The sequence below is a fragment of the Paenibacillus sp. ACRRY genome, assembly GCF_022346995.1.
GTDB lineage: Bacteria > Bacillota > Bacilli > Paenibacillales > Paenibacillaceae > Paenibacillus.
In genome coordinates this window covers 1-40,736 of the sequence record NZ_JAKRNM010000021.1, presented here as the reverse complement: position 1 = coordinate 40,736, position 40,736 = coordinate 1, and the positions used below count along the sequence as shown (strand labels likewise).

The 40,736-nt window shown below is 43.8% G+C and carries 56 protein-coding genes and 1 rRNA gene; 1 reads left to right on the top strand and 56 read right to left on the bottom strand.

Translation table 11 applies throughout. The annotated features are described in order from the left end of the window. The 44 genes from MH144_RS30000 to MH144_RS29785 form a co-directional block, all read right to left on the bottom strand. Positions 1-124 (bottom strand): 16S ribosomal RNA (locus tag MH144_RS30000); the annotation flags it as partial. A gap of 575 nt (positions 125-699) precedes the next feature. Then, positions 700-1,032, bottom strand: a complete 333-nt coding sequence (locus MH144_RS29995) for an HIT domain-containing protein (protein WP_275440381.1) — start codon at positions 1,030-1,032, stop codon at positions 700-702. Between the two features lie 17 nt (positions 1,033-1,049). Continuing rightward, the gene (locus MH144_RS29990; RefSeq protein WP_239305792.1) at positions 1,050-1,505 is read right to left on the bottom strand and encodes an NUDIX hydrolase; all 456 of its coding nucleotides are present in this window, start codon (positions 1,503-1,505) and stop codon (positions 1,050-1,052) included. A 49-nt stretch (positions 1,506-1,554) separates the two neighbouring features. Then, a complete protein-coding gene (locus MH144_RS29985) occupies positions 1,555-2,145 on the bottom strand; it encodes an HD domain-containing protein (protein ID WP_239305791.1) in 591 nt (196 codons plus the stop codon). A gap of 159 nt (positions 2,146-2,304) precedes the next feature. Continuing rightward, the gene (locus tag MH144_RS29980; RefSeq protein WP_239305790.1) at positions 2,305-3,105 is read right to left on the bottom strand and encodes an inositol monophosphatase family protein; all 801 of its coding nucleotides are present in this window, start codon (positions 3,103-3,105) and stop codon (positions 2,305-2,307) included. A 53-nt stretch (positions 3,106-3,158) separates the two neighbouring features. Further along, complete coding sequence (locus MH144_RS29975) at positions 3,159-4,181, bottom strand: phosphotransferase enzyme family protein (protein WP_239305789.1); 1,023 nt, start codon at positions 4,179-4,181, stop codon at positions 3,159-3,161. Next, entirely contained in the window at positions 4,165-4,620 is a 456-nt protein-coding gene (locus MH144_RS29970) for a GNAT family N-acetyltransferase (protein WP_239305788.1), read from the bottom strand. The genes MH144_RS29975 and MH144_RS29970 overlap by 17 nt, the downstream gene beginning before the upstream one ends. A 21-nt stretch (positions 4,621-4,641) precedes the next feature. Then, complete coding sequence (locus MH144_RS29965; RefSeq protein ID WP_239305787.1) at positions 4,642-5,073, bottom strand: cytidine deaminase; 432 nt, start codon at positions 5,071-5,073, stop codon at positions 4,642-4,644. A 79-nt stretch (positions 5,074-5,152) separates the two neighbouring features. Continuing rightward, positions 5,153-5,914, bottom strand: coding sequence for an aminoglycoside adenylyltransferase domain-containing protein (locus MH144_RS29960; protein WP_239305786.1), 762 nt, complete (start codon positions 5,912-5,914; stop codon positions 5,153-5,155). A gap of 26 nt (positions 5,915-5,940) precedes the next feature. Beyond that, a complete protein-coding gene (locus tag MH144_RS29955; RefSeq protein WP_239305785.1) occupies positions 5,941-6,834 on the bottom strand; it encodes a PhzF family phenazine biosynthesis protein in 894 nt (297 codons plus the stop codon). A gap of 2 nt (positions 6,835-6,836) precedes the next feature. After that, the gene (locus MH144_RS29950; protein ID WP_239305784.1) at positions 6,837-7,493 is read right to left on the bottom strand and encodes a Type 1 glutamine amidotransferase-like domain-containing protein; all 657 of its coding nucleotides are present in this window, start codon (positions 7,491-7,493) and stop codon (positions 6,837-6,839) included. Between the two features lie 124 nt (positions 7,494-7,617). Further along, positions 7,618-7,845: a hypothetical protein gene (locus MH144_RS29945; protein ID WP_239305783.1), complete on the bottom strand. Its 228-nt coding sequence runs from the start codon at positions 7,843-7,845 to the stop codon at positions 7,618-7,620. 27 nt (positions 7,846-7,872) lie between these two features. After that, positions 7,873-8,385 carry a nucleoside deaminase gene (locus MH144_RS29940; protein WP_239305782.1) on the bottom strand — a complete coding sequence of 171 codons (513 nt, stop codon included), beginning with the start codon at positions 8,383-8,385 and terminating at the stop codon, positions 7,873-7,875. 45 nt (positions 8,386-8,430) lie between these two features. After that, entirely contained in the window at positions 8,431-8,997 is a 567-nt protein-coding gene (locus MH144_RS29935; RefSeq protein WP_239305781.1) for a phosphoglycerate mutase family protein, read from the bottom strand. An 8-nt stretch (positions 8,998-9,005) separates the two neighbouring features. Continuing rightward, complete coding sequence (locus MH144_RS29930) at positions 9,006-9,497, bottom strand: NUDIX hydrolase (RefSeq protein WP_239305780.1); 492 nt, start codon at positions 9,495-9,497, stop codon at positions 9,006-9,008. Beyond that, complete coding sequence (locus MH144_RS29925) at positions 9,494-9,679, bottom strand: hypothetical protein (RefSeq protein WP_239305779.1); 186 nt, start codon at positions 9,677-9,679, stop codon at positions 9,494-9,496. The genes MH144_RS29930 and MH144_RS29925 overlap by 4 nt, the downstream gene beginning before the upstream one ends. Next, positions 9,676-10,530 (bottom strand): P-loop NTPase family protein, encoded by an 855-nt coding sequence (locus MH144_RS29920; RefSeq protein WP_239305778.1) that lies wholly within the window; start codon positions 10,528-10,530, stop codon positions 9,676-9,678. The genes MH144_RS29925 and MH144_RS29920 overlap by 4 nt, the downstream gene beginning before the upstream one ends. 60 nt (positions 10,531-10,590) lie before the next feature. After that, entirely contained in the window at positions 10,591-11,097 is a 507-nt protein-coding gene (locus MH144_RS29915) for a hypothetical protein (RefSeq protein WP_239305777.1), read from the bottom strand. Positions 11,098-11,123: 26 nt separating this feature from the next. Then, the gene (locus tag MH144_RS29910) at positions 11,124-11,843 is read right to left on the bottom strand and encodes a class I SAM-dependent methyltransferase (protein ID WP_239305776.1); all 720 of its coding nucleotides are present in this window, start codon (positions 11,841-11,843) and stop codon (positions 11,124-11,126) included. 48 nt (positions 11,844-11,891) lie between these two features. Further along, a complete protein-coding gene (locus MH144_RS29905) occupies positions 11,892-12,560 on the bottom strand; it encodes an HAD family hydrolase (protein WP_239305775.1) in 669 nt (222 codons plus the stop codon). A gap of 176 nt (positions 12,561-12,736) precedes the next feature. Further along, entirely contained in the window at positions 12,737-13,240 is a 504-nt protein-coding gene (locus tag MH144_RS29900) for a GNAT family N-acetyltransferase (protein ID WP_239305774.1), read from the bottom strand. Between the two features lie 112 nt (positions 13,241-13,352). Beyond that, positions 13,353-13,772: a hypothetical protein gene (locus MH144_RS29895; RefSeq protein ID WP_239305773.1), complete on the bottom strand. Its 420-nt coding sequence runs from the start codon at positions 13,770-13,772 to the stop codon at positions 13,353-13,355. 15 nt (positions 13,773-13,787) lie between these two features. Beyond that, on the bottom strand, positions 13,788-14,198 hold the full coding sequence (locus MH144_RS29890; protein ID WP_239305772.1) for a hypothetical protein: 411 nt from the start codon (positions 14,196-14,198) through the stop codon (positions 13,788-13,790). Then, positions 14,195-14,641 carry a LytTR family DNA-binding domain-containing protein gene (locus MH144_RS29885; protein WP_239305771.1) on the bottom strand — a complete coding sequence of 149 codons (447 nt, stop codon included), beginning with the start codon at positions 14,639-14,641 and terminating at the stop codon, positions 14,195-14,197. The genes MH144_RS29890 and MH144_RS29885 overlap by 4 nt, the downstream gene beginning before the upstream one ends. 214 nt (positions 14,642-14,855) lie before the next feature. Then, positions 14,856-15,200 carry a hypothetical protein gene (locus tag MH144_RS29880; RefSeq protein WP_239305770.1) on the bottom strand — a complete coding sequence of 115 codons (345 nt, stop codon included), beginning with the start codon at positions 15,198-15,200 and terminating at the stop codon, positions 14,856-14,858. A 12-nt stretch (positions 15,201-15,212) separates the two neighbouring features. After that, positions 15,213-15,722: a hypothetical protein gene (locus MH144_RS29875; protein ID WP_239305769.1), complete on the bottom strand. Its 510-nt coding sequence runs from the start codon at positions 15,720-15,722 to the stop codon at positions 15,213-15,215. 52 nt (positions 15,723-15,774) lie between these two features. Next, on the bottom strand, positions 15,775-16,257 hold the full coding sequence (locus tag MH144_RS29870; RefSeq protein ID WP_239305768.1) for a GNAT family N-acetyltransferase: 483 nt from the start codon (positions 16,255-16,257) through the stop codon (positions 15,775-15,777). 364 nt (positions 16,258-16,621) lie between these two features. Further along, the gene (locus MH144_RS29865) at positions 16,622-17,263 is read right to left on the bottom strand and encodes a hypothetical protein (protein ID WP_239305767.1); all 642 of its coding nucleotides are present in this window, start codon (positions 17,261-17,263) and stop codon (positions 16,622-16,624) included. A 31-nt stretch (positions 17,264-17,294) separates the two neighbouring features. Continuing rightward, the gene (locus tag MH144_RS29860; RefSeq protein WP_239305766.1) at positions 17,295-17,756 is read right to left on the bottom strand and encodes an NUDIX domain-containing protein; all 462 of its coding nucleotides are present in this window, start codon (positions 17,754-17,756) and stop codon (positions 17,295-17,297) included. A gap of 50 nt (positions 17,757-17,806) precedes the next feature. After that, positions 17,807-18,322 (bottom strand): hypothetical protein, encoded by a 516-nt coding sequence (locus MH144_RS29855; RefSeq protein ID WP_239305765.1) that lies wholly within the window; start codon positions 18,320-18,322, stop codon positions 17,807-17,809. Between the two features lie 192 nt (positions 18,323-18,514). Next, on the bottom strand, positions 18,515-19,003 hold the full coding sequence (locus MH144_RS29850) for a cysteine hydrolase family protein (RefSeq protein WP_239305764.1): 489 nt from the start codon (positions 19,001-19,003) through the stop codon (positions 18,515-18,517). A gap of 120 nt (positions 19,004-19,123) precedes the next feature. Further along, complete coding sequence (locus tag MH144_RS29845; protein ID WP_239305763.1) at positions 19,124-19,606, bottom strand: DinB family protein; 483 nt, start codon at positions 19,604-19,606, stop codon at positions 19,124-19,126. Positions 19,607-19,608: 2 nt separating this feature from the next. Next, positions 19,609-20,610 carry a translation factor GTPase family protein gene (locus MH144_RS29840; RefSeq protein ID WP_239305762.1) on the bottom strand — a complete coding sequence of 334 codons (1,002 nt, stop codon included), beginning with the start codon at positions 20,608-20,610 and terminating at the stop codon, positions 19,609-19,611. A gap of 14 nt (positions 20,611-20,624) precedes the next feature. After that, a complete protein-coding gene (locus tag MH144_RS29835) occupies positions 20,625-21,335 on the bottom strand; it encodes an AAA family ATPase (protein ID WP_239305761.1) in 711 nt (236 codons plus the stop codon). A gap of 162 nt (positions 21,336-21,497) precedes the next feature. Continuing rightward, positions 21,498-22,514, bottom strand: a complete 1,017-nt coding sequence (locus MH144_RS29830; RefSeq protein WP_239305760.1) for a bifunctional glycosyltransferase family 2/GtrA family protein — start codon at positions 22,512-22,514, stop codon at positions 21,498-21,500. Between the two features lie 2 nt (positions 22,515-22,516). After that, on the bottom strand, positions 22,517-23,509 hold the full coding sequence (locus MH144_RS29825) for a phosphodiester glycosidase family protein (protein ID WP_239305759.1): 993 nt from the start codon (positions 23,507-23,509) through the stop codon (positions 22,517-22,519). A 241-nt stretch (positions 23,510-23,750) separates the two neighbouring features. After that, a complete protein-coding gene (locus MH144_RS29820) occupies positions 23,751-24,707 on the bottom strand; it encodes a radical SAM protein (RefSeq protein ID WP_239305758.1) in 957 nt (318 codons plus the stop codon). Between the two features lie 165 nt (positions 24,708-24,872). Beyond that, a complete protein-coding gene (locus tag MH144_RS29815) occupies positions 24,873-25,349 on the bottom strand; it encodes a YfbM family protein (protein WP_239305757.1) in 477 nt (158 codons plus the stop codon). An 89-nt stretch (positions 25,350-25,438) separates the two neighbouring features. Then, positions 25,439-26,113, bottom strand: a complete 675-nt coding sequence (locus tag MH144_RS29810; protein ID WP_239305756.1) for a hypothetical protein — start codon at positions 26,111-26,113, stop codon at positions 25,439-25,441. Between the two features lie 110 nt (positions 26,114-26,223). After that, the gene (locus tag MH144_RS29805; RefSeq protein ID WP_239305755.1) at positions 26,224-26,796 is read right to left on the bottom strand and encodes a GNAT family N-acetyltransferase; all 573 of its coding nucleotides are present in this window, start codon (positions 26,794-26,796) and stop codon (positions 26,224-26,226) included. Positions 26,797-26,875: 79 nt separating this feature from the next. Beyond that, positions 26,876-27,532: a pyridoxine/pyridoxamine 5'-phosphate oxidase gene (locus MH144_RS29800; RefSeq protein WP_239305754.1), complete on the bottom strand. Its 657-nt coding sequence runs from the start codon at positions 27,530-27,532 to the stop codon at positions 26,876-26,878. A gap of 450 nt (positions 27,533-27,982) precedes the next feature. Further along, positions 27,983-28,597 carry a histidine phosphatase family protein gene (locus MH144_RS29795; protein ID WP_239305753.1) on the bottom strand — a complete coding sequence of 205 codons (615 nt, stop codon included), beginning with the start codon at positions 28,595-28,597 and terminating at the stop codon, positions 27,983-27,985. A 34-nt stretch (positions 28,598-28,631) separates the two neighbouring features. Next, positions 28,632-29,039 (bottom strand): Imm7 family immunity protein, encoded by a 408-nt coding sequence (locus MH144_RS29790; RefSeq protein ID WP_239305752.1) that lies wholly within the window; start codon positions 29,037-29,039, stop codon positions 28,632-28,634. 93 nt (positions 29,040-29,132) lie between these two features. Further along, positions 29,133-29,669 carry a DUF2569 domain-containing protein gene (locus MH144_RS29785; protein ID WP_181429713.1) on the bottom strand — a complete coding sequence of 179 codons (537 nt, stop codon included), beginning with the start codon at positions 29,667-29,669 and terminating at the stop codon, positions 29,133-29,135. Positions 29,670-29,996: 327 nt separating this feature from the next. Between MH144_RS29785 and MH144_RS29780 the strand changes: the two genes are divergently transcribed. Then, positions 29,997-30,935 carry a hypothetical protein gene (locus MH144_RS29780; RefSeq protein WP_239305751.1) on the top strand — a complete coding sequence of 313 codons (939 nt, stop codon included), beginning with the start codon at positions 29,997-29,999 and terminating at the stop codon, positions 30,933-30,935. Here the strand turns inward: MH144_RS29780 and MH144_RS29775 are convergent. The 12 genes from MH144_RS29775 to MH144_RS29720 all read right to left on the bottom strand — a co-directional run bounded on the left by MH144_RS29775 (position 30,932) and on the right by MH144_RS29720 (position 40,393). After that, positions 30,932-31,249, bottom strand: coding sequence for an RNA polymerase alpha subunit C-terminal domain-containing protein (locus MH144_RS29775; RefSeq protein WP_239305750.1), 318 nt, complete (start codon positions 31,247-31,249; stop codon positions 30,932-30,934). The two genes, MH144_RS29780 and MH144_RS29775, sit on opposite strands and share 4 nt — an antisense overlap. Before the next feature lie 27 nt (positions 31,250-31,276). After that, on the bottom strand, positions 31,277-31,606 hold the full coding sequence (locus MH144_RS29770) for a DUF3024 domain-containing protein (RefSeq protein ID WP_239305749.1): 330 nt from the start codon (positions 31,604-31,606) through the stop codon (positions 31,277-31,279). 92 nt (positions 31,607-31,698) lie between these two features. Next, the gene (locus MH144_RS29765; RefSeq protein ID WP_239305748.1) at positions 31,699-32,706 is read right to left on the bottom strand and encodes a phosphotransferase; all 1,008 of its coding nucleotides are present in this window, start codon (positions 32,704-32,706) and stop codon (positions 31,699-31,701) included. Between the two features lie 70 nt (positions 32,707-32,776). Next, complete coding sequence (locus tag MH144_RS29760) at positions 32,777-33,511, bottom strand: alpha/beta hydrolase family protein (protein WP_239305747.1); 735 nt, start codon at positions 33,509-33,511, stop codon at positions 32,777-32,779. Further along, entirely contained in the window at positions 33,508-34,125 is a 618-nt protein-coding gene (locus MH144_RS29755; RefSeq protein WP_239305746.1) for a hypothetical protein, read from the bottom strand. The genes MH144_RS29760 and MH144_RS29755 overlap by 4 nt, the downstream gene beginning before the upstream one ends. Next, positions 34,122-35,156: an alpha/beta fold hydrolase gene (locus tag MH144_RS29750; protein ID WP_239305745.1), complete on the bottom strand. Its 1,035-nt coding sequence runs from the start codon at positions 35,154-35,156 to the stop codon at positions 34,122-34,124. The genes MH144_RS29755 and MH144_RS29750 overlap by 4 nt, the downstream gene beginning before the upstream one ends. Before the next feature lie 56 nt (positions 35,157-35,212). Next, entirely contained in the window at positions 35,213-35,725 is a 513-nt protein-coding gene (locus tag MH144_RS29745) for a DUF4275 family protein (RefSeq protein WP_239305744.1), read from the bottom strand. Positions 35,726-35,770: 45 nt separating this feature from the next. After that, the gene (locus tag MH144_RS29740) at positions 35,771-36,322 is read right to left on the bottom strand and encodes an NUDIX hydrolase (RefSeq protein WP_239305743.1); all 552 of its coding nucleotides are present in this window, start codon (positions 36,320-36,322) and stop codon (positions 35,771-35,773) included. Positions 36,323-36,475: 153 nt separating this feature from the next. Then, positions 36,476-37,153: an ABC transporter ATP-binding protein gene (locus MH144_RS29735; RefSeq protein WP_239305742.1), complete on the bottom strand. Its 678-nt coding sequence runs from the start codon at positions 37,151-37,153 to the stop codon at positions 36,476-36,478. Further along, on the bottom strand, positions 37,150-38,277 hold the full coding sequence (locus MH144_RS29730; RefSeq protein WP_239305740.1) for an ABC transporter permease: 1,128 nt from the start codon (positions 38,275-38,277) through the stop codon (positions 37,150-37,152). Before MH144_RS29730 ends, MH144_RS29735 begins: the two co-directional genes overlap by 4 nt. A gap of 65 nt (positions 38,278-38,342) precedes the next feature. Further along, a complete protein-coding gene (locus MH144_RS29725) occupies positions 38,343-39,719 on the bottom strand; it encodes a sensor histidine kinase (protein ID WP_239305738.1) in 1,377 nt (458 codons plus the stop codon). Next, on the bottom strand, positions 39,716-40,393 hold the full coding sequence (locus MH144_RS29720; RefSeq protein ID WP_239305737.1) for a response regulator transcription factor: 678 nt from the start codon (positions 40,391-40,393) through the stop codon (positions 39,716-39,718). Before MH144_RS29720 ends, MH144_RS29725 begins: the two co-directional genes overlap by 4 nt. Positions 40,394-40,736 lie beyond the last annotated feature (343 nt).

Sequence of the window (40,736 nt, the reverse complement as noted above, 5' to 3'; positions counted from 1 at the left end):
CGTGTTACTCACCCGTCCGCCGCTAACCATCAGAGAAGCAAGCTTCTCTTCAAGTCCGCTCGACTTGCATGTATTAGGCATGCCGCCAGCGTTCGTCCTGAGCCAGGATCAAACTCTCCAATAAAGATGAATTTCAGCAGCGCGGTTAGACGCTATGAAAATCTTCTGAGGTATTGAAAAGAGCGATTAGCTCATTTTGAATCTGACGAGATTAAAAATCTCATTTCCGCTTCAAAATCATACAGTCAGATGACTTGCACCGATTTCTCAGCTTTTCGATCTTACAAGTAAGATCGTTACTCACTCGTTGTTCAGTTTTCAAAGATCAAACTTCCTTGCCGACTGTTTCAAGGCCGGAATTAGAATATATCATATTTCATTATAACTTGTAAAGTCTTTCTCGAAATATTTTTTTCGAGTTTCCCGTGCCTCTTGCGGCCGGAAAAATAATATATCATGTTTAAGGATTGTTTGTAAAGTGTTTTTTCGAATCTTGTCGAATATCTACATCTGAGATCAAATATAGTTCGATGTCTACTATTCAATTTATCTTTGTAAGTCCCTTCCCTCTCTGCTTTATGAAAAAACAAACAACCGACTTTTCAAGCCGGTCGTCAATATCAATTATTCTATTAAGGCTCACTACAAACTACAATTAAAGAAAGCATAACCACACCCTATGCCCGTTGCTCACACGGGTTAAGTCACTCGTTCACCACTGATGACATGCCAATGTAGATGCTTTGAATCCTGATAACTACCGAGGTTGGTCACAATTTTGGAAGCACCCGTACGCTCCACCATATCGGCAGAGATCTTTTTAATCACCCGCAGGATTCCAAGTATCAGCTCATCGTCATTCGTTTCTTCTTCTGAGATGAAGGATGAAATGTGGACCTTGGGAATAACCATGATATGATGTTCATAAGAAGGCTGGGTATGGTGATAGGCCAGCACGTTATCGGTTTCCATAACAATTTCCACTTCCGTCCTACCACTGAGAACTTCCTCACAATAAAAATCTTGTGTCAAATGGAACGCACCTTTCTTTAGTTCGATTTGATGTAGCCTGCCTTTTTTAATACATACTCTGTAAAGGGATTAATCTCCGGGACCGGTCGGTCCAGATCAAAGTATCGGAGTTCCAGCCCTTCATCGTCCATAACCACTGGATTACCCTTGATTCCTGTAGCTTCATAAACAGCCGTCACATTGTATACTTCGTCTCCATGGGGATACTTATAATACATATCTTGACCCGAGAAAACGGTAATGAGCTTGTACGTCTCTGCCCTTAAACCTGCTTCCTCATACAATTCCCGTGCTGCCGCCTCTTCCAGCGACTCACCCGGTTCAAGCGAACCACCGAGCGTCCCCCAGTCGAGACTGTCTGTACGTCTTTGCAGCAACAGATGGCCCTCTTCGTTGAAAACCAATACACAAGAACCTGCCATAATTAGCGGCCGCGAGCCAACCAGTTTTCGGAGTTCCATAATGTAGCCCATGAGTGCTCCCTCTTCTCCCTCAATGAATATGCCCAGTCCATCCCTGTTGCTATGATTTGGTCAGGATTCCCTGATCTATGGAGTTTTGAATTAACTGCTGCACGTACGTCCACAATGTATCCGAAGCGTCTGCCATTTCACGATTTCTATTGATGACTTGATCACTTGTGACGTTGTATTTTAGCCACGTATCTCCTTCATTCTGATAATTGTGAATCAGAGGCTGTAACCGATCCAGAGCCGAGGCAAATTGTGCCTCATTCGTTTCCTTTGCCTCAAACTCTAGCCAGAGATTATGCATTTCTTCAGCCTGTTCCTTGGGCAGCATGCCGAACAACCGATGAGCCGCCTTGATCTCACGATCAAATTTATCCGTGTACCCAGTTGTATCGTAAGCAAATGTGTCTCCAGCATCAATTTCAACCAGATCATGAATAAGAAGCATCTTAATGACTTTCAGGATGTCCACCTCCTTATTCGCATGACTCTGTAAAACCAATGCCATCATGGCCAAATGCCATGAATGCTCTGCATCATTTTCACGTCTATCGCCGTGGATTATTCTTGTTCTCCGTTCAATTGTTTTCAGTTTATCAATCTCAATTAGAAATTGAATCTGATCCTTTAGTGATTCACTCATCGTATTTCCCCCTTTAAATGCGATACCAACTCTATGTTATGAGATCATACCAGTAAACCTCGCCACACCAATTTCAACCGCTATCATATGTAGTCTCAATTCATTACAAGTCCATAAGATGCTTCACCTTATCAAAATCAAGTTGATTAAGCTCACTAATCATACGCCCAATCCCTCCCGAACCACACTCAGAAAATAGTCGCGATGCTCCGGATGACAGGCAATCAAATAAGGCTCTGAACTCATACCTTCGAATAAATTCCCATCAAAATCCATAACCATGGCACCCGCTTCTTTTACCATCAGGATTCCTGAGTATAGATCGTCTCCCTCTGAATTGTAGAGCACAATACCATCGATATCTCCCTTGGCTAGCATACACCACTGTAGGGTCGGAGCCCACAATCTCATCACTCTCTTAAAACGTATATCCAGATGTTGTCGCAGCCGGACAGCATTCTCCTCATGCTGTACCTGATGACCCTGTATCCAACCAATCGTTCCCTTTAGAAGATTCTCTTTCTTCTTAACTGTCAGTGAATTCAAGTTGCAACTTGCCCCATTCCCCCGTGACGCCACAAATAAACGGTCTACCATCGGTTCATAAATAACCCCAAGAACAGGTTCTGAACGGTACATCAATGTAATGGAAACGGAAAATACGGGAAATCCAATGGCGAAATTATTAGTCCCATCTAACGGATCGATCATCCATAACCATTCACTCTTATGGCCGTTATGTCCCCGTTCTTCACTATGAATTTCATGCTCGGGAAACATATGGCTGATTGCATCGCATATGATTCGCTCTGTTTCATGATCCACATCAGTTACAACGTCGCCGAACTTGTCCTTTTCCACTGCACAGGTGATCTGGTCAAAATGCACTCTGGCGATCTGTCCCGCTTCACGAACGACTCTCTCTGCGATTTCTTGTGCTAAACGAATGGTCTGTTCCATAAAGGTTCCTCCGTTTGGGTTACTTGATCAGTCTTTCTGGATTTCGGACAAAGTCACTTCGAATGATCTGCATTGGTCTCCATTACATACTTCTGAAGCAATTGTTGAATCTGTACATCATGCTCTGCCAGCCAGCTTATATTCCTTTCAAACTGATCGATCATAAACGTAAAAGGAGATTCAATCGCTGCTCCCGCATAATGCTGACCAATATAGAAATGCAATACAGCAACAAAATAGATTTGAGTTAGCAGACGTAAATAGCCGAATTCAATAGAAGAGTGCTTGCGAACATTTCCATATCCCTGAAGGAAGGCCTCAATCAAATCCAGGGAACCGCTAGACTCCTGAATAATATGATTCAGGCTAATCGTAAGCTCCATGAAAGCAGCGTCGATCCCCATAAAATCAAAATCTAAAACCCCAGTAATTTCACCCGATTCACCCAGTAGATTATAAATCAACAAATCATGATGAACGAGCTGCTGCGGCAGCACTTCTAGATCAAGATGGGAATTGTCGATCTCAGTAATCATTGCTTGATAAAACGTGCACCACTCTGCTGTTAATTCAAAAGGCAGATCCGCAAAAAAGGACTTCACCGAATCACGATTAGCAAGTGGGTGAATGTTGTACATTTTATGAAAGGATATGCCCGTATACGCGCCCTTCTTCATCGGAAATTCACTCATTCGAAACGAAAATCCCCCGACCAACCTGCCGAACTTCTCGGCTTTGTCCATGTCAGACAACTGTGGAAGCTTCCCTTCCAAAAAAGTAGTCATTGCCGCAAGCGAACCATCTCTCATGACCACATAAGCCTTACCATTACAAGTATGAAGGAAGATCGGTACTTCGAATGAAGCCTGTGCCTTATGTAGAAATGCTGTTACTTGGGATTCAAGCTCCAACCCATCAATCGTTTTCATGTGGCGATTATAAATTCGTATAATAAACCTCTGTCCATTGATTTCAATGACTTTGGTTGTATTAGTCAAACCGAACGGAACGGCCTCCAAGGTATACTCCGCATTTTTGAAGTAGTGCCTTATGATTTCATCAAATTTGCAGTTCATAGATTCTCGTCTCTTCATCGTCCAGCAGATATCCTTTGCCAATGTAAGTCCAATCATTTTTCTCATAATAACCTTGTAAATCTGTACACAAATAGAGTTTGTCGTATCCCTTCAACTTCACCTGATTTACTGCGTGCTTCTGTAATTGGCCGCCCAGGTTCTTGCCCCGGTATTCCGGAACGACATGAAGACATGCAAACCAAGGAAAGAGATCCTGCCGGCTGTTCAAGTCGCTTCTTAGCAGAGCATATCCTCCGATAATGCGATCTCCATCCAACATTACATAAAACCTTGGAACATCACTGTTCGTATCCACTGAACGCTCCATGCAATCCCGGTAAAAATGATAACTTGTTTCCGTTCCCCACTGCTTCCAAAAATATTGAACAGCTGCCTGTAGCAACTCTGGCTTTTGCCGGATATTCATAATTTCAAACATCTTTGCACCTTCTTTCTTTCCTTATGACCTTGAATATTTCTGTGGCAAAAGCTGCCCTATCGTTGTTTTGATGTATCCTTCTTCTCCCTGCAAAATGACCTGTGTGCTCTGCCCATAATCACTGATCAATTCTCGGCAGATACCGCATGGTGAAACCACGCCCAATTGTGGATCAGCATTTTCCGTGGGATCATCCGGATTGATCTCCGGATGCCGTACAGCAACGATGGTCGCAAATTCGTGTTCCCCTTCAGAAATGGCTTTGCCAATCGCAATGGCTTCCGCACACACCGAGACACGACCAATGTAGGCTTCCAGATGTACCGCGGTATATATCTTTCCGGATTGAGTTCGCACTGCGGCTCCAATGTGATGTTTGCCCTCGCAGTATAAACGTTTGATGATGTTCTTGGCTTCCTGGATTAGTTCCAAATCATCTGTCGTGATTGTCATGATGTCTCTCCTTTTAAAAAAACTATTGCTACTTGAAATGTTCAAATCTGTATTGCAATGCGTAGAATTATTGAATCGTTTATTTTTTATAGCTGTGGATTTCTCTCAACATATCATCCGCATATTCCAACAGTAGAGAGTCACTGAGATTTAGGTTCTCCAGCTCTCCATTATATTTTGCAAGGCATTGCGAGATAACGTCCTTATACTTCGTAGGAAGCCCTTCCAATGCCCACTCTCCGGCTTCTCGCTTGGAGTAGATCACTGATTCTCTCACATACAGCAAAACACGCGACAAGTTCAATACATAGTAGACAGGGTTATCCACGATTTCTTCCGAAGCTGCACCGACGTCTGACGTAATGGAGGCAAGCATATACTCACGTTTCACAGGATGGAAGAGCTCCTTAATAGGTGTCCCATGCAAAACAATTCCCCTGTCATAGATGACCGCAATGTGTGCGACAAGATCCGGATCATCGTACCCTCCGCAGAGATAGTGCTCATCCGTTCGATATCTTTCCCGGTGATATGCGGAGTAATGGAATTCAAACGGAGTTGGATATGCCAGGTTCACGATTGTGGATTCCAGTACAATACTGAGCTCAAAGCCTTTCGTGATGCGCATCTCGTCTTCGATATGCATTAGCTTCCGTGCAATTCTTCGATATAGATCAGCAGATCGTCTATCCTGGCAGACCACCAAGATATCGATATCGCTCTGGTTCGGATGAAAGCCCCCCATGGCCATGGAACCGTGCAAATAGATGCCAACGAGCGAATCCGATAATTCTTCTATTAAAATACGAGTAACGTCTTGCAAAACAATTCGTTCATCCAAGGAAAAACACCCTTTCAGGTACATTATTAGGTATCCAATTCAATATTCATTTCACGCACAAAAACAGCCGTCCCTTTAACTCTCACATCCATGCCGTCCCCTTCCCGGGTCACGCTAACTTCAACTTTTCCATCTCTTCCGATCTCATGTCCCTGCTCCACGACGAACTTGACCTGATCCGCTTCACGGTTCACATAGGCTAAATAGTAGGCACCCATCACCCCGGAGGCCGTTCCTGTTACAGGATCTTCCGTGGTACCTGAGTAAGGGGAAGAAAAATGTCTGGCATGCATCATCGCCTCGGAATCACGAGCTTCAAAGCTGAAAGGATGCAAGGATGCCTTCGGGTTTTCAAGCAAAATCCCAGGAAACTCAGTAGATTCCGGTTTCATTTTAGAAAAAGAATCCAGTGTACGAATGGGGATCAACAACGTCCAGGTTCCTGTGCTCCCATACACGATAGGCATGGATAGATCCAGATCATCCGAGGTAAGATTTATGCTGCTCGCCAGCTTATCGATATCACCTCTGAACGGCACAAACTGCGGTTGATCCTGCTTCATCTCCATGTTGATTGTGTCGCCATCCTGCTCAAACCGTATTGGTAATAGGCCTACATTGGTCTCGATCGTGATTGACTCCTGGTCCTCGAGCAGTCCACGTGTCTTCAAACCATACAGCGATGCCATCGTGGCATGACCGCACAGATTAATTTCATGGCCCGGCGTAAAATAACGCAATCTTACATCAGCTGTCGTGGAGTTAAGCACAAACACCGTTTCATTAAAACCAACCTTATTAGCAATCTGCTGCATGACCATCTCACTTAAATCATCAGCACCAAAGACGACTCCTGCCGGATTACCTTTGCCCGGAATTGCTGAAAATGCATCATAATGGTAGACCTTAACCTCACGCATATTTAAATCCCCCTTCTCCTTGGATTAATGAGACGCACATCCCCATATAGCTCTATGACTTTTCCATCAATTACGATCCCGTCGCCGTCTTGGCAGGCATAGACTTTCGCACCGTTTGTATCTGCATAACTTCTGAGCGAATCGAGACTGTCTTCCTCTCCGTCCCAATGAGGCGCAAACTCGAAATCAACGAGTCCAAGCGCACGTTTGTCCTGAAGATCCACATGATTCTCGTCTGCATCCTTGCCATATCCAGCTATTTCAATGGTTGGTGTGGTTAGAATACTGCCTGCGCTGACTCCGATCAGCATACCGCCTTCCTGCACATAGGAACGCAATAAGTCCAGTACATTTCTTCTCTGTAATAAATGCAGAAAATAAAATGTATTTCCGCCGGATAAATGAATCGCATCAGCTGCCAAAATCTGCTCAAACGTGCTTGGATCATATTCCTGGTCCAGATCGTAATAATGAATGTTCTCAATACCCAGTTGATTATAGTAACGTACGGTGTGCTCAAAATATTTCCGTTCCGTGTCGGAACAAGAAGGGATATAACCGATCGATGGCTTGTCTCGACCGATCAATTCCAATATCCTTTGATTCAAGTCTTCATTTGATTGAAAAGGTAGATCACTTAATAAAACCAACTTGGTCATGCTCTACCTCCTTTGCATATAAAGTCGAGATCCCGTTCTGCAACTGATGTTAGACAAACCTTACTTCCTATCAATTCCATGTCACTCTATCCTCCTCATGACAACAGTTGCAATACCAGCACAGCTACTGCAACTGCCCGTTAACATACCTTCTATGGTAGAGAGAGGCATCCTGTGCCCACAGCAGCAATTCGTTCCTGCTTATAAAGAATTCATCCTGGACCTTGATAAAGGGGAACATTGCTCCGTTAAAGGAGCCCGATGCCGCAAAACTTCTTTGTTCAGCATGAATAATACTCATCACCTGTTCTTCAGTCATACTTAGATACTCCGCTGTTTCCTGAATCGTCATTAAGTAGAATCGAGACTGGAATGGATTTCATTGCTTAGCCGTCTCCCACTCTGTATTAAGTAATCCTCTACTAATATTCCATTTGGCGAGCATCGCCCTCTGTCTATTTTCCAGGTCAAGATATGGCGCTGCAACACAGGAGATTGTGTCAAAGATATGTATGAAATGAGGACCCTCCTTGAAACGTCGAAGACCGCCATACTCTTCATCGTCCGCTGCCCATACAATTCTTTTGATTCCCGACATTAATATGGTGCAAGAACACATGGGACAAGGTTCACAAGTCGTGTACAGAGTCAGGTTGTTTTTCGTGAATCTTTTCCGGTCTAAATCCAGTAAATGCTTCCCCGCTCGGCGAATAGCGTCAACCTCAGCATGTGCGGTAGGATCGCATTCGGAGAATACTCGGTTCCTCCCTTTACTCACGACATCCCCATCCTCATCCACGATTACTGCGCCGATCGGATATGTCCCTTCAATAAACGCCTGATCTGCCTCTTCCAGCGCCAAAACCAAATACTCATAATCGGATAACCTCATCGGGAATTCCTCCTTAAATTGGTTGTCTTATGAATTTGTTTACCGTTAGAAGTTCTTGATCGTGTACTTTCCCGCCTCACCAAGAAAATCTCTTCTTGATAGTCCTTTTTCTCCAAGCAAAATCCTGTAGTTGGTTATCGTGCCATCATGTGAAATGATATAGGTGTTGCCCTCCTGTTCCCTGCACCATTGGAGAAGCCCCTTAGCAAGTACGTCAAATTGATGTCCATCCATCTGGTTAACACCTTCATTCCAACACTTTAATCCAAAATCCAGTACGCTTAACCCGGGGAACTGAGGATCAAGCTCCTCCTTGGAATAGATCTGATCACAGATGTAGGGAACGAACTCGGGATCCTGAGGAAACATTCTTGGACCTACAAGAGGACATATCGTAAGATGTTCTTCTGCGGTTAAAAGAAGTGCTGTTTCAATGGTACGTCTCGTTGGGCTCACCAAGAAAACGTCATGAGGATCAAGCTTCAACTGTTTACACAGCGTTGTCACCTGACTCTTTCCCCGTTCGGTGAGACCAGGGTGAGGCTCATTTAACCGATTCGGATAATCTATCAAATGTTCACCATGACCATGACGAATAAATGTAATGTCCATATATCCCTCTATTTCTGAATGAAATGTTGGATGCTCTTCACATCATGCAGAGTATGCAGTTCTTTTTTCAAAAATACCGGGTAGACCTCCATGTGCTCAAGCTCATCCAGGGAAAACCAACGGAACGTTAACTTTCCGTTATCCTCCAGCCCCTTAACTTCAATTTCGCTATACAGCTTATGAGCTTCCGGTAAGGCGATGACGTAATAGAATCCAATCTCGTGGAACTTCTGGCCTTCGTAATCAAAAAAATCTTCACTAACAAACGCAAGCCTCTGCACTACAACGTAGATACCTAGTTCCTCCATCATTTCTCGCACGATAGTCGCTTCTGTCGCCTCATTCATTTCGACCCGTCCCCCGGGCAGGTTCCAGAAATCGTCCTGTTCCGTCTTATGCAGCAGAACTCGTCCCGCATCCATTACAATGCCTGCCACGCGGAAGTTAAATGTACTGTTATTTCGCTCATAAGATATGTTATTGTGATTGGGATTTGTCATCTTGCTGACCACCCATCGGAGAATCCATCCACGAATCCGTTAATGAACGCAGGAATAATGAAGATAATCAATGCTATGAAACTGGCGATACCCCATCTGAGTACTGATTTGCGTTTGCTCCTCACACCAATGATCATTAACAGAACGGTTATGGAAATTAGTGCTACCTCAGCAATTGTCATGAAACCAAACCTCCATTAAGAATTTTCTCCAGTTCGTTCTGACAAGCAGACAGGTTATACTCCGAATTATCCAGCCAATATTTGTCCATCTTCAGTACCTGATAAATCTCGGTTTCGAGCTCCTTTCTTGCCTGAAGCACCTTCACGGTGCCTGGAACCCCATGATATCCTCTTGAAGCCCCCCACCCCTGGTTCGTGTAAAACTGAATAAATCCTTCTGACCATTCCTTGGGTCTTTCCTTAACTGCTTTATCAAAGGTGTACGCAATATCCTTCTGATCAATATAGATTAATAGCGGATTCAGTGCTTGAACGATGCGCTCCAGCTCCAGCACATAGTTGACATTATCTTCTCGGGATTGATTGCATTTCACAAGACCCATCGTTAATGGGTTCTGGATAAAACAACATTCAAAGATAATGACAGTATCATCATTAGCCGCTAACACGCTTTCGGTGAAGCTTCGCCATTTTGAAGTGATGAGATCTTTATTTTGTTCAAAAGGTAATTCGTAAATATCCCGGCTGAAAATCTCCTGCACTATACGGTCAGGAAACGCCTCTCCCAGTTCCTCTTTTATTGTGCGACAAGGAATCAGATAACCATTACGATAAGCTATGGCTCTACTCTCCAATAAATCTTTGCATGCTTCATGAGCATGCAACAAATCTCCAAACTCATCTGCAGTGTAGAAGGCTACACCTTCATAATCAGCCGGGTGATTCAGATCCCCTTCCTGGAAAAGCTGTACTTGCAGCCCTCGCTGAATGAGGATGTTGGATATCATCTTGGCAATCGTGGACTTTCCTGAACCGGGTATCCCTTCAACAAGAATTAATTGTCTCGCCATAATTACATCACCTGAATTTCGTTTTGAATTTAATAGACTCTCGGTATCGTGACCCTATCTTCAATCAATATCTGCAATAATCCACTGTGCCGAATCCCCCTCTTCTTTCTTTTTCCAAAAAACCATGGTGCGGCTGGATTCATCATCATTCTCATCTAATTCCGTTACCGTCACTACTCCCTCGTAAAGCTTCCTTTGTTCACGAATGATAATGTCGCTCATGGAGACAATCTTGCGAACTTTGGTTCTGGTCATGCCCGATACGGGCGACTGCGAATCAATGAGGCTCATGTACCCCTTCTCATCCTCTTCCCATATATAACGCAGGCGGGCGTTCATAAGTTTAACGATCTCCAGTTCATCACCTGTATAATTCGCTTCATCAATGAACACTGACGGGATGTCTTGGGGCTCTGTTGGTGTCGCTACTTCTTCATTTTGTACTGCTTCTTCTGTCGTAACTTCTAGCGAAGGCTTCGCCGGGTTCTGTGCGTCTTTCATACTGGTTTTATTCTGACATGCGATCAAGAACAGTAATAATCCAAGCATAACGGTTAGCTTTCTCATCTCCAGCCCTCTCATTATCCTTTTCTCTATTCTCCTGAACTTCCCAAAATCACGATCTGCGTTGGACGCTGAATCCCAACAATGTTTAGACGCTCCATGATGGAAAGGCCGCGTTCGGCGAACGCTTCATAATCTTCAAACGCCTTAGCCCGTTCCATATGCTGCTTACAGGCCTCCGATACCAACTGAATGTCCCGTTCTGCCATGGCATCTTCTTTTGGCTCATTGAATTCATAGATTGAGCGGATGATAATACCACTGGCAGAGATGATATCCATAACCTCTTGCCGTGTATAGGTGTGACGATGATATATTCCCAACCGCTGATCTACATCTGCACCAAAATGATGGTACAGGATGTGCGATAGCTGGGCTTCATTGGGATCATCACTGACCAATTCATTTATGAGAAATAAACCGTCACTCTTCACTACTCGTTTCATTTCTTCAATGACATTTACGCCCGGAGGCAGATGATGCAATGCATTGGAGATGCAGACGGTATCAAACGTTTGATCCGCAAAATCCATCTTTGCTGCGTTCATCTGCATAAACTGGATCTTTTCATGGCTCGCATATGCAGCTTCTGCCTGTCGTAAAGAATCCGTATCGGTATCAATGCCCGTGATCCGTTCGATGCCACTGAATATTTCAAGCAGGGTAGGAATGTATTTTCCTGAGCCTGTACCAACCTCCAACATCTGACCTGCCTGATACGTTGCCAACTGCTTTTTCAACTCATCCATGGATTACACCGTCCCCGTTATGACTTCCTCCAAACAACTTTCAAAACTCTAAAGGATGATTTTCAGAACTTCTGTCAGATCCCTGCACACATATTCCGGATGGATATGCTGAGGTTTGGTTTTGCCTTTCCGATTTAACCAGACAGCCTGAATGCCGGCGTTTTGTGCTCCCTGTACGTCACTTGTCAACGAATCGCCGATATGAATGACGTCATGCCGGGACAGATCATATCTGGCTAATGCTTCATTAAACATCTCTGGTCTTGGTTTGTAAGAACGGACATCTTCACTGGTAATTACACCTGCCGCTTCAATACCATGCTTCTCCATTGCAGCTCTTACATCATCTGTATCGATATTCGAGAGAATATACACAGGGATGTCTACCGATTGCAAAAAGGGAATGGAATCCTCAAATATCCCGGGATCACGCCAGTGAGCCAATTGCTCCTGATTAAGAAGCCCCGCGACACCATCTGCTTGAAAATGTAGGAGTGTTGCTGTCAGGGACTGTACATTGAGTACTCGTTGGGTCTTAAACTGACTGCCGTGGCTTGCATAGAACATTTCGGAAAATGCCTTCCACCAAAAATCACCTATTTCGGCTGTTGTACATTCAACACGCGCCGAAGCTTGTACTCGTTCGTAAATCACTGGAAGTATATCGTCGTCTTCATGTACAACCGTCCCATAGAAATCAAGAAAAATGCCTTTCATTCTGTTCCCCCTATGTGTTAAAGATTCCAAAGCCGTACAATTCAAGCTTCCTATGTATGTTACAATTTCTCTTTGATACATCATAACCCATAATGTGGAATTTGCGAACGATTCAAGTATGCTATCTTTCATTAATTCTATTAAATAAAAAAACACGCCGCTCTGCATGACTTGCCTCATGCAAAGGGCGTGGTATGGTGATAAAACTTGCTATCTACTTTCATCACCGGAAAAGCATCCGGTAGTGCCTCGCGTGTAACCGAAACAAATCCATTTTTCTCGTAAAATCGATGTGCTGCCACAAACTGCTGTGTCGTTCCAAGGTAAATATCATGCACAGCCTTCTCTCTAGCCCACTGAAATGCCTGATGCAGGAGACGACTCGAAACATGAAGTTCCTTGCCTCTATAATTTTTGGCTACAAACATCTTCCTGAGCGCAGCTTGCTCCTCTCCAATATCCAGCAGAGCAATCGTACCCACCACTTCTTCATCGGCAAGCGCGATCCAGAAGTTCCCAATTCCTTTTTGATAAAAGGTTTCGATCTCAAGCAAATCCGGCTGATCCTCTCCAGTGATGGAAATCTGGTATTCCTGCTGCTGTATCTGCAAAATCAAATGGACCACCTGGGATTGATACTCGGCAGTGTACTCTTGTATGTCCATAGTAGGGTTATTCATGATATATTCTCTTCTGCAATTAGAAATCGCCAATCTGGCACGAGTCCCAGGTACTTTTTTACGGCATAATATGTACAGCACATCTCCATCTGTTCCTGAATAAATGATGTCTTCACAGTGAGGACCCTCCCTCAATAACGCCGTAATATTGCTTGTACCGGGTAATCCATTCCTCTCTGGAAAAGTCCACAAAGTCATATGGCTCACACTGTCTGAGATATTGTAACTGCTCTTCTGCTTGCTGTCCTCCCAATTGCTCCAGATACGTTATCGTGTCCTCGAACCCGGCACCACACAGCAGTTGTACATCCACATAACTTCCCGTATCCTGATTCTTTCTTTTGGCCTGCCAGATGAGCTGAGTGTCCTCTACATGACCGATTGCAAACAACAAGACACATAAGATTCTGAGATAATCATTGTCCTTCGCACTTGAATTGTCGATCTCTTGTTGCAGCAGTGTACGAATGCGCTCCCTGTCCCGGGAGCCCGGCTCCAAGCCGAACTCCTGAAGAGCCTTTTCTTCATTCATATGCTTTCTCCTTGTCTACTTCAGGATCTTGTTTAATTCTTCCGCTTTTTTCTTGCTATCCATTCTAGCATAAAAATAAAAGGCAATGGTGTGCAGCACAATCGACAAAAGCCACATGCCAGGGAACCACGGTGCGATAAAGTGGAACATCTCCTCTGAGAACAGCCACACACCCGCCGTACCTCCGAGAATGTTAATGGTAGACGAGATCACAATATTCCAGATCGGTTTCAACGTAAAGTAGTTCCACAGCGCATCGTACATGACTCCAAATACCACGGCTGCGATGAACGCAATTCCAGCGAGGTTCCATAGATACCCCATCTGGATTGTCTGATCTTTGAAGAACAAGGTTATCAGCAGCGTGACCCATAGCGAAGTTAATGTAAATACCTGAAAAAACGAATGCTTGAGATTTGCGATCATAATAATTTCCCCCTGAAATTTTTGATATAGTGCCTACTGACGTAGTAGCTGGATCCATCCTTAAGCTCAACCTGGATTCTGGCATGGTCTGTGGCGGCGAAAGCCTTGATGTGTTTAACATTGATCATCGTTGAGTTGTTAATCTTCAGAAAATGGGACGAATCCATGTCTTCTTCCACATATTTAAGGCGTTTGCCAAGCAGATAGCTCTCTCCCGAAATCACACGTACATTGCACATTCGATCCTCGGACTCAATGGCAAGGATTGAGCTTGGCTGGATCTGGACATTGCGGTTATTCTTCGGATTGATGACGACCAGCTGTCTTTCCAAGTGGCTAATCGCTTTATCAATCTCCCCCCAGCGCTGTTGTTCGGCAGGGTTGGTCACTACCTTGGCGAGCCTTCGTTCCATGGATGCATCTGTTTCAAATGTCACTTTCACGTGTTGCCCTCCTCTCATCACTCATATTACAGGCAAAACAAAAACCAGCATACCGAATTGCGTTTTGTTGCAAGAAGTTGCAGGTTTGTTGCACATCAGCTGACTAATGTATGTAGTTCGAATAAATCGCCCTCTTCAGTCACCATTAATTAACGTTGTTATATGAATTTCAATTCATTGTTTATGTACTCTAAAGAATGCTGTTGGGGAATGCTCAGTATTCCCCATTGTATTCCACATAACTTGTTGGCTTGAATCGAGACACGTGATACGGCATATATACACTTTGAGAATGTGGTGACAATCGTTCAACATAATCAATTGCAGCCTCTACCATCTCATCCGATGCAAAAACCGACTCATTCAGAAATCCACTCAATAACGCGGCATCCCCTTTATACTTCAGTATAAGGTAGCCATAACCCGGATCGGCAATCACCAGATCAACAATTTCCTCTTCCGCAGGTTCTCTTGACCCATCATAAAACCTAACGATAATATCCAGATCTCTATGAAATACATCCACATTGCATGAAAATTTTTGATATTCGAATTTCAATTCCCAGTCTCCTTACCCCTCATCCTCAATTTCAAAATACATCTCCTGATGTTGCAGAATCTCATTATTTATACTCACGATCACTTCCTCAGCTTGAGTACGATAATGATTGAACAAGTCCTCAATTGATTGATACAGGTTAGGATCTTGCTCCAGATCTGTTGGCATAACCTCACGCCACTGATCTCCGATTCTATTTTTATCTATAATCGCACGCTCGATGTTGTCTAACAGAGCTACCATCTCATTCTGATTAAAAAAACGCATTCCATTGCGGATGCCACTCCAGCTCTTCATCTCAATGATATTGTAAGCCGAGAACCAGTAAAACTCCGCCAGACTTTTCGTATGGTTATGATAAGAGTAGAACAGGAATAGCGCTTGTTGCCCTTCATTTAACTGGTGGTACACCTCTGTTTTGGCTGTAACATCTTTACCTCGAACTGAAATGAGCATCGGCTGGACACACAACCAGCTAAGTTGCGATGAACCCAAGTCTGCGTGTTTGATTTTGGCTCGCATAACATTCTCCTCTCTTTTCACCATTGATTAAAATACATTCTCATTACTCCGGTTAATCCATCCGTTTATGAAAAACGAACTGGAGACCATGTGCTCCAATCCTGCGAATGCCCGTGTCACGAAACCCCACCTTCAAATACAGGCTCTGGGCTGCAACATTCTGTTCATTTACAGCGAGGATGACTTCCTTCGTTCCTGGCTCAATCTGCTGAAGCAATGGACCGATTGCCTGCATGGCAGCCCGTGCATACCCTCTCCCCTGATGTTCCAACGTAATGGATAATGCTCTTATTAAGATTGCATTCGAGTATTTCTTTCCTTCGGCGTATTCCGATTTTTTATGTAAAATAAAGAAGCCCACCGGTGTTTCCTCTTTTAAAATCACAATGGGAACCTTATCCGGGTTGGAGATCGCCTCCTCGATCACTTCTACAGGCAATGCAGTATAGGAGAACTGCTCTCCAGTCAGTGAAAATTTGGCCAAGGCTGCATCATATCTCTCGTGATATTCGGTAAGGCGAATTAAATGGTGCATATGCAGTCACCTCATTTTATATATAGAGCAACACTTTCCTAATGTATCTACTCTACTCTGCCATCAATACTCTTATGATACTTGTCGCGTTGTCGAATTTCATTTGATTATTTTTCTGATGGAAGTCCCATCCTTGGTTTATTGCATATTGAACGAGTTTGGAAATCTGCTTTGGCTCATAGAGTAAGATATCCCTTGTATCTTCCCAAGGGACCACAAACACTACGAAGGTAGATTTGAATGCATTCGAATATATACGGAAAAATATATCGTATGCTTGCTCATCCACAACGTAGAGAAATAAAACCTCATTGACCGTTATTTTACGGACTTCTTTCTTATATACCTTCAATAAACCAACTCCCTAGCTTGAGGTTTTGGTGTGTAAATCTTCAAACACGTTCCATTCCGTATACAATTGTTTTAGACTTACAGCAGTTGTATGAATAAAATGTTCTAGAACATCCATGGATAAAATGCTCAAATCTTCCGCGGGCTCAAGCGCAGGATTATTCAAGAAATCCACTTTCACTTTCCTGTACTGAACTACCTCTTGTTCCAGCAAACCACCCAAATCATAGGCCTTTCCTGCATTCAGTTTATTCAGAAGCTCATGAGCCCCAGAACGATTCCGCAAAATCATAAACTCCAGCTTCGTTACCTCCTGCGTATAGCGCTTTCTGCCTTCAGGATGTTCTTCATATGCAGGGTAGATATCAAAGGTCCACACACGGTCCGTATAAATATGGGCGATGTATCCGCACAAATACTGCCAGAATGCAGGATCTAGTTCGGCCTGCTGCCTATGGGACTCCCAAAACGCTCGAAGCTCTTCATCTGTTGGGAATCTGCCTTCTTCGGTCATTAGATGTGTTTTTGCCTTCTCACTGCGCACATCACTTCTTACATGAATTGAATCAGGAGCAAGGCTTCCCAGCAAGAATTCCGGGGATGGATTAGAACGAATTTCAGATGCAACCGCAAAATGTACCATAGGCCAAGGCATAAGTATCACTCCATTTTGTTATTTGTTTTTCTTAACGCAGAATCCCCTGCTTCTCTTGAATCAAATCTATAATAGCTGGCTTCTGCACGACATTTATCATTTCGATCTTGACTTCATCCAAACTTGTAAACGTTAATTGCAACGATTCGTTATTCTCGTCTTCAAAACATAGTGTTCGCCTATCCTCAGCTAGTTTCCCGTCTAAATTAACTCTGACGTTAAATAGGAACATGACAAATACGACCTCATTGCCATCCGGATAGGTATACTTCATTCTCTCACCCGTGTAGATGGAAGCCAGTTCATACGAAATCACATCCAGACCAGTCTCTTCCTTCACTTCTCTGATCATGGTTTCTTCGATATGCTCTCCAGGCTCCATACCGCCACCTGGTAATCCCCAGTCTCCATAATCGGATCTACGCTGCAGCAGAATTCTCCCATGATCATCTCTGATAATGGCACCGCCTGTAACCACAATTCGACTTGTCATCTCCGTTGCTCCTTTCTCTCGTCATGTACACAAGAGGTGTCTCTTACTTGTTAAACTCCAAAATGCACAATACACTTTCCATGTTCAACAGCATGTACTGCCATCCTGACAAGCTGTTTTAATTCAGTTATTAAGTCAGATTTGCTATACACCAATTTCTCGTAGTAACCTTTTTCATCCCCATCATCAACACAGAAATCCCCTCTGAGTATGATTGAATCAGGTGCAGAACTGAATAGATCTATCCATGCATTCAAGATTTGATGAAGCCTCTGCAATACTTGTTGATCTTCAATCACTGTAATGCCGTAATTGTTCAGTCCTCTTGACTTCTCACCCGTGGATGGATTCCTAGTCTCTAACCATTGGAGTGAATCATGTATATATGAAATGAAGTTGTCGTCCAGGTGGGCCTGGTTGTCTCGCGTGAGTCCGTTTTTATGTATTTTTCCGTTTCTATCCCATGAATAAGAAGTATGGGCATCCTCATTCACATCCGATTTATTCTCAATAACAAAGTTATGAATCATCAGCATATATGTATCTCCCAACCTCTTCAATTTCATTTCTTGGCTTCCTATTCACCCATCATAACCCATGTTTTGGAAAATGCGAAGATGCATATGTCTGTAAACTTCTAGTCCTTTCCCAGATGTAATATGGAATATCAATCCAATCAAAAGCCCCGTCCTGTCTGACGGATCAGCCATGTATAGCAAAAATGGATACGACCTCGTCGCATCCATGGATATTCTCATTTATTTGATTAGATAGTCTACTACAGGATATGAGATCACATTCCGATCTCTGTAGGTCGACGTCACCGCTTCCTGATGTGTGCTGAGAATCCCATTTTGCAGTATAACGGGTCTGAAGCCTCTCTCCATCGCTCCATTATAGGTAAATAGGACACATTCCTCTGCGGCAAAACCGGAAATGATCACAAGCTCAATGCCATGACTCTTCAATATGGGTTCAAGCTCTGTCTGCCAGAACGCATTGGAGCTTTCTTTGGTAACGGTGAGATCCTTCTCATTCACATTCACTTCGGAAATAATCCGATACTCCTCCGGAGAAGATCCTTCCATACCTTCGATATCTTGCACATGGACCACCACATGATCACTTGAACGAAGCACATCTGCAACGTGGTTGATATACTCACAAGCGTGGTCTATGCCTTTTTGTTCCACTCGGCCTCGCACAATACTCTCTTGCATATCCACAATCAGAAAACCTATTTTCATCCGAACACTCCTTGAAATTTTGATTTACTGCCTTATTGGTGCTCCTAAATTAAGAATGCTCCCAATATATGTATTCGATTATTGCAGGCGGGACTCCTCTAAATCTGCTGCAACTTATTGTTATGCTGAGGCTATGACTTTCTTTTTCAGCATCATGATCTGCCCAATATGATACGCATTATGAATACACACATTAGATATGACGTTCCACCACGGAGCATTGAAATATGAAGGGATGGTCAGTGCTAGTTTTGCATCATCACTTTCTTGTACGGCCTGAATCCATTGAAGAAAAGTAGATCCGACTCGTTCAATACTCTTCTGCCACTCCTCTTCGCTAACCCGGGAAGGGTCCACATAGAACGTTTCATCATTATTTATATGATGATCCACTCTTACTTCACCTTGGATAAAACGATCCAACCATCTCTCATTCCAGAATATCAGATGATGCACCAGCCTCCAGATGGATTGACCTTCATCATTCGTCCATGCAGCCTGAGCAGCGGTTACATCACGTAACATCTCATCCAGCGGGATAAACCAGCTCTTATCATGATGACAGGCAGCCAGTTGGTCCAGCAATACCAATTTGAAACTCATGATTAACTCTCCTCCTCGTTCCAAAACGTCTCTACAAAATCGTTTAAATACCTTTCCTCATTATCCTTGCCCCATTTCGCCCAGCGAAATAAATCCGTATAATTGGCCCCTTCCAAGTTCGATTCCTGAATTATTGATTCGTAAAGATACTCAGGAACTTCGTCATAATATCCAAACTCAATTACATTAATATCCATTACTACATTAGATTCGTGACTTTGTTTGCGAAAACTCAACCAAGATTTCAAAGGGATTTCTGCTTCAATTACGTTTTTTCCATTTTCAGAATTAACATTAATATTACGTGCTCTAAGTAAAGTTAATACCGACAAGTGATCCGAAATCTCACATTTCATTGTCGTCACGGACACTCTCATTATAGGCTCGAGAAGTATAGGGTTTGCTCGTTCAAAGCCATCACGGAATGCCAAAGCCGCAGCAATTTTAAACGACATTCCTTTAGAATCGAATGAATGAAACGATCCATCCAACAGTGTTACTTTTACATCTACCACCGGAAATTGGCCAAGTATACCTCTAACCATCATTTCTTCGATTCCGTTCCTGATAGAAGGAATATACTCATGAGGAATAACATGATCATGGACAATATCATTTGTGAACTCGAAACCGCCATCTCTGGATTTGGGTTCAAGCTTAATCAAACAATGACCGTATTGATGAATCCCTCCCGTTTGTCTTATGTACTTTCCTTCGGATTGAGCTGTTTCTTGTATCGATGTCTTGTAGAGAACTTGCGGTTCTAAAGCGTCTATTTCCAAATCGTATTCGTCTCTAAAACGTGATATCAATTCATGGAGATCTTTCTCGCCCTTGCCAGCAATTATGATCTCCTTCCGAGTATCGCGGGTGTATACCACAAAACTCAAACCTTCTTCTGCAAACTTTTTCAAAGCCAGCAATATTTCCTTAGCCTCTTCTTTTGATTTTAGTTGCTGAATGGTGACCGTCATATATAGATCAGACAGATTGATTGCATACATCCGAATCACGTCCTTCAATAGTCCTTGAACAGCTCGTCCAGCATGCGATGGCGATTCTCCAAAAAGCTTCGCGTGATCTGATAATGCTCCGTATCTTCATAAGCCATTTTCTGAATGCAGCTATCATCAAAATTCAATATATCCGCATCGGGATAGCCCAGCAAAATGGGGGAATGGGTTGCAATAATGAATTGAGATGTTCCGGAAAGGTCATGAAGAATGCGCAGCAAGGATAGCTGTCTGGCAGGAGACAACGCGGCTTCGGGCTCATCCAGCAAGTAGATGCCTTTCGAGCTGAAGCGGTTCACAAACAGATTAAGAAAGGACTCTCCATGAGATTGCTCATGCAGCGAACGCCCGCCATAGTATTCAAGAGAACCCATCTCATCGACATGTGAGGCAAATTGATAGAAGGATTCAGATCGCATAAAGAAACCATTCGTAATCTTGGGCAGCCAGGCCAGTCGCAGATAATCCCCTAATGAGGATTCCGAAGCGTGCATCTCAAAGACGTTATTTCTACCGCCCCCGCCTGTATTGAATCCACATTGATGAGCGATCCCCTCCAGCAGCGTGGACTTGCCCGATCCATTTTCGCCGACAAAAAACGTAATGTTATTTCTGAATTCCAACCGCTCTAAGGATTGTATGGCGGGTATATCAAACGGATACTTCTTGGGATTCTCGACCTTATCCATCATGAGCTCCACACTTCTAAGATACATATGGATCCTCCTATTCAAGTTCAGATTGACACTGTATTTAGCGATTCGACGACGGATAAAATGACACTCTACCTCAACACTCCCATCGTACCTTATAACACCGTCATTATGAAATGGTTGGAAACAAAAAAAGAGCAAGCATCTGCTCACTCTCTTTTTGTATTAATAGACAAACCTGCGCTGTGCCCAATAACTGAACAGGAAAACAGATACTTCCGTCAATACCTTGGCCGCGATCAAGGGGATGATCAGTTTTTCGTTATAGAAATATAGCAGGCCATAGTTCAATAAGAGCACCAGAATGACCAAAGAGAAGTATTTGGGCAAAGACTGGCGTACCTTCGACGTTCTTCCCCCGGCCGAAAATACGTACTTCCGGTTGATCGTGTAGTTAAAAATGGAACTGCATAACCTTGCTGTAACAACCGACAGAAATAGATTATGAGTGAAATACTGGATGACAAACAGTAATCCAAAATCGATCAGCGCGGACAGTACCGATGACGTACTGAACATGAGAATTGGCATATAAATGCGAAACGAGTCTACCAGCGGGCGAAAATGAGAGGATTTGTTATGATCCAGATATACGGTGTCAATAAACTCCTCTGTGATTTCGTATCCCTCTTTGCGTGCGGTTAATAACATGTTCATCTCATACTCAAAACGATCCCCCGGGATCTGGCATAACCAGTCCAGCATTGAATAGGGAAAACCACGCAAACCGGTCTGTGTATCATATACTTTAGTCCCCGTTGTGAGAGAGAAAACCGCTCGTGTGACGGTATTGCCGAAACGACTGCGTGCAGGAATCGTACCACTGAAGCGGCGGCTCCCGAGTACAATGCCTGGTGTGGTTTGCTCCAGCAGCACATCGAAGATACGCCGGATATCATGCGGCAGATGCTGGCCGTCACTGTCAGCACAGACGACGCCACCTTGTGGTCCGAATTCCTTGATGTACTGGAAGCCTGTCTTCAGTGCTCGTCCCTTGCCGAGATTCACAGGATGAGTCAGCACGGTGCATCCATACGCCTCAGCTGTCTCGAAAATCCCTCGGAATTCCTGGCCGCTGCCATCATCCACAATCACAATAGGCCCCAATTGAAACGTCTGCAATTGCAAAATTAGATTTAATAAACGAACATCCGGTTCGTAGGATGGAATTAATATGGTCATGATCATTGTCCCTCCTTGAGGTAAAGGATGTCACTTACGCCGCGTTCCTGATTTCGGCCCAGAGGATTATTCACGACTCTGCCCATGAAATACATCGTGGATGATCCGCCACCGTCCAGGTTATAGGCCTCTGTTGCTCCTAGGCCCTTCATCACGTCCGCGAGCTCTGCCAGCGTCATCCCCCGGCTGTCATCCTGCCTTCCATCCACGACAACAAACACATAATGATTCGGGGCAATCATACCGATCGCCGTTCTCGGATTCGCATCCTGAATGGAACGATTACCGAAGTTGTTATCGATTTTCACACTGCTAAAGTCACTTACGATCTCTCCGTCCTGAATCAAAATGGGTCCAAACGACAGCGTATTGGTTGCACCTTCGGCCAGCAGCTCCGAAGAGGAAACTTCCGTCTCGTTATACGTCTTCATCGTCCCATCAGCGAACAGTGCCATCGCATCACGAACCGGATCATCCCGGTATACCGTACCGTTGCGAATAATTACGCCATCACTACGAAAACCGTAGTAATCACCATTAATGGCGAAAATCGCGTTGTTCGCTGCTGCAATCTCTGAGGTGTTTTCCGTAATATTGGTGCCGAAGCTGTTATCCGCCAAAGCCGATTTCAGACTACTTGCATCCGTCATCTGCACATCTGCGACGTAATACGTAATCTGATCTGCACCGGAGCCGGTCTGCACCTTCTCGATGTTCACCTGCATATCGTCACTGGAATAGTTCCAGTCATCTGAGGTTGCATTGACCTCTGCCGCTACGGTTGACGTATCGTTTGCACTGCTGCTAGTGGCCGACGCATTATCATCCGCCACGACCACTTCCACATGTCGGATCAGGTAACGGTCAGCCAGACTGTAGACAATTCCGCCGATTCCAAGGATAACGACAAACGTGGCAATGAGCCATTTACGCCTTTTATTTGGGTTTGGTTTTCTATGTGAATCTTTCGGATTGGGTCTATCATACATTCTCATCATTGAAGCCACCTCTTCATCATCTAAGTTCTTAAGGCCATGATAGGCGGGATAGCTTAAATGAATCTGAAACCTGTCGAAGGCAAAAAAAGGTTACCTGTTCCTCTCCGGAATCAGGTAACCTTTGAACCATTTCATGATAAATCGGTTGTACACGATAAGAACTCGTAATGGCATAAATGGACAATGTGCTAAACTCATTTTCAATCATGGAGACTCGATATGGTTCATTTACTATTCACTACTCACCTGCAAATAGTACATCGTACGCAGGACATGGCCGCTTCTCCAGAAAATCCGCTAATGCGGGCGGCTGCTTGGCATAAATTTCGTTCAATGATGTACCTTGGTAGATGTTCCCGATCACAACCGGATGACAAAGCTCACAGATGAGAATGTCCCCGTTGCCATGTAAATGCAGCTGTTTCGTCCCGTCCACACAATTGGAAAAGTATACCCCTGGCTGCTCGTGTAGCCCCAACAAATCAGCAAAGCGATCCATGCAGGTAAAATAGATGGTTGTATCTTCCTTCTTGTGTTCAATCAGCTCATTTACGGATCGAACGAGTGATTCCTTGGAAACAATGTTGCTCCAATCGCTGTGCGGCATCACGATACTGTTCTGAATCTCGTGAATCCGTACACCCAGATCATAGACCTTTTTGCTAATGGCCAGCATGTTCGCTTGTGTTCCCTCAAACAGCAGGGTTTCCAGCACCGTCTCCAGTCCAGCTTCCGTACACAACCGGATATTCCGCTCCAGCCTCTCATACATGCGGGGATGAACACGATAATAAGCGGAATAGACATTCGCATCGGTATAGTTGAACGAAATATGAATATTGGACAACCCTGCATCACGCAACGCAAGAATTCGCTCTTCCGTCAGTAAACTGGCGTTTGTATTCAATTGCGTATCAATTCCATGAGCTGCACAATACGTTACAATATCCAGACAATCCTGATACTTGAGGGTTACTTCTCCCCCGGACAAACGCACGCGTTTCAACCTCGGGAGCTCACCGATGATCCGAATAACTTCCTGTGCATCAATACATTGTCCATCGTCCCGATTATAGGCACAGCAATAGTCACACTTGAAATTGCAATTGGAAGTCACCCCGACCTCCAGTCCCTCCAGCTCGTATACACCGGGTGTTTCCAGCTCGAGTGATTTATATCTGTTTTTTGCGGTCAATTCCATATACCTCCTGATTCCCTTATCCCATGTTATTACAACCTGGAGATTATAGCGGAAGCATAAAGGGTTCGGATATGACATTATGTACGCTGAGTCCGATAAAAAAATAAAACCCATCTCTCCGATCAGCGGGAGTGGGTAAGATTCGTACACGCATTTAGATTAGATAAGATAAAATATGATGCCTTGCCCTTGGGAAGCTGCCTTTTGGTAGAACGCTTCGATGTTATCCAGATTCATTTTGAGATACTCCCAGAATCCTTCTATGTCCTCCTCTGAGAAAAGCGGGTAAATCTTCTCTTTCACGAACGTTTCACTTGTGTATTTTTTTCTGAGTTCCTCTGGTGTCAATGCATTAAGATATGTAGCGGCCTCTCTCACTTGCTCATCATGGAGATAGAACGCACCAAAACTCAAGAAATTCAGAAACTGGTCATCCAATAAAGGTACAACATATCCTTCGGGAGGATTACCATTGTCCGATTGGTTGCATAACAGGAAGTGAACGCCCTCCCAGGATCTATCAATATCCAGCCCTTCATAATCGTTCCGATTCAACTCTTGAAATAACCGTTTTCCCTGTGAGAGCTCCAGGATCTCCGCTTGAGATACCGCCATATACTGCCCGATTATTGCCATCCTTGTTACCTCCTTAGTACTTAAAAGATAATTAAGTAATATGCAACTCTACTGCTGCTACTTGCTATCATTAATATGATCAGAATCAACTAAAATTTGCACGTTACTGATTTCAGAGATTTAATTGCCTCATTCATCAAAAAAGGTTCTGTTATCCACCTTCGCGGGTGTGAAAAGCGTCCCTTCTTATCAACAGCACATACTCTACGATCTTTAACAGACTCCGACCAATTGATGACCTTAGACATCTTATCTTCAAATACTTTATCTACAAATCCCATTATTACAAACCGTGACTTGTTGCATTCTGCCAAAAATGAATCTTCAGAATGAGTTATAGGGTCTTCAAGTAATGCCATTAATTCACTTGATATGACTTGTTTTGCTCGATTATGATATACTTCTGCTTTTAGTCCAACAGGTTGTCGAATATTAGAAAGGTTGTAAACACGTAAAATACCACTGATCATGGATTGGTCCTCATAACTACATTTGATTGCCTTAATTATGTTTCGCATAGTCAAGTCTGCGTAATCATCTACCTCAAATGTATCCAACGGGCTTGTGCCGTTTTTAAAAGAAGTCCATTCTGGCGTCGTTGTTTTTAGTTCAAAACTTCCTGGGTTTGTCATTATAACCATACCTAATTGGTCAGTAGATTCACCAAAGTGAACAGATGTATTATGTCTTATTAGTAATGTTTCATTATCATGGTTAACTCTCAACATAGATGCTGTGACACGTTCTGGATATTTTCTTCCCATTTAAACTATACCGCCCTTCAGGAAAATTTTATCTGCAGAGTCTTGTAACCATCACATACCGTGCTAATAAAATTATTACTAAATAGATACATCCCCCTAACCTCAGTACTCTAAATGTCAATTGTATAATCAGATCTAATTATAGAGTACATCTTCAAGTCCCAAAGCTCATTTTTCACCTTCATATAATTTCGCAAAACACCCTCGAACTTCATGCCTACCTTCTCCATCACCTTGGCCGAACCTGTATTATCCACCATACATCTGGCTTGAATTCGCTCCAATCCTACTTCCTCGAATCCAAATTGGATGATCTTGCTTACGACTTCTGTCATAATGCCCTGATTCCAATACTGATCGGACAACACATAGCCCAATTCTACTCTCATACTATTGCTGTCACAGCCCAAATAATTGCAGCTGCCAATCAGCCTTTTGGACTGTTTATCCTCAATTCCCCAGGGTCCGAGCTTGTCTGCCTCATAACGGCTCAGTACAAAATCGATAAAACCCTTGGTATCCTCCTTACTCTGATGCGCATCCCACGTGGTGAATTCGGCAACGGCAGGAACCGAGCAATAGCTGTACATATCGTCCAGATCATCGTAGGTGAGAGGGCGAAGCAAGGTTCGTTCGGTTTCCAATACGGGAAATGGGTCAAAATAACTTTCAATCGTATTCATACATGTCCCTCCCTAGAATATTAGAATAAAGAAACATACTAAATCTCGTTTAGATAATGTACGTTCTTTCAATGTAAAATCATGGCCACAATCTGTGCTGCTTCCACTGCCCGTCCTCCAGCTCGTACCGAATTCGTGTATGCTTCCGCCCCGAATCCCCCTGCCAAAACTCCACTTCTCGAGCATTCACCGCATATAACCGCCAATGGGGCGTAACAACATCCGGGTCACGTTGAATCCGTTCCTTCTGAGCTTCAATGGAGCTATTCAGTAACTCCTCGCTCTCCAATTCCTGACTTTGGCACCCTGTCATGGCAGCTGCTCTGGCTCCAGCCGAGCGTTTCCGGAAATCATCTTCTCCTGCTTCATCTCCCATATCCGCGGTTGTACCCCTTATACGAATCTGTCTCCCGAGCGCAGGCCAATAAAATGTCAGTGCCACATGCGGGTTATCCTTCAACTGCCTTCCTTTCCGACTCTCGGAACTGGATGCAAAGTAAAATGCCTCATCTATGACATTTTTTAAAATTAATACGCGCGCATCCGGATAACCATCTTGATCCACCGTTGAAATTGTCATGGCATGAGGTTCCTTCACATTGGCCTTAATCGCCACTTGCAACCAGTCCAACAATAACTCCCCAGGACGCTCCGGCAAATGATGGATGTCCCAAGGAGGGAAAGGCCCAGACAATGCATGCAAGCTCCGCAACAACTCACTCGAATCAACCCTCATATGATCACTCCCACCTTCCAATTCATTCCATTGTAGCGCAATTGTAATGTACTGGAAACAGAGATTTTTTAGAGTGAATACAAAAAAATATCGTCATAACTGAGACGGCATATTTGCTCAACTTATAAATACGTTCTGTTAAGGCTTTAGCTTAATTGACCTTCTGGTTAACTAGAGAATATCTATTTCTTACTCTTAATATTCACCCTAATAAATGCAGCGATCGCCATAATTCCTGCTGATACAGATGACCTTGTTTTCAATTGTGCAATATCTGAAAAATCTGTGGGCGGATTAAACAGCATGATACATAAATAATATAAATACACGACTATAGAGATAACCAGGACTACATTTGCAATTCTTTTTTTCAACAAAATTGATCCCTTTCTTGTATGATTTCAACTATCATTTGTCTCTACCTAAGAGTTCTCCTCCTCTGAACCAAATTCAACCCAAATGGCTCACCATGTTCATACTGCTCAATCTCCAACCGTTTACATTCTTCTCCATCGTGTGCATACTGGTATGATCGATCGGATGAAAGTTGGATTTATTGCTCCACTCCCGCTTATCGAGCAGATAATAGAGGATATTAATCACTCCGCCGTGCGTAATCAACAGAACGTTGGACTGTATCTTTTGTTCCTCCATGTCTCTGCAGAGTGTATCGAAAGATGCACAGATTCTGTTATAAAAATTCCGTGGACTTTCTCCTCCTGGAAAAGGAGAATCCATCTCAAGAGCATTGAAATAAACTCCTGGGTAATTCTTTTCAGCCTCCTCATGGAGCATGCCTGCCAAATATCCATTATTCATCTCTCGCCAATCTTTCACCAAGCTACTCGGAATATTTAATTTCTTCTCAACCTCCCTAGCCGTCTGTACTGCACGAGGAAGATCACTACTTATAATCGTATGGATATCATACTGCTCGGCATGATGATGCAAATAATTACCTAGTTGTTCTGATTGAATAATCCCTTGTTCCGTGAGCCCTCGCTGGCTCCATCCACCTCGATACCCTTCATCATCCTCGCCGTGTCTTACCAGAAAGATCTTCAAGGCTATTCCTCCTTAACCTGTGTTTTAGCTAGTTTTAATCATCTCTAGACGGATCATATGAATCCTCTACTGCTGGTATGTAAGGTGACAAGAACGGATCTTTCACTTTCTCCAGCTTCCCACGTGCCAACTTCCATACTACAAATTGATTTTCATTGATATCATCTCCAGCCTCATCATCATGAACATATAGGAGTCCATAAGCCCCCGGTAAATGAGTTGCAATCCATTCAAAAATCTCAAGAACATACACTGCATAATGATTGTGCAGCCCTGTTATTAAAAATGAATCCTGACCGTTATATCTCTTAATTATGGATAGATTCATCTTGTCAGTTTCCTTGATGTATTGTTCGAATTGTAAAAAAGCCTCTTCTTGCAGTTGTTCATTCGTATCATGTGTATGATATCTCAGAACAGCCCACCCATGAAATTCATACATAAGGTAATTCTCCTTTATGTCTATCAAATTTGCTAAAAAAACCCCGACCTCAGATGGTTTTTATCCAAGATCGGGGCCTTTGGTTCTTACAATTTAATTTACAAAAGTATTACGAACTCGGACTGATTTGATAAAATAAGGAATCCAGATTGCGCAAGTGAGAACTGACTTCGCAATTTCTCTCATCGAGCTTCCATCCTCAAGATCACTCGCCATCGGAATCTGAAGTAACAACAGATAATCAATGATACCCACGACCAAACTGACACTATAGAAGATAATCATAAGACGTGGCAAAATAGCCTTTTTACTATAAAATGCAAAGACCGTATACAAACTAAACAATAGAAATAGCACGTTATATACCAGTTCAAAAATGAGTACAGGTCCCCATAACGGATGATAATAATCTGATTGTTTGGAAGTTAGCAGCTCCCATGTTTCTGTCGTAAATATGGGCACGATTTGTTGAATCAATTGCACTGCGAGCAGAACAATCGTAAGAAGGAGACCAATTTGGATGAGGATCAGCCATCCTCCTAATCCCGACACGCCCAGTGGTCGATAGTCTCTCTTCTGCTCTTCAATAGGTGGTTCCACGGATAACACGTCCTTATACTGTTTTGTCATTCTGAGATGAATCATTTCTCATCATTTTCAAACCTACATTGCCCCTACCTTTCCTTACTTCTCGTACGTTCTATGTACTAACTCCTTCATTACAAATACGTTCCTCACCTTCCTCGATTATAAAAATTTACACAGCTTCCTTATTATACTACAAGCTAAAATAAACTAATACAGCATATCAACCATCCATTAATTCCACAATGTAGAGGTAAAAGAAGACCTCTTCGCTATACTTATGCCATGTTCAGCCCTTCATTTGTACGTCATAATTTACTTCATCAAGTGCAGATGTAGACTCTGCATAACGGAATGAAGGAGGACAAGGATATGTCCAAACGAAACATAAAACTAATGCCTTTTGCTGATCTATCAGCATATATGGATGGCTTCGAGATCGTTTCCACGCAGTGGGGTGCCGATGGGAAGGTGTACGTTCTGTTAATAAATCAAGTGCCGGAGAGAGAACGGGACATGTTCGTTCAGACCCATTTAAATCAAACCTACACCTACAAAGTGCTGATTGTATCTGAGCAACATGTAGAAGATGTCGTGATCTGGGGACAAACCTACAATTATCATTATGTACAGCCGCTGAATGATCATCTTTTGCTTGTCGGTGCGCGATGTACCTATTATGGCAATGATCAGTATGACCTGAATGCCAGAGTGTGTGATATGAATGGAAAGCCAATTCGGGATTTTCTGTTAGGAGACGGGATTCAGAGTGTTCAGGTGACAAAAAATGGAACGATCTGGACCAGTTACTTTGATGAAGGTATATTTGGCAATTACGGATGGATCGATCCGGTTGGTTCCTGCGGTCTGCTGGCCTGGGATGAGCAAGGTAACAAACTCTATGAAAACCGCGTAGCTGATATCGCCGATTGTTACGCAATTAATGTCGTGAATGAGGGTCAGGTCTGGTTTTATTATTACACCGATTTCGAATTGGGTTGTATCTCAGGGGGGACCGTGGATTCCAAGGTCACGTTTGTGAAACCGAGCATATCCGGCTCTTCCGGATTCAGTACGGATGGTTATCACTTTTTGTTCGATGCCGGATACGGTAAACACGGGACGTTTGTTCTCAAAAAAATGGATAAGCCAGGACGACTGACGAAGGGGCAAAAGATTGAATTGGTTAACGAAGCCAATAAACCATTGAAACAGGCACGGCAGGATTTTCGTGAGCAGCGACTGCTCCTTAGCGAAGGGAATTTACTGTACCAGCTGACAATCGAAGAGCTGATTTCTAGTCTAGATTAATGGTCATGGAGCGGAGAGGGTAATCTCGCAAAGGACAAACCCTCTTCCTCCAGTGCTTGTCTAAGTTTCGGGATCACAGACGGCCCTATGCCATGAAGCTTCAGGATCTCTTTCTCGGTATATTTTGAAAGTTCAGCCAACGTTGTAATCCCTTCATTTTCTAAGGCACGTCTGGCAGGAGCAGACAATAAGGCCAGAAATCCTTCTTTCGGTTTACGTTCAGATTCGCAGGTCGGACAAGTTGGGCAGTCACTTTTTTTGTAATACGAGTGTCCGTGTTCACATGTTCTTCGTGTTCCTTTGTCGTTTGTCATACTTTTACCTCACCTCGCACTGTTAAGTTATCTCCAAAACAACCCGTTGTGGCCTTGGTCCACAATCTCCAACTGTTTTTCAAAGTCATCCACAGGTTCTATATCATCAACGAAATGCCATTTTTCTTTACTATCTCTCCAGTATACCTTCCATTGGTCCTTATCCAATCTGAACTGAGCAATGGGTAGTTGCACCCATACATCAAGTTGAAAGGCTTTTCTCTCTTCAATTAATGTTACATTATTACCCCTTATTGAATAACTAATTTTAATCTGTGTTTTCACATGTTCGGATACAGCATTTTGTACATATTGGTCCATAATTTTTATAATTCGTTTCTTCGTAAAATCATCCATAGTTAAACGATCCCTTCGTTTGGCAACTTATTATAGTTTTCTTGATTTAAATATATCTTGTCATACAATTATTTTATCGAACGCTGTAGGTTTTAACTATTCATCCAACTTTCAACCTCTGGGATTATACGATCATATCGTTTTAAGTCCTCTATAGTACCTATAACTTGTGCTGTTCCCATTCGCTGTTCATCTTGATCTGTACATTCAATCCACAACGAACGTTTTAGGCTATATTCGAGCCAGTCTAACTTTCCAAGAAAACCACTTTCCAAAACCATACGCCAGTCGGCACTTAAGCAGCTCACTCGTTTACGATATCCATTGATAAAGGTTGAGAATCTGTCTTTGTCTACATTCCCAGTGTTGTCTACAGACCAATACATAGCTGTTTCCATCAAATCATGCATGGGGTTGATGTTGCCTGCTGATTCCCAATCAATAATGATTGGGCTATTCTGCTGCCACATCACATTCTTGGGCTCCAAATCTCTGTGACTAATCACTGTATCTGAAGATAGGAGTTGCGATGATCTCTTTGCCCTGGCATTCCACTCATACAACTGTTGGATCGTTGAATCTAGAAGCTCATTCCATTCCAGTCTCTCATTTTTTCCTTTGTTCAGATAAAAAGCCCAGTCTGTTTCTTTCGAAACATCCATTTGTGGCCTTGCCATATCAAGTTGTGAGAAATCGATCTTATGCAAATCCGCAAGAATCGTACCCATTTGATCACAATGCTCGTTGGTAACTTCATTATGCTCTAGACTTCGACCATCAATCCAATCGAATATAAGATAGAATTGATTATCTATGTTATGGATCGAAGAGTTATTAATTCTTTTTGCTGGTTGTACAGGGACATGTTTATTCGCCATATTTGCTATTTTCTCTGAATTCATATAATTTTGCACAGCTTCAGACCTATTCATAATCTGTGGATTCAATGCCTTAATTGCAAATTTATCTTTTCTTGTCTCTATGACATACATTCGATGTAAGAGTCCACCCGATATTGGTTTGGGTGTACTTATCAACTTACCAAGAAGTAATTGATCGCACACTTTCTCAAAATTCAGATTATACTGAATATCGCTCATAACGTTACATACCTTCCGTTAATCATTATTGTCTCACATAAGTATCTGTTAAAAGCCCGCGAACAATGTTTTACCGTTCTACCTGAACATTTTTCTCCAACCACTCTTTTGCTTCTTGCAGCATCCCCAACGTTATTTGATGATTTACGCCTGCATACTCAACGAATTTAAGTGATGTTTGAATATCTTTTATAGACATGTGTTTCATAAAGCATCGCTGGCTTTCGATAGAAATGGTTGTATCTTCTTTTCCATGCAGCAAGAGGAATGCTTGGTCATTAGAACCGTCAATATTGAACAAAGGATCATATTTCCCGATATTTTCGGCTTCGATTGCACTTACCGGACTTCTCCCATCATGTTCACGAAAAATCTCCTCAGACCTTAACCAGGCACAAGAAGCATTCATGACCACTGCAGATTTTACATTTGAATTTGTCGCACAAACCCCACCTGCAATAAATCCACCAGCCGAATTTCCAATAATGCCTACAGGATGATCCGTATTCAGGATATCTGTAACAATAGTGCTTGCCTCTTCAACCGCTTGTATCACTACTGACCAAAAGTGTTGTTGTAAAATAACAGTATCAAAGTACGCTAGATTCCCACGTTCACCGTGGTGAGGTAGCTCAGGGATGACCACTTTGTATCCCCAGTCCGAGATCATTGATCCAAAAAACAGATAGTCTCGTATATTGGACCCCCAACCATGGTATAGGATGATTGTGCCTGCAGGCGGTAAGTACGGATCTATCTGTAAGCAAGGTACTCCAGCAATGGTACATTCATTTATTATTCTCATAATCCCTCCTTCAAGGATAGCGGGACTTCAATCGAATCCGTACCCATCATCCTTTTCCCATTCTCTTCTTTTGATCCCACTTCAATTCCAATTACTATCGATTCTGAAGTTGACATTGATATTTGCTCTGGAATCAAATCGATCATAACCGTTCCAGTTCCGCCTCCGGTTGGTACATAACTACGATCTCTTCCCACTTCAACCATCGTACGCCATGACGCGTCATTCCCTGAAGTCTTCCATGTTGATATATAAACCTCAGGTATTAATGTAAGTTGATTTCCCTGATAACTGCTTGTAATATTGGAAACCTGCCAATGATCAGGGATATAAAAAGCAACACCGCCCCAATCAAGTGGATCAATCTCTATTTCTGCAACAATCTGTATCTGCTCAAACTGTCCATGTTCTCCCTTTACAAACACGCTTCCCTTTGTTGACGTCTTTAAATGAGTAGAATCGGAACGCAAGTGAAAACTTCTGACTTGGACGATGTTTCCGTTAACTGTTGGTTCAATAGAAGATTTATCTTGGTTCAATTGCCATAACAACGTAATAACCAAAATGGATAGGAGCAGGACAAGGATAAACGTAGTTCTCCATTTCATCTTCATCTCTCATACAACTCCATCAACCACGCAGCGAACTGCTCCTTTTCCTCAAACTGAGGATAGTGTGCCGAATGTTCAAACACCTTGAACTCTTTGACTGGAGCCTCTAGTTCATCGAAATACTTCCTTGCCGCATTCACGGATGTCATATAATCGTATTTTCCCATGACAAAGTATGTCGGAATCTCCAGCTCTTCTACAAGGTCGGGTAAGTGATGGCCTGATTCCTCCTTCAAAAGCAATTCCTGGGTAGCCTGAATGCCCATGAAGTACCGAATGACATCCAGTGCATTGTATTCAGGACCCAACAGAAAGCCGAGTATATAATCCCTATTTTCATTGATCTGTCTAGCTGCACCGCCGTATTTGCGCACCATATTCCTTGGCGTATACTTCTCCCCTCGCTCAATAGAACCTCTTAGACGTTCCAGACTTGTCACGTCCTCTGCATGACCAGCCTGCTTCGCCTGAACAAGGGTGTAATCCAGACTGTCCAGCTCACTTTGCACGTGATCAGCAACTTGCCCAATACCGATGTAAGCATGGAATTTATCTGGTGCCTTGGCGGCAGCCTTCGTTCCTATGTATGTACCAAATGAATGACCGACCAAACTGACCTTATCTTGTCCAAGCTCCGCCGTCACATAATGGGTTAATGCCAATAAATCATCTACAAGCACATCCGTCGTCAACCCCGAATAATCCTCCAAAAAGTGATAAGACTTCCCACTTCCGCGTTGATCATAATGCACAATGGTAAAATGCTGTTCGAGTGCCTCCTGATACTTTCTGACATAAGGAATTTCGGAGCATCCCGGACCACCGTGTACAAAGATAAGGATGGGATTGTCCCGATCCGTTCCCCGAATCATAACCTCATGGCCTGCGCCGTTGATCTCAATCTGCCCCAACGTGCTAATACTGTTCTCTCCCCTGATTCCTGGTGTCCATGTTGGAAATATAAGTGAGAGTATAGCAATAAGCAAAATGACAACCAGGAAGCGTTTGGATATTGTAACGAGCTTCTTACGCATTGGGATATCTCCTTTTGCACAATGATTCGTTGAAATGGAATTCAGCTGATTAACGGTTACTTCGATGGGCTAATTTTATAAAAATAAGGCCCACACATGTCTTCGTGAGTATGTACATAGGTCCAGGTAAACTGGTGGTCAAAGATATAGATATCTTGTTCTGAATCAAAATCCGCTGCAACGACTGCATTCGCATTCTCATAGACCTGGATGAACGGCGTATGTTGATACATGACATATAAGTCATTTTTGAGCTCGGCATCAAAAGCATCTCGTGCTGCATCGCCCGCTAGACACACTTGTTTCTTATAACTAAACATATGCCATTTATATTCGCTGTAGTAGATCGCTTCTTTTGCCTCGTCATCCAGATTGCTGGCAAACACCTCATCCCACTGCCGAGTAATGCCCTCCGATTCCTCACACAGCTCCGTCACCTGAACGCCCTTATTCTCCAGATTTTGCTCAAACATATATCTACGATATACAAGCTCGATCCGCGAGTACGCCACATTCAGTTCACTTTCAGGCAAAACGTCTAACATCTTATCGATTTGTTCTCGAATCATGTTGACCTCCGTTTAGAATTAAATTAAGGATGTTGAACTTGAACATCACACCTGTTCCTTACGTTTATCTTCTTCCCGCAATACATAAGCCAATTGATACATCTCCGCAATATCATGTCTATTCTGATCCTGGAATCTCCGAATGGCTTCAGCAATCTCTACTACCTCTACGGCAACAACCTGCTCTCCATCCACCGGATTCAGCGGCTTACCTACAAGCTCAACATCTCCGTAACCAATCACTCTCACAAAATGAGGATGCGGAATATGTGGTCGATACGGTTCAGTGGCGCTGGATGTGCAATAGAACTGACCGAATATTCGATAGGACTGCAGCTCCGCGCCCAGCTCTTCCATCACTTCGCGCTTTAATGCATCCGGATATCTCTCTCCAGGTTCCAAGGTTCCTCCTGGCAGCTCCCATTTGCCATTATCCAGTTGAAACACGACGCACTGCTTCCCGACGAACGGGATAATGCTCACGTTGCTCACCAGCGCTTCATCCACGATATCGTTCATCCTGAACTCCGCTGACACCGTCCCCCAATGAATGGATGCACTCAGTGCCGGGAAATGTTTAATATTTAAGCTTTGCATCCGCACAGCCCCTCTCTAGATAAAGTAAAATCTTCCACTTCATTCTTTCTTCAATTATAGATGAAAGGATAGAAAAAAGGCCACCTTCCCTCTGGGGATAAGTGACCTTACAATCATAGATTCAGAGAACAATACTGTATCATGGCATTCGCCTTATTTGTGCACCAGTTTCCCGTTTTCCAAAAAGAGTACCCGATTACACAGCGGAAGAATCCGCTCATCATGCGTAACCATTACCGCACTCTTGCCCTGTTCTGCAACCAGCTTCTCAATCATGCCAACAATATCAAGCCCTCGTGCTGCATCCAGGCTGGCTGTCGGTTCGTCCGCCAGCAGCACAGCCGGATCATTCATCAACGCCCGCGCAATGGCAACCCGCTGACGTTCCCCGCCAGATAGTTTCTCAGCATATGCCTTACGACGGTGAGATAAACCTACCGTATGAAGCAACTCATCCACTCGCTTCAAAGCCTTGTTCTTGTCCGTTCCGGCAAGCTTCGCAACGACCATCAGCTGCTCTTCCACTTTCAGATAAGGAATGAGGTTGGCGCTTTGAAAAATAAAACCGAGCTGCTGAAGCCGCACATCGGAAATGTCCTGCTTATTTTTGCCCATGATGGATACACCATCAAGCAGAACCTGCCCCTCTGTTGGTTCAAGGAGTGCACCTGCAATGGACAGAAATGTACTTTTGCCTGACCCGGAAGGACCCATGACCGCGACCAGTTCCCCCTCGGCAACTTCAAGATCCAGCTGATCCAGAATCGTACGTTTGACTCCGCCATCCTCAAAGGTCTGTGTAATTCCCTGCAATATCAATCGGTTTCTCATGCTGCTGTCCTCCCAATCGCATCAAGTGCATCAATTTTGGTAACCTTCCAGACCGAGAACAACGAACCAGCCATAGACATGATTACAAATAAAATGCAGGTTAGTGCCAGGGTGGACAAGCCTAATTGAAACGGCATCGAAGCTGGCAGGATGGACTCAAACAGTCGGACCAGCAGAACACTGATCACCAAACTAGCGACGGACAGAAGCAATACTTGTAATGAGACACTGCCAGCCAGATACGCATTGCGCGTTCCGATGGCCTTCAAAATGCCAAATTGACTCGTTTTCTGAATGGTGATGACGTAGAAAAATACCGCGAGCACAAACGCCGAGATGACAAACAAAAAGGCAATCATCATGAGCAGCGAGCCCTGCTCTTCCTTATAGCCAGGAATGGCCGATACCGCCTCGGACTTCGTAATCACTTCCGCATTCGGCACTGCAGCACTCAGGCTGTCAACCTTCTCACCAGCATCCTTAATGGCAATGGCATTGTATGACGACGAAGCATTATTGCCCGCTGTATCTGGACTGGTACGCGAACTTCCTTGCAATGCAAGCCATTCCTGTTCATTCAGGAACACGACCGGCGAGTGGCTAAAGGACTCATTTTCCACAAATCCACCGACTGTCCACTCCGTACCCGACGCTTGATCCACCAGAATGGTCCCAATGGTCACGCCGGACTCTGACAGCTTTTGGTCCACTACAACTTGTCCGTCCTTCTGATCCGCAATCGAAACTCCTTCAGTGACGGTTGGCGCGAGCCAGCCTTCTGGGTTCACCATAAACAGAGTGACATCTATTTTCTTGGTGTCGTCAGCCGGGCTAACGGTTGTCATTTTCACACCCAGCGGCTCTGCATTATCTTGTCCTACCACTGAGCGCGACTGTTCAAGCTGATCCTGATTCACCTGGGACCGGGTAAAACGATGATTAGAATCCTGTTCGAGAACGAAATGGGTTGCTGCCATATTTTTGATCGACGCGGCGTTGTCATACGCCAGCCCCTGCGCAAGACCTGTAACAAACAGTACCAAAAATGAAACCAGTACCATAATGGTAGCAATTAACGCATACCGCCCTTTGGCAAACCTCATCTCTCTAATAGCCAAGTACATATCTCTGACCTCCTCTTGATAAACCAAGTATAGGAGGTGAAAATGAACGGCAAATGAATAACAGATTACATCTGCGGAAGAGTCACAGTGAAGACCGTACCTTCGGCCGAACTGGAGACTTCAATTGTACCGTCATGAATCCGGACAATTTTCTGCACAATGGCAAGCCCAAGTCCGGTTCGACCGGAAGAACGCTCCCGTGCGCGGTCCACCCTATAGAAACGATCGAACAGGAATGGCAGATGCTCTGCTGCAATCCCGTTTCCTGTATCCCGAATTTGGATTACACAGTAAGTATCGGTCTGCTCTGCTCGGATCTCGATACTTCTTCCTTGCGGAAGATGATTCACTGCATTGCCCAGCAGATTCATCCATACCTGCATGAGCAGTACTTCATTACCAACCAGCTGGATGGATTCGGGAATCGATATCCGGAGCAGCAGCTCTTTTTCTTCCAGCTGCCATTGCAGTACCTGAACGGCTTGACGGAATTGATCGCGCAGAGAGAATTCTTCTTTGGTCAGATCCTCTTGGCCTTGTTCGAGAGATGACAGCAGAAGCAGCTGTTTGCTGAGCAATGAGAGATGGCGGCTCTCTTCCTCAATAATGGATGCATAGTGCTCCCTTTCCTGTTCAGGAAGATCCCGATCTGAGAGCAGTTGGGCAAACCCCTGGATCGAGGTCAGTGGCGATTGAATCTCATGCGAGACGTTCGATACAAACTGTTGACGCGCCTGATCTACCCTTTCCAGTTCACGACTCATGGTCATAAAGTGCTGAGCAAGCTGCCCAATCTCATCACGTCTCTTCGTGGGCAATTTCAGATTATAGTTTCCCTGTACAATTCGCTTGGTCGCCTCCGACAGACGTTCAATTGGATTGACCAAGTAGCGCGTACTGATGAGAAAGATCAAGATACTAATACCTATCGTCATTGCCCCAATCAGTGCAAAAAAGATACGCAGTTCACCAAATTGCAAAATGACATCCGGGCGCATAAACAGGCCATAGCTTGTATTTCCTAACTGAAGTTGAACACCAACGGTATTGCTTAACTGATTGTCAAAGAAACCCGTAATAAAGGGTTTGCTTGGAAACTGGGCAACACCATGGTAGACCTCACCGTTTAGCACCATATCTACAGCTTGCTTGTCCAGATCCTTCTCGCGAAACTCACTACCGTAGAATTTATCAGTCCCCTTGCCATCTGTCACATAAATCTCGTAACCGAGAGCTGCGGCATTGTCCAGATACGGCTGCATCATGTCCGGCTCCCGCTCCACAAATTGCTTCATTTCCATGGCGATGCCTACCAGCTTCTCGTCATTGAAGGACTTAAGCTTCGCATGATAATAGATATTGGATAAAAGAAAACCCAGCATGCCGCTGACCACAATGACAGCGATCGTAATAAGGAAGACTCGAACATACAAAGTCCTCACCGGGTTTTCACCTCCATCTTGTAACCGATCCCCCGTACCGTATGAATGACAAAATCATCTGTATAATCGGCAAACCGATCGCGTAACCGCTTGATGTGCACATCCACCGTACGGTCATCCCCTTCGTAATCTGCGCCCCAGACAAGCCTAATTAATTCATCCCGCGAGAATAAACGACCTGGATATTGTGCCAGCTGGGAGAGCAGCTCGAACTCCTTCATGGGCAAAAACAGAATAGATTGACCATCAGATACCTCCACATTATTCCGGTCAATTACGATGCGATTCATGCGAATGATATCACTTGACGTGCGATGATAACGGCGAAACAGTGCCTTGACCCTGTAGATCAGCTCTTCGGGTTCGAACGGCTTCGTCACATATTCATCCGTGCCTTTCAGGTAGCCCTCCCTCTTGTCGGATAGCTGATCCCTTGCCGTTAGCAGCATGATCGGTATGTCATACTGCTGCCGGATGAAATCACATAGCTCCAGACCATCCATGCCTGGCATCATCACGTCCAGGATCGCCAGATCAATTGGCGTTTCTTTGATCAGTTCAATTGCTTCCATCCCATCCTTCGCTTCATGCACCCTATACCCCTCTTTGGTCATGACATGCCGAAGGAGTGCTCTAATGTTGGCGTCATCGTCCGCCAGAAGCAGATGTTTCATATGGTTGTCCGCCCCTCTGTTTCTAAGTTGAATGTATAATGATCATATCCATTGGTTCGAATTTTTGTAACGAGTACTTCCGCACATGGATCCTGCACAGATGGTAGCACAAAAGCAAAGGCGTTCGCCAGCACATACCACTGGAAGCAATGCTTTCGTGTTTATATTTACTTGAATCTGGTTGACACTATTATTAGGCACATCTATAATAAAATCATAACATATGAACGAACGCTCATATATTCATTCGATTAATTAGATTCATGCAAGGGATATTCTAAGCCACAATAGCAATCATCATTATTACATAACGGAGCCATGCTTCAAAGGAGAGGATCTCGTA

What these genes read in the sequence shown, in the direction of transcription:
- MH144_RS29855 (WP_239305765.1), bottom strand. Translation starts at nt 18,322, where the DNA reads ATGAAATTGAAGAGGTTGGGAGATACATATATGCTGATGATTCATAAC.
- MH144_RS29930 (WP_239305780.1), bottom strand. Translation starts at nt 9,497, where the DNA reads ATGACAAATCCCAATCACAATAACATATCTTATGAGCGAAATAACAGT.
- MH144_RS29760 (WP_239305747.1), bottom strand. Translation starts at nt 33,511, where the DNA reads ATGAGAATAATAAATGAATGTACCATTGCTGGAGTACCTTGCTTACAG.
- MH144_RS29965 (WP_239305787.1), bottom strand. Translation starts at nt 5,073, where the DNA reads ATGACAATCACGACAGATGATTTGGAACTAATCCAGGAAGCCAAGAAC.
- MH144_RS29915 (WP_239305777.1), bottom strand. Translation starts at nt 11,097, where the DNA reads ATGAGAAAGCTAACCGTTATGCTTGGATTATTACTGTTCTTGATCGCA.
- MH144_RS29970 (WP_239305788.1), bottom strand. Translation starts at nt 4,620, where the DNA reads ATGTTTGAAATTATGAATATCCGGCAAAAGCCAGAGTTGCTACAGGCA.
- MH144_RS29955 (WP_239305785.1), bottom strand. Translation starts at nt 6,834, where the DNA reads ATGCGTGAGGTTAAGGTCTACCATTATGATGCATTTTCAGCAATTCCG.
- MH144_RS29755 (WP_239305746.1), bottom strand. Translation starts at nt 34,125, where the DNA reads ATGAAGATGAAATGGAGAACTACGTTTATCCTTGTCCTGCTCCTATCC.
- MH144_RS29775 (WP_239305750.1), bottom strand. Translation starts at nt 31,249, where the DNA reads ATGACAAACGACAAAGGAACACGAAGAACATGTGAACACGGACACTCG.
- MH144_RS29835 (WP_239305761.1), bottom strand. Translation starts at nt 21,335, where the DNA reads ATGTATCTTAGAAGTGTGGAGCTCATGATGGATAAGGTCGAGAATCCC.
- MH144_RS29980 (WP_239305790.1), bottom strand. Translation starts at nt 3,105, where the DNA reads ATGGAACAGACCATTCGTTTAGCACAAGAAATCGCAGAGAGAGTCGTT.
- MH144_RS29765 (WP_239305748.1), bottom strand. Translation starts at nt 32,706, where the DNA reads ATGAGCGATATTCAGTATAATCTGAATTTTGAGAAAGTGTGCGATCAA.
- MH144_RS29875 (WP_239305769.1), bottom strand. Translation starts at nt 15,722, where the DNA reads ATGCGAGCCAAAATCAAACACGCAGACTTGGGTTCATCGCAACTTAGC.
- MH144_RS29745 (WP_239305744.1), bottom strand. Translation starts at nt 35,725, where the DNA reads ATGATTCGAGAACAAATCGATAAGATGTTAGACGTTTTGCCTGAAAGT.
- MH144_RS29945 (WP_239305783.1), bottom strand. Translation starts at nt 7,845, where the DNA reads ATGACGATTCAGGAAACAGCGGAGTATCTAAGTATGACTGAAGAACAG.
- MH144_RS29770 (WP_239305749.1), bottom strand. Translation starts at nt 31,606, where the DNA reads ATGGATGATTTTACGAAGAAACGAATTATAAAAATTATGGACCAATAT.
- MH144_RS29890 (WP_239305772.1), bottom strand. Translation starts at nt 14,198, where the DNA reads ATGATCGCAAATCTCAAGCATTCGTTTTTTCAGGTATTTACATTAACT.
- MH144_RS29900 (WP_239305774.1), bottom strand. Translation starts at nt 13,240, where the DNA reads ATGAATAACCCTACTATGGACATACAAGAGTACACTGCCGAGTATCAA.
- MH144_RS29950 (WP_239305784.1), bottom strand. Translation starts at nt 7,493, where the DNA reads ATGACCAAGTTGGTTTTATTAAGTGATCTACCTTTTCAATCAAATGAA.
- MH144_RS29750 (WP_239305745.1), bottom strand. Translation starts at nt 35,156, where the DNA reads ATGCGTAAGAAGCTCGTTACAATATCCAAACGCTTCCTGGTTGTCATT.
- MH144_RS29895 (WP_239305773.1), bottom strand. Translation starts at nt 13,772, where the DNA reads ATGAATGAAGAAAAGGCTCTTCAGGAGTTCGGCTTGGAGCCGGGCTCC.
- MH144_RS29815 (WP_239305757.1), bottom strand. Translation starts at nt 25,349, where the DNA reads ATGGCAATAATCGGGCAGTATATGGCGGTATCTCAAGCGGAGATCCTG.
- MH144_RS29810 (WP_239305756.1), bottom strand. Translation starts at nt 26,113, where the DNA reads ATGGGAAGAAAATATCCAGAACGTGTCACAGCATCTATGTTGAGAGTT.
- MH144_RS29975 (WP_239305789.1), bottom strand. Translation starts at nt 4,181, where the DNA reads ATGAACTGCAAATTTGATGAAATCATAAGGCACTACTTCAAAAATGCG.
- MH144_RS29920 (WP_239305778.1), bottom strand. Translation starts at nt 10,530, where the DNA reads ATGGCGAGACAATTAATTCTTGTTGAAGGGATACCCGGTTCAGGAAAG.
- MH144_RS29935 (WP_239305781.1), bottom strand. Translation starts at nt 8,997, where the DNA reads ATGGACATTACATTTATTCGTCATGGTCATGGTGAACATTTGATAGAT.
- MH144_RS29830 (WP_239305760.1), bottom strand. Translation starts at nt 22,514, where the DNA reads ATGACCATATTAATTCCATCCTACGAACCGGATGTTCGTTTATTAAAT.
- MH144_RS29985 (WP_239305791.1), bottom strand. Translation starts at nt 2,145, where the DNA reads ATGAGTGAATCACTAAAGGATCAGATTCAATTTCTAATTGAGATTGAT.
- MH144_RS29790 (WP_239305752.1), bottom strand. Translation starts at nt 29,039, where the DNA reads ATGTATGAATTTCATGGGTGGGCTGTTCTGAGATATCATACACATGAT.
- MH144_RS29870 (WP_239305768.1), bottom strand. Translation starts at nt 16,257, where the DNA reads ATGCACCATTTAATTCGCCTTACCGAATATCACGAGAGATATGATGCA.
- MH144_RS29905 (WP_239305775.1), bottom strand. Translation starts at nt 12,560, where the DNA reads ATGAAAGGCATTTTTCTTGATTTCTATGGGACGGTTGTACATGAAGAC.
- MH144_RS29910 (WP_239305776.1), bottom strand. Translation starts at nt 11,843, where the DNA reads ATGGATGAGTTGAAAAAGCAGTTGGCAACGTATCAGGCAGGTCAGATG.
- MH144_RS29805 (WP_239305755.1), bottom strand. Translation starts at nt 26,796, where the DNA reads ATGAATACGATTGAAAGTTATTTTGACCCATTTCCCGTATTGGAAACC.
- MH144_RS29740 (WP_239305743.1), bottom strand. Translation starts at nt 36,322, where the DNA reads ATGCAAAGCTTAAATATTAAACATTTCCCGGCACTGAGTGCATCCATT.
- MH144_RS29925 (WP_239305779.1), bottom strand. Translation starts at nt 9,679, where the DNA reads ATGACAATTGCTGAGGTAGCACTAATTTCCATAACCGTTCTGTTAATG.
- MH144_RS29990 (WP_239305792.1), bottom strand. Translation starts at nt 1,505, where the DNA reads ATGGGCTACATTATGGAACTCCGAAAACTGGTTGGCTCGCGGCCGCTA.
- MH144_RS29785 (WP_181429713.1), bottom strand. Translation starts at nt 29,669, where the DNA reads ATGACAAAACAGTATAAGGACGTGTTATCCGTGGAACCACCTATTGAA.
- MH144_RS29850 (WP_239305764.1), bottom strand. Translation starts at nt 19,003, where the DNA reads ATGAAAATAGGTTTTCTGATTGTGGATATGCAAGAGAGTATTGTGCGA.
- MH144_RS29825 (WP_239305759.1), bottom strand. Translation starts at nt 23,509, where the DNA reads ATGAGAATGTATGATAGACCCAATCCGAAAGATTCACATAGAAAACCA.
- MH144_RS29860 (WP_239305766.1), bottom strand. Translation starts at nt 17,756, where the DNA reads ATGACAAGTCGAATTGTGGTTACAGGCGGTGCCATTATCAGAGATGAT.
- MH144_RS29800 (WP_239305754.1), bottom strand. Translation starts at nt 27,532, where the DNA reads ATGAGGGTTGATTCGAGTGAGTTGTTGCGGAGCTTGCATGCATTGTCT.
- MH144_RS29840 (WP_239305762.1), bottom strand. Translation starts at nt 20,610, where the DNA reads ATGTATGCAATCAATCTGTCTGATCTATATATGACGGTCACCATTCAG.
- MH144_RS29735 (WP_239305742.1), bottom strand. Translation starts at nt 37,153, where the DNA reads ATGAGAAACCGATTGATATTGCAGGGAATTACACAGACCTTTGAGGAT.
- MH144_RS29865 (WP_239305767.1), bottom strand. Translation starts at nt 17,263, where the DNA reads ATGCCTTGGCCTATGGTACATTTTGCGGTTGCATCTGAAATTCGTTCT.
- MH144_RS29720 (WP_239305737.1), bottom strand. Translation starts at nt 40,393, where the DNA reads ATGAAACATCTGCTTCTGGCGGACGATGACGCCAACATTAGAGCACTC.
- MH144_RS29730 (WP_239305740.1), bottom strand. Translation starts at nt 38,277, where the DNA reads ATGTACTTGGCTATTAGAGAGATGAGGTTTGCCAAAGGGCGGTATGCG.
- MH144_RS29845 (WP_239305763.1), bottom strand. Translation starts at nt 19,606, where the DNA reads ATGAGTTTCAAATTGGTATTGCTGGACCAACTGGCTGCCTGTCATCAT.
- MH144_RS29780 (WP_239305751.1), top strand. Translation starts at nt 29,997, where the DNA reads ATGTCCAAACGAAACATAAAACTAATGCCTTTTGCTGATCTATCAGCA.
- MH144_RS29940 (WP_239305782.1), bottom strand. Translation starts at nt 8,385, where the DNA reads ATGAGGTTATCCGATTATGAGTATTTGGTTTTGGCGCTGGAAGAGGCA.